Raw genomic sequence first — 55,681 nt, forward strand, 5'->3', positions numbered from 1 at the left:
ACCAGCGAAGCCGACCGCGCAGCGGCCTACCAGCTCTGGCTGCACTACTACAATCACCACCGACCCCACACCGGGATCGGTGGCCTCGTCCCCTCAGCCCGCGTTCACAACCTCACGGGGAAGTACAGCTAGGTCAGGATCTGATCCAGCCGCGCGAAGACCCGTGTCTCCGTGAGACGGCGCGCCAGCGGCTGACAGTGGTAGTCGGCGCCCTCCGCCGCGGTGAAGTGCACCACCTCGGCGCGACCACCGGTCCGTTCCGCGAGCATCTCCGACTGTCCCGGCCAGAATTGCTCGTGTTCTGGAGCGGTGAGAATCAGCGGCGTCGTGATCCGCGCGGCCTCAGTGTCGGACAGGACGTATCGATCCACTTCGGCGAGGGTGTCGTAGTAGCTGTCTTGCCCGTACGGCCGGGCGCGGAACTTCCAGGTCCGCGCCGCGGTCGGCGAGAGTCTCATTCCGAGGGCCATGTCGCGGTCGAACGCCTCGCGTTTTCCCGCGTGGAAGAGCTTCATCAAGCTCGCGGGAATCGACGACTCCCACGATGCCGCCACGCGTACGACGCCCGGATCGGCCACCGCGGCCGCGAGCCGGTGCTCCGTCGCGAGCGCGCTAGGCAGCCAGTAGCCGCCCTGACTGATCCCGTACCCCACCAGGCGGTCGGGGTCGACGCCGTCCTGCGCCACCGCGAAGTCGACCACGGCCGTCAGTACCGCGCCCCAGTCGGCGCGGAATCGGGTCCCCCGCTCGAAGAGCATCGACTGCTGTCCGGGGCCGTCGAACATCAGCACGTGATAGCCGCGGGCCAGGGCCGCGCCAGCTCCGGAGGACCACTGGTCGCTGATCGCTCCGTCACTGCCGTTGACCATGATCAGCGTGGGGCGCTGCTCGTGGCCGACCGTCCGGAAGAAGTAGCCGGGCAGCGTCGTGCCGTCGTACGGAATCTGGACGCGGGTGACACGTTGTCCGCACGCGTCGACGAACGCGTCCCAGCTGGAGCGTTGCAGGCGGAACGTCGGAAGGAGCGGGTCGTCGTGCTTGAGTGCGCTCGCCGCGTTCACGGCGACGGCGAAGTAGGTCGCCGCTCGCAGGTACGACGACGATGCGCTCACCGTCCGGCCCGCGTCGCGTTCGGCGTCCGCGTCGGCCCGCACGCGTCGTCCCAGGGCGAGCCACGCGTCGAACCAGCGCTGATGATCACCGTCGGGGACGCCGTCGATGGCGGCGAGTACCTCCCCCACATCCGAGCCCCCGTGCGCCGACGCGCCGAGCACGCACCGCACCGAGAAGTCGAAGTCCTTGTCCCGATAGAACCCTTTGCTGAACACCCGGTTCAGGTGCGAGTCGAACGGACCGGCCATGGCGATTCCTTCATCGGTCGGTGCCGTCACGGCACCGAGGTCGGGCTGAGGCCGCCACCGGGTCTCAGCGTGGCGCAGTTCGAGGCCGTCGGCCTCCTTGCGAAGCGGTCGGTGAGGAAGCGCGCGGTCTGCTCCTGGAAGGGAATGAACGCCTCTCCATGCGCCTTGCCGGTGAACTGCGCGTACGACACCCGCACACCGCGGCGGCAGTACGAGTACGCGAGACTCTCGACGTCGCGGGTGATCATCACCCCGTCACCGGTGCCGTCGACGTCACCGACGCCGAGGAGCATCGGTATGCGCGGGGTACCGGATGTGCCCATGATGTTGTCGTTGATCGCCCGCACGACACCCGGCACGTCGAGCAGCGAACGGTAGGGCGGTCGTACCATGTCCGCGTCGGTCAGCCCCGGATATTTCGCGGCGAAGGCGTTGATGCACTGCGACGACACCGTCTTGACGATCTTCTTGCCCCGTGCGGACAGGAACGCATCGGTGTCCAGCGAGTACGCGCGCCGATAGGCGACGATCAGCGCCGGGATCACTCCCGCCCAGTCCTTGCTTCCGCTGACGTAGGGCAGGTTGTGCGCGAGGTTGACCGGAAGTCCGCCCGCCGCAGCGGCGATGAGCCGGATCTCCGGGGCGTATGACGGCGCCACCTCCGCGCCCCACTGCGTCGGCACCGAACCGCCGGAGTATCCGGCCATGGCGACCGGCGTGGTCGTCGGCAGCCGCAGGATCTTCTGCGTCGCGCGGACCCCGTCGAGCGCGGCGTATCCGGCCTCCCGCCCGATGGTCCACTGCAGATCGGGGCCCTCGTAGTCGGGCACCACCACCGTGTACCCCTGGGAGAGATATCCGCTGATCACACCCTGTTCCAGGGTTCCGGCCGCGCCGGGGGAACCCGCGCCGGTGAGCGTGTACGACGGGTCGCATTGCGGCCCGAGCGCATCGTAGGCCATGTGATACGACAGCAGCTTCGGCGGTCCGGTGACCGGGGGCTGAAGGATCGTCGCGACTGTCGACGTCGGCCGCCCCTGTTGATCGGTGGTCCTGTACAGCACCTGGGAGCTGCGGATCGGCGCCGTCGCCCCGCGGTAGCCGAAGGGCACCGACCGGGTCCGGAGCACCGCGCCGGGTGCATAGGCGCCGAGCAGACCGTCGTATCGGTAGAACGGGTCCGCCGAGGGCGGCGGGATCGGTGGTGCCGCCGAGACCGGAGCCGATCGCCACCCCGGCTCGACGACGGCGAGGAGGACGATCGCCAGCACTGCACCGACACGATGACGAACCGTGCCATGCATGCCGGCACGCGGTGACCTCATCAAGGAATGTTCCCACGATGGACCCGGTCGCCGGTGATCATCGACAGAAGTACCTGTGTACCTGTCCGATAGCGTCCCACCGTTCGCGCGCTACCATGCAGGCGACGTCGCGGTGTTCGGGAAGTCCGGTGAAGTGCCGGCGCGGTTCTCGCCACTGTGAGCAGGTCCGGGTACCACGACGGGGTATGTCCCCAGCCACTGGGCGCTCAGCGCCCGGGAAGGTGTGGTTCCCGGTAGACCCTGCGTAGCCAGGAGACCGGCCGCGACGTGAACCGATTCCACGAGATATGGAAGGCGGGTCGCTTTGCGCACCCTCACCACCGTCGCGGCCGCATGCACCGCCGCCGCGCTCACCCTCACGCTCGCCGCCTGCGGCAGCAGCACCGACGACAAGGCCACCGACGGCGCGATCACCCTGAAGAACTGCGGTCACACCGTCACGCTGAAGGCCCCGGCCACCCGCGCGATCACCGTCAACCAGGGTGCGACCGAGTCGGCGCTCGCGATCGGCGCCGAGAACGACATGATCGGCACGGCCTACCTGGACGACGAGATCGCCCCGCAGTTCAAGGCCGCCTACGACAAGATCCCGGTCATCGCCCCCAAGTACCCCGACCTGGAGACCGTGATCAGCAAGAAGCCCGATCTCGTGGCCGCGTCGTACGGTTCGGCGTTCGCCGACAAGGGCATCGGCACGCGCGAGGAGCTGGCGAAGCTGGACATCGCGACCTATGTCTCGCCCTTCGGCTGCGAGAACAAGGCCGACCGCGCGGCGTCGTCGTGGGATGCGATCGCCGGTGAGGTGTCCGACTACGGCAAGCTCTTCGGCCGCACCGACGCCGCCGACGGCGTGAACGAGAAGATGCGCGACACCCTCGCCGAGCTCAAGAAGAAGGACGCGGGCAAGGGCACCACGATCATGTGGTGGGACGACGCCACCGATACCCCCTCGGTCGGCGCGAAGAGCGGTGGACCGCAACTCATCATGGACGCGGTGGGCGCCACGAATGTCTTCGCGGACCTGGACGGCAACTGGGCCGACACCAGCTGGGAGCAGGTCATCAAGGCCGACCCGGACGTCATCGTGCTGATCGACGCTGACTTCTCCCGCGCCGACGCCAAGCGGCAGTTCTTGGAGAGCGACCCGGCGCTGGCGGGCCTGAAGGCCGTGAAGAACAAGTCGTACATCGTCATCCCGTTCTCCGAGTCGACGCCGGGGGCGCGCACCATCGACGGTGCTGTGACGCTGTCCGACGCGCTGGCGAAGCGCTGACCCGGACCACCGGCGCACCGGCCGCGCCGCGCCGGTCGCGCGTCACCTTTCCGATGCTGGTGGCGGTGCTCGTCGTACTGGTCGCGCTGAGCATCGGCGCCGGCGTGGTGATCGGTTCGGTCGGACTCAGCCTCGGCGACGTCGCGGCCGCGGTCGGCGCACGCCTCGGGTTCCACACCGGTGTCGGCGCGGGGAACGAGTACATCGTCGTCGATCTGCGGATGCCACGCGTGGTGACCGCCGCCGCGGCCGGCGCCGGCCTGGCCGTCGCCGGCGCCGTCCTGCAGTCGCTGACCGGGAACGTCCTGGCCGACCCGTACCTGCTGGGCATGTCGTCCGGGGCATCGGTCGGCGCGGTCCTGGTCCTGGTGACCGGGCTCGGCGTCGGAGTGGGGGCCGGCCTCGGCCCGGTCGGTGTCGCCGCGTTCCTCGGCGCGCTCGGCGCCCTGGCTCTGGTCTTCGCGATCGCGACCACCCGGACGGGGGCGTTGCTGCCCAACCGGCTGATCCTGGCCGGCGTCGCCGTCGCGCAGGGCGGCGCCGCGATCTCGTCGGCGCTCGTCTATTTCAGCGATCCGCACGCGGCCGCCGCGGTCCTGCGGTGGACGCTCGGCTCGGTGGCCGGTGCCCGCTGGCCGTCGACCACGCTGGTCACCGTCATGGTGGTCCTCACGCTCGGCGTCGTCTGGTCGTACGCGCGCACGCTCGACGCCTTCGCGTTCGGCGACCGCGCCGCGTCGAGCCTCGGCATCTCCGTCACCGCGACCCGCTGGACGCTGTACATCGCCGTCTCGCTGTGCACCGCGGTGATCGTCGCGAACTCCGGCATCATCGGCTTCGTCGGGCTGGTGGTGCCGCACGTCGCCCGCCTGATCATCGGGCCGCTGCACCGGCGGATGCTGCCGGTCACGGCGCTGCTCGGCGCTCTGCTTCTGGTGTGGACCGACATCCTGGCCCGCAGCATCCTGAATCAGCAGGAGTTGCCGCTCGGCCTGGTCACCGCGATCATCGGCGTCCCGGCGTTCGTCTGGATTCTGCGACGGCACGGGGCGGCCGCATGACCGGGACGACGTCGCCGGCGCTGCCGATCCGCCTCGAGGACGTCGGATACGCCGTCGGCGAGGCCCGGCTGCTGACCGGGATCACCGCCACCGCGCCGGCCGGCGGGTTCACCGGGCTCATCGGGCCGAACGGGTCGGGCAAGACCACCCTGCTCTCGACCATCGCCCGCTGGACGCGTCCGGACACCGGCCGGGTGCTCCTCGGCGACCGGCCGGTGCGCAGCTATCCGCACCGCGAGCTCGCACGCGTCGTGGCCGCCGTGGAACAGCATTCGGCTACCGAGACCGAGCTGACCGTCGAGCAGGTGGTCGATCTGGGCACCATTCCGCACGCCGGGAGCCGATTCCGGCGGGTCGACACGCGGGAACTGGTCGACGACGCCCTCGCCAGGCTGGGCATCGAGGAACTGCGCACCCGCACGTGGCAGTCGTTGTCGGGCGGCGAACGCCAGAAGACGCAGATCGCCCGCGCCCTGGTGCAGCAGCCGAGAGTCCTGCTGCTCGACGAGCCCACCAATCACCTCGACACGTCCGCCTCACTGGACGTGCTGACCCTGTTGCGCTCGCTGCCGATCACCACCGTCGCCGCCCTGCACGACCTGCAGCTGGCGGCCATGTACTGCGACCATCTGATCGTGCTCGACGACGGCCTGCTGGTCACCGAGGGGCCGCCCGCGCATGTCCTGACCCGCGAGCTGCTGGCCGATGTGTACCGGCTCGACGTCGAGATCACGCCGCATCCGCGCACCGGCGCGCCGATGGTCGTGCTGTGCGGGACCATCGGCGGCCCCGGCCGGGGAACGCGATGACGGCCGACTGGGTGACCGTCACCGCCCCCACCGACCGCGGCGACGCCCCGGCCCGCGCGCTGACCACCGCACTCGGCCGGCTCCGCGCCGCCCGGCCGGACATCGAGTTCCGCGTCGCGGTGCTCGGCGGATCGGACACGACGATCACCGAAGCGCTCGACGACGCCACCGGCGCCGGGGCACGGGCGGTGCTGCTGATCAGCGGGCAGACCCTCGGCGACGCCAAGCAGGACTCGTGGATCGCGCGGATCGTCGGACATTGGCTGCGCACCCGGCCTGCCGGAACACCGACGCCGCAGGTGCGCGTCGCTCCCCTGCTCACCGACCACGACGGCTTCGCCGGACTGCTCGAGCGGGCGATCGACGACGGCGGCACGCCGGCCCGGACCACCACCGCACCGATCCTCTCGCCGGCCTGGGAGCAGGTCCCCGCCTTCACCCGTCACGTGCTGGTCTGCCGCGGACCCCGATGCAGCGTCGAGGGCGCCCGCGAATCCGCCGCGACGCTCAGCAGGGCGCTGGCCGATCGCGGGCTCGGCGACGACGACGTCCTGACGACCGTCACCGGCTGTCTGTTCCCCTGCGCCCTCGCCCCGGTGATGGCGGTCTACCCGGACGGCACCTGGTATTCGGGCATGCGGCCCGATCGGGTCGAACGGCTGGTCGTGGACCATCTGGCAGGCGGAGAGCCCGTGGCGGAGTGGATCGCCCGGGATCTGCGGGGCTGAACCAGACGACGGCGCGCGCCGAGATGTGCCGGGTCACGAGACGACTTTCCCTGGTTCGTCCGCCCGGTCACGGTGCGGTGATGCCCAGTCGATACGCCAACCAGGGAAGACTCCTCCGGAGCCCGACGCTCCACACCTGCCAGGTGTGCGCGCCCGGAAGCACAAGCAGACGAACGTCGATACCCGCATGCCGACAGGCCGCGTACACCAGCCGCTGCTGGGGACCGAAGGTGGTGTCGGCTCGGCCCAGCCCGATGATTCCCGCCACCGACGGATGCGGCGCGGCGGCCAGCATGTGGAGCGGAGTGGCCCTGGTGTAGGCGGCCGCGTTTCCGTTGAACGCGACCCGGATCGTCTGCGCCCGGGTAGCGAGTGACGGCTCGACCTCCCCCGACAGGTCGATGAACGTCGGATACGTGGCCGGCCTGCGGAGTGCGAGCTGCCACGCGCAGGTGCCGCCATAGGAGAGTCCGGCGATGGCCCACCGGCGACTATCGTCGTCCACTTGCAGATGGCGGCGGATCCACATCGGGACGTCCACGGCCAGGTAGCTCGCACTGTTGCCCAGCCGGGAATCCATGCACATCGGATCACCGAGCAACGACCCGGTGGCGTCGGGCATCACGACGACCGGCGCCAGTCCCCGATGGGCCGCGGCGAACCGGTCCATCGTGGCCGCCAGGCCGCCGGCCGTCAGCCAATCCGACGGACTGCCGGGGATTCCGTGCAGGAGCACCAGCACGGGCAGCAACGGTCTTCTCGGATCCGAGTACGCCGGCGGCAGGTAGATGTAGGCCCGTCGGGTGACGGTGAAGCGAGATACCTTTCCCGGGATGTAGACCTGCGTCACCACGCCTTTCGCCGGCGGGCGGACGGTGGGAGTCCAATCCTGATCCAGCGCGCGGCCACTCACCGGGAGCTGCGGCTGCTCGACCACCGCGGACACCGACTTGAAGGCGACTTCACCGGCGGCAGGCAACCCGAGAGCGGCGCGGAATGTCGGGAACTCGCCGTAGTAGCGGTTGACGCTGTTCGCGGCCATGGCGACGACGACCAATACCGTGACGACCACGACCCCGCGCTGCCACCACGTCGCTCGCCATGCCCTGGCGACGCCCAGGGCGATCGCGCCCGCGCCGAGCCCGATCCATGCCAGGACCTCCACGGGCACGGACGCGGAATACAGGACGTGGTCGATCACCTTGTCGGCGATGACGCTGACGATCACGCCGATCATCACGACGATCGGCACGGTCCGCGACCACCATCCACGCCGTCCCCGGGCGGCGAGAAGGTAGATGCAGGAGACGGCGCCGAGGATCACCACGACGCTCGGAACCGGTCCCCGCAGGAGCGGCCAGTCAAACACGGGCGCGGTCCGGTCCTACGGACCGCCCGTCACGTGAGGCGCCCCGTTCTTCCTCCGGTGGGGTTCCAGAAAGGCCTCTGCCTCGACTCGCGTGTGCCACAACCACATACTGGCGAAAACTCGAGGCCGCGCGCCACCGTGTTCTCCCGCGCAGGCCGTCGGACCCGCGTGATTTCAACTGTCGCGACGCCGCCTCCCGGGGGATATCGTCACCATGAGCGGCCGGCACACCCGTGTCCGTGCTGTCTGACCAGGAGGGGAAGCCATGACAACGAACAATCCGGTGGGCGCAGCGGTTCTCGGCGGCGTGTCCGACATCGTCGATCGCACGTGGAAGAGTCTGCTCGGGATCGGTATCGCGTCGATCGTGCTGGGCATCATCGTGCTGGTCTGGCCGGGTAAGACGCTGGTCGTCGTCGCCGTCCTGTTTGGTATCTACCTACTCATCTCCGGCATCTTCCAGGTCATCGCGACGTTCGGTGTGCCCGATGCCGACGGCTGGTGGCGTCTCCTGACGTTCGTGTCCGGAACCCTCTCGGTGATCCTGGGCGTCATCGCCCTGCGGCACCTCGGGTCGTCGCTGGCCCTGCTGGCGATCTGGATCGGTATCACCTGGATCTTCCGCGGCTTCTCGAACCTCTCGCTGTTCGCCGGTTCCCCCGGCGTCCCCGGCCGCGTCGCCGGCATCATCCTGTCGATCATCACGGTGATCGCCGGCATCATCCTGATCGTCAGCCCGCTCACGTCGATCGCGACGCTCGCCCTGGTCTCCGGCATCCTGCTGGTCGTGGTGGGTGTCTTCGAGGTGATCGACGCGTTCAGCCTGCGGAGCTCGGCGAACAACGTCCGGGACACCGTGTCCACGCTCCGGGACGCGGAGTCGAACGCCTGACAGCCGGCGTACGACGCCACGGCGGCGTCTGACCCGTCGTCTACAGTCACCGCTGTGATCACCGGTGGGGCATGCACCGCAGGTTCTGATATCGCGGAAGCCCAGTTCATTCCGGGCGCGTCAACACGTCCATGAACTCGTCGTTGACGAAGAGGACCTCCCGGCCGGCCTTCACAGCGCTGAGAAGCCCAGCCTCCACCAGCGCATGCAGCCAGGTCGAGGCAGTCTGGCGAGAGACATCGCACCGATCTGCGACCGTGCTGATGCGGCAGTACGGCTGCTCGAAGAGGACTGCAAGGAACTGAGCGTCACGTCCACCGGGGGTGGCACCTCTGGCTCGCTCGGCGATTTCTTCCTGACACGAACGAATCGAACCGATCTTGCGCGTCGTCGAGGTCGCCGATTCGCGCACCACCTCGAGCATGTACAGGATCCAGTCGATCCATGCGCCCTCGGCCGTCACCGCGCGCAGCAGGCGGTAGTAGTCGTTCTTCCGTGCGATGATCGCGCGCGACAAGTAGAGGATGGGGTCACGCAGCAGTCCGGCTTCGATCAGCATCAGGATATTGATGACACGGCCCGTGCGTCCGTTCCCGTCGTGGAACGGATGGATCGCCTCAAACTGAAAGTGCGCGAGCGCCATGCGTACCAGTGGGTCGAGTCCATCGTCGGCGTGCACGAAGCGCTCCCAGTCCGCGAGCTTCTCCCGGATGATCTCCGCGCCCTCGGGTGGCGCATAGATGACCTCGCGTGTTGCCGGGTTGGCGATCCGTGTTCCGTGCATCGTCCTGACCGTCATCTCACGACCCTGCAACTCTGAGCAGACACGGGCAGCGGTCGTCGCGGTCAGCGGTCGATCCCGGATCGACTCGACCCCTGCGAACAGTGCGCCGCGGTACCGCAACGCTTCCTTGGTGGCGTGATCACCTCCGCCAGAATCGGCGTGCTTGAACAGCTCGTCGGCAGTCGTCACGATATTCTCGATTTCAGAGCTCGCCTGCGCCTCCAGGAGCGGGACGGCGTGAATCAGGATGTTGGGGTTCGGCAGCAACTGACCGGCCTGAGCAAGCGTGGCCAGCGCGGTCCGGGCCTCGATCGTCGCCTTGAGGACCCGCTTGGGCTCAAGATCGAGACCGACCGGCGGCAGTGACGGCAGATCGTTGAAGGGAATTTCCGGGTTCCATGCCACGTGGTAGCTCCTTCAACACATTCGCCATTCATGTTAAAAATTATCCACAAAGCTAACACGTTTTGGAGACATGTTAGCTCGCTCGACACAACGACACACACGTCGTCGCACTGAACCCAGCGCGACGCCTATGCAGCCTCACGCCTGTCGAATCGCCCACCAGCCGAACGCGATAGGCTCGGCGTCGACCGCAACCCATTCCGGGAAGCGGTGTCCCCTCTGGGATGATCCCGGTGCGGCAACGGACGCCGTGCGTGAGCAGGTGTGCTCCCCGCGCGAGCGGGGATGTTCCGCGCCGGGGCCGGCGCGCTCTACCGCCCCCGTCACGGGGCCGGGAAGTTCGGGTATTCTCGGAAGTGGCGAGGGTGTCCCCTGTTTCACAGGGGAGCGCACCCTCGCCTTTCACATCACGGTCAGTCGGCGTCGAGGTCGATCTTCGTCAAGGTCCCCCGAGACATCACCCAGAGATCCGATAGCCGGTACTTCTGCCGGCCGACGTTGAATCCGCGAAGCTCGGCGTCGACGCGTCCCGCCACGACACCCCGACGTCCGGAACGAATCGCGGTCGTAGCCGCTGGCGACCATCAGCGCGAGCTGGGCGACCTCGCGCCAGCCGAGACCGAAACTCGCCTGGCGGCGCTCGGCGCGCTTGACGAGCGTGCTCCCCGCACGAGCGGGGATGTTCCGTGGCCGCACCCTGGAACCAGACACACCCACAGGCCATCCGTCCAACGACACGCCGACTCTCCCCAGCAGGACCTCCGCCATCGACGACACCACAGTCCCCGCGGCGCGCTATTCGACGTGCCGACCCCGCAGCTCGATGGCGATCTGGGACGCGTCCACGTTCATCAGCGCCTCCTCCAGGATGTCGGCGTCGAACGTGCCGTCGTCGCGCGCGTCGAGGAGCGCGACCCGCTGGGCGTCGAGCACCGCGATCCGGTGCCGCAGGGCGAGTTCGAACTCCGCCTGACGGTCGTCGCCGGCCGGGGGTTCCGGCTCCGGTACCGCTTCGGCGGCATCGCGGATGAGTTGCAGAAGCCGCTCGCGTTCGGCCGCGTCCTGGGCCGCGCGCGAGCCGTCGTCCTTGGGGGCGATCATCGCGAGTAACGGCCCGATGGTGCCTCCCTGCACGGTCAGCGAGGCCACCGCGACCGCGTAGGCGACGAGAATCAGCATCGACCGCTGCGGGGTGTCGGCGGGCAGGGTCTGCGCGGCGGCAACGGTCACGGCACCGCGCATGCCGGCCCACACCACTGTCGTGCCCTCCCGCCAGCCGAGCGGCTCCCGCAGAAAGTAGTCGATGTCGGCGAGCCCGCGGGTCACGCGCGTGGCGAACTTGTCGAGCCGCTTCTCCGACAGCGACCGGCCGCGGGTGGCCTCGAACTTCTCCGCGGTGCGCGCCCGGCCCTCCGGCGTGCTCAGCTTCTCCTGCAAGCTCTCGAAGCGGGGCTGGGCGCGCGCGTATCGCCGGGCCCGGCGAGCGATGACGCCGAGTGCGGGCGCGAAGTACGCGGCCCGGATCACCAGAGTGAGCGCCAGCGCCGCGACCGCGATCACCAGCGCCGTGCCGACCCCGGCGTGATCGCGCTCCACGCTCTCCACGATGTGCTTGATCTGCAGCCCCATCGTCAGGAACACCACGCCCTCGAGCACCAGTTCCATGGTGTGCCAGTTCTGCGTGTCCGACAGCCGGTTGCGCGGCGACAGCACCCGCGGTGCGCCCACTCCCGTCACCAGTCCGGCGACCACCGCGGCCACCAGCCCCGAACCTCCGGCCAGTTCCGCGGGCACGGCCGCGATGAACGGCACCGTGAACGACACGACGGTGTTCACCGGCGCCGCGGCGATGAACTTGCGGACCCACAGGTTCCCCACCCCGACCAGCGCGCCCACCACGGCCGCGACCAGCACCGACCAGGCGAACGTGCCCAGCGCGCCCCAGAAGCTGAACGACGCCGCGGTGGCCACGATCGCGGTGCGCAGCACCACCAGGGCGCTCGCGTCGTTCAGCAACGACTCACCGTCCAGGATCGCCACCACCCGTTTGGACACCGAGGTCTGCTTGACGATCGACGTCGCCACCGCGTCCGTCGGGCTGATGATCGCACCGAGCGCCACGCCCCACGCGAAGCCCAGATCGGGGATCACCAGCATGAAGAAGACGCCGAGCAGCAGCGCGCTGGCCACCACCAGCACCACCGACAGTCCGCTGATCGCACGGAACTCACGACGGAAGTTCATCGCCGGCATCGACACCGCCGAGGAGTACAGCAGGGGCGGCAGCAGGCCTTCGAGGATCCACTCGGGATCGATCTCGACGTCGCGCAGCGCCGGAACGAAGCTCGCCCCGACCCCGATCGCGACCAGCAGCAGCGGCGCGGCGAGACCGACCTTCGGTCCGATCACGGTGGTCGCGGCGATCGAGAGCAGTGCCACCACCATGATGACGAGTGATTCAGCCATCTTATTAGGCTGTACTACGTGCCAGGCTTCCTCAAATTCTCCATCGGCGACATCACCCAGGCCGCCGTCTTCGCAGCACTCATCGTGGTGCTGGGTCTGCCCGGCTCGTTCAACCTCGCCAGCGGCGTCCCGATCACCTTGCAGACGATGGGGGTGATGCTGGCCGGCGCCGTCCTCGGACCGCGCAAGGGCACACTCGCCGTCGTGCTGTTCATGGTGCTGGCCCTCGCCGGGCTGCCGATCCTGGCCGGCGGCCGCACCGGCACCATGGCGATCGCCTCCCCCACGGCCGGCTACTTCCTCGGCTTCCTGCCCGGGGTGATCGTGATCGGTCTGCTGACTGCCCTGATGATGCCGCGCTACCGGATCTGGCTCGGCATCGTCGTCAATCTCGTCGGCGGCGTGCTCGTCATCTACCTCTGCGGCATCGCGGGCCTGATGCTCCGCGGCGGCGTCCCCTTCGTCACCGCGATCACCACCAACGGCCCGTTCGTCCTGGGCGACGTGATCAAGGCGGTCCTCACGGCGCTGATCGCCGCCGCCGTGCATCGCGGACGGCCCGGCCTGATCACGCCGATCCGCCGGTGACGGGCATCTCGTTCGACGGGGTCGCCCACGCGTTCTCCGGGCGGCCGGTCCTGCGCGGGATCGACCTCGACCTCGCCGAACACCGCATCGGGATCATCGGCGCCAACGGCAGCGGCAAATCGACGCTGGCGCGGATGATGAACGGCCTGGTGATTCCGGACTCGGGCACCGTCACCGTGAACGGCCTGAACGTCGCCAAACACACCCGGAAGGTCCGGCGGCAGGTCGGCTTCATCTTCTCCGATCCGGACCGGCAGATCATCATGCCGACGGTCCTCGAGGACATCGAACTCTCCCTCACCCGCACCGATCTCGACAAGCAGCGACGACGCGAACGCGCCCTCGCCACGCTGGACGACTTCGGCCTCGCCGGGCACGCCGACCAGCCGTCACACACCCTCTCCGGCGGTCAGAAACAGCTTCTCGCGCTCGCGTCGATCATGGTGATCGGCCCCCGCATCCTGATCGCCGACGAACCCACCACCATGCTCGACCTGCGCAACACCCGGATGCTGCACGACGTCCTCGCCGCGCTCGACGAGCAGCTCATCGTGCTCACCCACGACCTCGACCTGCTCACCGGCTACGACCGGGTGCTGGTCCTCGACGACGGCCGCGTGGTCGCCGACGACGAGCCCGAACCCGCGATCGGTTTCTACCGCCGCCTCATGTCGTAGCCCCGGCGCATACTGACTCCATGACGTTCACCCCGTACCTCTTCTTCAGCGGCGACTGCGCCGACGCCTTCACCCGCTACCACGAGATCTTCGGCGGCGAGCTGTCGATCATGCGGAACTCCGACGCTCCCGCCGACGCGCAGATGCCCGGCGGCGGCGACTTCGTGATGCACGCTTCCATCGCACTGCCCGACGGCGACGGCTTCCTGGGCTCGGACGACCCCACCGGCGACGACGGCCCCAAGACCCGTTTCTCCGTCTCGTACACGGCCCCCGACCTGGACAGCGCCCGCACCGTCCACGCGGCGCTCGCGGACGGCGGAACCGTGACCATGCCGGTCGAACCCACCTTCTGGGCACCCGGGTTCGGCATGTGCGTCGACCGGTTCGGCGTGCCGTGGAGGATCAGCGTCGCGCACAGCAAGTAGATGCTCGGCGCCTACGTCCCCGGTTCCTCGCCGATCCACCGGCTACCGGCCGGGTTCAAGCTGGTCGCCCTGCTGGGCGCGATCATCGCGATGACCCTCACCGTCCGCACCCCGGTCGGTGCGGCGGTCGCCGTCGGCGCCACCGTCCTGGTGTTCGCGCTGGCCGGGATCGGTCCGGTCCGCGCATGGCCGATGATGCGCGGACCGCTGGTGATGATCGCGCTGATCGTCGTCCTGCAGCTGTTCCTCGCCGACTGGCGCAAGGCGACCGTGGTCGGCGCGGTACTCCTCGCCTCGATCGGCCTGGCCGCCGTCGTCACGCTGACCACCCGCACCACCGATCTGCTCGACGCGATCGTCCGGGCGCTGTCGCCGCTGCGGAAACTCGGCGTCCGGACAGATTTAATCGCCATGGCTTTAGCCTTGACAATCCGCTCGATCCCGTTGCTCGCCGAGCTGTTCACCCAGGTCGACCAGGCACGACGCGCCCGCGGGCTGCGCGCCGGCCCGCGCGTGTTGTTCGTCCCCGCGGTGCTGGCCGCATTGGATACCGCCGATGGTTTCGCAGACACCCTCGCCGCCCGCGGGCTCGACTAGGCTCGGAAACGACGCCCCTCTGCCCACTCATGAGTCTAAGGATTCCCCGTGTCGAAGATCTTCGATGATGTGACCGCCGCCGTCGGCCGCACCCCGCTCGTCCGGCTCAACCGGATCACCGACGGCGCTGCCGCCACCGTGCTGGCGAAGCTCGAGTACTACAACCCCGCGAACTCGGTGAAGGACCGCATCGCGGTGTCGATCATCGACGCCGCCGAGGCCGACGGCACCCTGCCCCCGGGCGGCACCATCGTCGAAGCCACCAGCGGCAACACCGGTATCGCCCTGGCGATGGTCGGCGCCGCCCGCGGCTACAACGTGGTGCTCGCGATGCCCGAGACCATGTCGAAGGAACGTCGTGCGCTGCTCCGCGCGTTCGGCGCCGAGCTGATCCTGACGCCGGGCGCCGAGGGCATGGCGGGCGCCGTCCGCAAGTCCGAGGAGATCGCCGCGGAGCGTCCCGGAGCCGTCCTGGCCCGGCAGTTCGCCAACCCGGCCAACTCCGCGGTCCACCATGCCACCACCGGCCCGGAGATCTGGGACGACACCGACGGCCAGGTGGCCGCGCTCGTCTCCGGTATCGGCACCGGCGGCACCGTCACCGGCGCCGGCAGCTACCTCAAGGAGCAGAACCCGGAGATCAAGGTCTTCGCCGTCGAGCCCGAAGAGTCGCCCATCCTCAACGGCGGCGCCCCCGGCCCGCACAAGATCCAGGGTCTGGGCGCCAACTTCGTCCCGGAGGTCCTCGACCGCGACGTGTACGACCAGGTGATCGACGTCAACGTCGGCACCGCCATCGAGTGGGCGCGCCGCGCCGCCACCGAGGAGGGCCTGCTCGTCGGTATCTCGTCGGGTGCCGCGCTGGCCGCCGCCGTCGACGTCGCGAAGCGTCCCGAGTTCGCGGGCAAGACCGTCGTCGCCGTGCTTCCCGACTTCGGCGAGCGCTACCTGTCCACGCCGCTGTTCGAAGGGCTCGTCGACTAGTGTCCGCCGCGCAGCCCGGCCTGGCGGCCATCCTCGCCGAAGACCTCCAGGCCGCCTGCGACCGCGACCCGGCGGCCCGATCCAAGTTCGTCGTCGCCATCGCCTACCCCGGCGTGCACGCGCTGTGGTTCTATCGCGTCGCCCATACCCTGTGGATCAGCGGCCTGCCGCTGAAGCTCCCGGCCCGGCTGCTGTCGCAGTTCGCCCGGTTCCTCACCGGGGTGGAGATCCACCCCGGTGCGGTGATCGGCCGCCGCTTCTTCATCGACCACGGCATGGGCGTGGTGATCGGTGAGACCGCCGAGGTCGGCGAGGACGTCCTGATGTTCCACGGCTCCACCCTCGGCGGCACCAGCATGAACAAGGGCAAGCGGCATCCGACCGTCGGCGACCGTGTCCTGATCGGTGCGGGCGCCAAGATCCTCGGCCCCATCACCCTCGGCGACGACGTCAAGGTGGGCGCCAACGCGGTAGTGGTGCACGACGTTCCGGCCGGCTACGTGGCCGTCGGCGTCGCCGCGAAGTCCCGCCCCGGACCCGACACCGTCGACCCGTACGCCGAACCGGCGCTCTACATCTGATTCGCGGCGACCGCCGCCCGGATCAGTGCGACGAACGCGTCCTCGTCGAGCACGTCGCTCTCCCCGAGGTCGACCGCGCGGCGCGTGCCCGCGGTCAGGCTCGCATTGAACACCGACGCCGGATCGGGCAGCGACGCCCCCTTCGCGAAGGTCACCTTCACCTTGTCCTTGTAGGTCTCGACCGTGCAGACCAGGCCGTCCAGCGAGAACGTCGGAACCCCGTCCGGGTTCGACGGCTTCCGCCACTTGGCCTCCTCGACGATCGCCGGATCGGCCGCCCGGATCAGTCCCTTGATCTCCTCGACCCGTGTCTCACGCCAGTCACTCATGACTCTCACGGTAGCGCCCGTGTGGTTGACTGCTGACCGTGAGCACCCTCCTCGACCGCGTACTGCAGCACACCGGGAACCTCGTCAACCGGATCGGCCCGCTGAACGGCGCGCCCTACGATCCCGCGCTGCCGTCGCATCCGCCGACCGACGGCTGGGGCGTCGCCCACTACGGGATCATGGTGCCCGATCTCCCGGCCCCGGTGAACTTCTTCGACGTCATCAGTCTTTTCGGTACCGCGAAGCGCATCCGCGCCTACTCGGTACCCTCGCTGGTGCGGACCACGCCGGAAGACTCGGCCTGGCTGCTGCTCGGCTCGGCGGTCTCCCGGGACAACTTCCGGCCCTACAGCATCGCCGACGATTGCACCCTCACCGAGGACGCCTCCGACATCCGGATCGGCGACGTGCTGCGGATCCGGCGCGACCACGACATCACCGTCCACGCCCGCCCGGACGGCCTCACCGCCGATCTCGTCCTGCGCCCCACCGAGCACATCTCCCACTTCGCGCACCTGCCCGGCGTCTACGACCACTGGAGCCGGCTCTGCGAATACGAGGGCACCTTCACGCCCGACGGCGGCGAGCCGATCACCAGCAGCGGACTGTGCACCTGGGAATACGCTCGCGGCCGGACCGACGTACCGCTGCCGATCCGGTTCTTCACCTATCAGATCCTCAACATCAGCGACCGCGTGCAGGTGCTGATGACGGAACTGCTGGGGCCGGCCGGCATCCCGTTCCAGCGCATGGTCTTCGTCCGCGACCTGGACCGCGGCACCGCGACCTATACGCGCGGCTTCGTGAACACCGTGCACCGGCGCCTGCCCACGCACACCACCCCGGACGGGGCCGCGATGGAGCTGCCCGCCGAATTCACCTGGTCGGTGAACGACGACGACGGCCGCGAGCTGATCACCGTACACGGCGTCGCCCGGGACGACTTCGCCTACGGGATGGCCGCCGGCTTCGCGGGCAGCTACGACTACACCGGCCGCTACCTCGGTACGGAGATCGCCGGCGGCGGCTACATCGAGTGGATCGACCGCTGACCGGGAATCACTAGACCGGCGTGATCGGCAGGCGCAGCGCGCCGGGCGCCCCCTCGGGCACCACCGGTGACACCGGGCGCACCGGCGCGAGCCGCCGGTAGGGCTCGCCCTGCGCCGGCCGCTGGTCGTCCTCGCCCTTGTTCGGCCACAGCGAGGCCGCACGTTCGGCCTGCGCGCTGATCGACAGCGACGGATTGACACCCAGGTTCGCGGTGATCGCGGCGCCGTCGGTGACGTGCAGCGTCGGGTAGCCCCAGACGCGGTGATACGGGTCGATCACGCCGGTGGCCGGATCGTCGGAGATCACGCAGCCGCCCAGGTAGTGGGCGGTCATCGGCATGTTGACGATGTCACCCCAGGTACCGCCGGCCAGGCCGCCGGGCAGCTTGTCGGCGATCCGCCGGGTCGCCTCGTTGCCCTTCGGAATCCACGTCGGATTCGGCTCGCCGACCCCCTGCTTGCTGGTGACGTACTTGAACGGTCCGCGCTTGCGCACGAAGGTGGTCAGCGAGTTGTTGTTGTTCTGCATCACCAGCGCGATCACCGTCCGCTGGCTCCATTTGCGGACCATCAGCAACCGCACCAGCATCAGGGGATTCTTGACGACCTGCTTGAGGAACTGGCCGAACCGGTTCGCGACACTGCCGCCGTCGGTCAGCAGCGTTTGCAGGTAGGCCATGGCGTTGCTGCCCTTGCCGTACCGGACGGGCTCGATGTGCGTGTTCGACGCCGGATGGAACGACGACGTGATCGCGACACCCTCGGAGAAGTCCTGGCTCGGGTCGTAGGTCGCCGACTGCGCACCCAGGATCGACTCGGAGTTGGTGCGGGTCAGCACGCCCATCGCGTCGGAGATCTTCGGGAGCGTCGAGCCCTTGGCCCGGTGCATGATCTTCTGCGTGTTGAAGGTGCCGGCCGCCACGATCACCTGGCCGGCGGTGAACTGGCGCTGTCGTGCGCCGAACGGGCCCCACGACGACGAGCCGTGCGCCGAGACGATCCACGATCCGTCGCCGCGCTGTTCGAGCCGATCGACGGTGGTGCGGTCGATCACCTGCGCGCCGTTCGCCTCGGCGAGGCCGAGGTAGTTCTTGAGCAGGGTGTTCTTGGCACCGACCCGGCAGCCGGTCATGCAGGCGCCGCACTCGGTGCAGGCGGTGCGGCGCGGTCCGGCGCCGCCGAAGAACGGATCGTCGACCGTCTCCCCCGGCGCTCCCGCACCGCCGGTCTTGGCGCCGAAGAAGACGCCCACCGGCGTCGGCCCGAAGGTGTCGCCGACGCCCATCTCCTCGGCGACCTCCTTCATGATGCGGTCGGAGTTGGTGAACGTCGGATTGGTGACCACGCCGAGCATCCTCCGCGCCTGGTCGTAGTGGGGGCTGAGTTCGGCTTCCCAGTCGGTGATGTGATTCCACTGCGGGTCGGTGAAGAACGGCGTCGGCGGCTTGTACAGCGTGTTCGCGTAGTTCAGGGATCCGCCGCCCACGCCGGCACCGGCCAGGATCATCACGTCTTTGAGCATGTGGATGCGCTGAATGCCCATCAGCCCGAGCTTCGGCGCCCACACGAACTTGTTCAGCCGCCAGCTCGTCTTCGCGAACTGGTCGTCCTCGAAGCGCCGGCCGGCCTCGATCACCCCGACCCGGTATCCCTTCTCCACCAGCCGCAACGCGCTCACGCTGCCGCCGAAACCGGAACCGATGATCAGGACGTCGAAGTCGGTGCTCGCCATGACAGACGATACTAATGAGCGTTGTCACAGTAGAGATAGGAAGTGTGCCCTTACCTGGACGCCGCCCGATCCTTCGCCACCTGATGGGCGACGACGGTCGCACCGCTGGTGAGCAGGGCCCGCCGCCACGGCAGCACGCCCTCGATCTCGATCTGGATGGAGATCGACAGGATCGTCCGGATCAGCACGATGATGCCGAGGATCAGCGCATCCTGCAGCGACGGCTTGGACGTGATGGTCCGGACCAGATCGGCGGCCACCAGCACCTCGAGACCCAGCAGGATCGCCCCGCCGAGCGTCTGGCGGACGACGGCGAAGACCTCCTCCCCCGGCCGGCCACGCAGACCGGCCCGGACGCCCAGGACGATCGCGACGACGGTGCCCACGACCATCACCACAGCGCCGAGCGCCTCGAAGGCGACCGCCACCCACGTGAACACGTCCTCCATCACGTCCACGCGGTCAGTTTAGGCCCCTAGCCCCGAACGGACAGGCCCACCTTCTGAAATTCCTTCAGATCCGCGTATCCGGCCTTCGCCATCGACCGGCGCAGCGCGCCGATCAGGTTGAGCAGGCCGTCGGGGTCGTCGGACGGTCCGGTCAGGATGCGCTCGAAACTCGCCCGCGTCTCCTCCTCGGCCACCTGCAGCAGCGCGCCGCGCGGGGTGTCCGGGTGAGCGGCGGCGGACGGCCAGTACCAGCCCCGGCCCGGGGCCTCCGCGCCGGCCGCCAGCGGCGTGCCGAGGGAGACCGCGTCGGCGCCGCAGGCGATGGCCTTGGCGACGTCGCCGGAGGTGTGCAGATCACCGTCGGCGATCACGTGCACGTAGCGTCCGCCGGTCTCGTCCAGGTAGTCGCGGCGCGCGGCGGCGGCGTCGGCGATCGCGGTCGCCATGGCGACGCCGATGCCGAGCACCTCGTTGGTGGTGGTGGCGCCCTCCGCCGAGCCGTAGCCGACGATCACGCCGGCCGCACCGGTCCGCATCAGGTGCAGCGCGGTGCGGTGATCCTGCACGCCACCGGCGATCACCGGGATGTCGAGGTCGGCGATGAAGGTCTTCAGATTGAGCGGTTCGCCCTCGGCCTTCGCGACATGCTCCGCGGAGATGATGGTGCCGTGCACCACCAGGATCTCCAGCCCGGCCTCCAGCAGCGCGGGCGTCAGCTCGGGCGCGTGCTGCGGGCTCACCCGGACCGCGGTGGTCACACCGGCCGCGCGGACCTCCGCCACGGCGGCGGCCAGCAGCGCGGGCTTCACCGGCGCGGCGTGCAGCTCCTGCAGGAACCGCACCGCGGCCGACGGATCCGGATCGCCGTCGGCGATCTCGATCAGCTGGGCGAGCTTGCCCTCGACGTCCTCGTGCCGGGCCCACAGGCCTTCACCGTTCAGGACGCCGAGCGCGCCGAGCCGGCCGAGTTCGATCACCGATGCCGGGGAGCCGATCGCGTCGGTCGGGTGGTTCAGGATCGGCGTCTCGAAGCGGTACGCGTCGATCTGCCAGGCCGTGGAGACATCCTTGGACGACCGGGTGCGCCGGGACGGCACGATCGAGATGTCTTCGAGTTCATAGGTCCGGCGGGCCGTCCGGCCCATACCGAATTCGACGAGGTCACGCACCAGGGCGCCTTTCTGCGAAGGAGAAGGTTCAGCGGGTGTAGTAGTTCGGGGCTTCGGCGGTCAGCGTGATGTCGTGCGGGTGCGACTCCTTGAGTCCGGCCGCGGTGATCTGCACGAACTGCGCCTGCTGAAGCTCACCGATGGTCGACGCCCCGGTGTATCCCATCGCGGCGCGCAGCCCGCCCACCAGCTGGTGGATCACCTGCGACAGCGGGCCCCGGAACGGCACCCGGCCCTCGATGCCCTCGGGCACCAGCTTGTCCTCGGCGAGCACGTCGTCCTGGAAGTAGCGGTCCTTCGAGTACGACTTGCCCTGGCCGCGGCCCTGCATGGCGCCCAGCGAACCCATGCCGCGGTAGCTCTTGAACTGCTTGCCGTTGACCAGGATCAGCTCACCCGGCGACTCGGCGGTACCGGCCAGCAGCGAGCCCAGCATCGCGGTCGACGCCCCGGCCGCGAGCGCCTTGGCGACGTCGCCCGAATACTGCAGCCCACCGTCGGCCACCACCGGGATCCCGGCGGCCGACGCGGCCGCGCACGCCTCCAGGATCGCGGTGATCTGCGGGGCGCCCACGCCGGCGACCACGCGCGTGGTGCAGATGGAGCCCGGCCCGACGCCGACCTTCACCGCATCCACGCCGGCGTCGATCAGTGCCTGCGCACCGTCGCGGGTGGCGACGTTGCCGCCGATCAGCTGGACGCGTCCGCCGAATTCGGCCTTGAGCTTGGCGATCATGTCGAGCACGCCGCGCGAATGACCGTGCGCGCTGTCGACGACCAGCACGTCGACGCCGGCATCGGCGAGCGCCATGGCCCGGTTCCAGGCCTCGTCGCCGGCACCGACCGCGGCGCCGACCAGCAGGCGGCCGTCGGCGTCCTTGGTGGCGTTCGGGTGCTGCTCGGTCTTGACGAAGTCCTTGACGGTGATCAGGCCGGTCAGCTTGCCCGCGCCGTCGACGATCGGCAGCTTCTCGATCTTGTGCCGCCGCAGCAGCCCGAGCGCAGCCTCGGCGGAGACGCCTTCCTGCGCGGTGATCAGCGGCGCCGGGGTCATCACCTCGGACACCGGCCGGGACTGGTCGTGCTCGAAGCGCATGTCCCGGTTGGTGATGATGCCGACCAGGTCGCCGCGATCATCGACGACCGGCAGCCCGGAGATCCGGTACTTGCCGCACATGGCGTCAACCTCGGCGAGGGTGTTGTCCGGGCGGCAGGTCACCGGATCGGTCACCATGCCGGCCTCCGACCGCTTGACCGTCTCGACCGACGACGCCTGCGCCTCGATCGACAGATTGCGGTGCAGCACGCCCATGCCACCGGCGCGCGCCATGGCGATGGCCATCCGCGACTCGGTCACCGTGTCCATCGCCGAGCTGACCAGAGGCACACGGAGGGTGATCTCCCGGGTCAGCCTCGACGAGGTGTCGACGGCGTTGGGAACGACGTCGGATGCGGCCGGAAGCAGCAGCACGTCGTCGAAGGTCAGGCCGAGCATCGCGACCTTGTTCGGATCATCTCCACCAGTGCGTACGGGCGTCATCGTTCCATCGTATCGGCCGAGGCGGCCACCGACCCGATCGGCTACGGTGGAGGACGTGCACGACCACTTCCCTCCCGGAATGCCGCCGGACCCGTTCGCGGACGACCCGAGCGATCCCGCCGCAGCTCTGGACGCGATGGAACCCGGTGTGCCCCTGGATGATCAGGAGCGCGAGGCGGTCCGCGAGGATCTGGCCGACCTCGACGTGTACGAACGGCTGCTCGCCCCGCGCGGGATCCGTGGTCTCGTGGTGATCTGCGAGGATTGTCGGGAAGATCACTTCCACGACTGGGACATGCTGCGCGCCAGCCTGCATCAGCTGCTCGCCGACGGCTCGGTCCGTCCGCATGAGCCGGCCCTCGATCCGCGCCCCGAGGACTACGTGACCTGGGACTACTGTCGCGGATTCGCCGACGCCCACGGCATCTTCGGCGAACGCCGGCGCTGAGGCCGGGCGGCTATTCGGCCGGAACCGCGCCCTCCGGAATCGAACTCGACGGCGGCGACGCGGACGCGCTGGTGCTCGACGACGGCGACGCGGACGACGAGGACGACGGCGGCTTGGTCGGCGTGGTCGGGGTCACCGGCACGGTCACCGAGGTGGTCGGCGAACCGCTCACCTCCGACGGCAACGTGGTCGGATCCACCGGCGTGGTCGCGCTCGTCGACGACGACGCCGAGGTCACCGGCTTGTCGTCGGACAGCAGGCGCTGAATCCACTGCTGCATCCGCTCGCGGGTGGCCTTGTCGTGGACCGGCTTGAGGTCCTCTTGCGCCTTCCGAACCAGCACGGTGGCCCCGGTGGTGTCGCCCGCGGCCATCGCGACCTCGGCGCGCTCCAGCGTGTTCTGGACGTCGACGGTGGCCTGGGTCTGCTTGGCGGACTCGGCGAAGACGACCTTCTTGACGTTCCACAGCGGGTCACCCGGCTGCGAGTTCTCCGACAGCACCAGCAGGCCGGCGGCCGCCACCGCGGTGATCGCGGCGGCGCCGGAGATCAGGCGCAGGTGGCGGGCGGTGGCGCGGCGCTTGCGTTCGGCCTCGGCGACGGCGATCGCCTGCTCGACGTCGGGCAGCCGGGGTTCCACCGGGATCGGCTCGGCGAGGGTCTCGGTGCGCCACGCGAACAGCAGCGCTCCCAGCCGCTGCTCGGCGGGATCGGGATCGGGCAGCGCCCGGCCCTCGATGAGGGCGTTCAGGAAGTCGTCGTCGTGGTGGACGGCGTTCAGGTCGACGGGCGACTCGTCCTCGTGCTTCACCACTCACCTCCCGGTCGTATCTGCTTCTTGAGCTTCGCGAGCGCACGATGCTGCGCGACGCGCACCGCGCCGGCGCTGCTGCCGACCATCTCGGCGGTCTCCTCCGCGGACAGCCCGACCACCAGGCGCAGCACGAGGATCTCGCGCTGCTTCTCCGGCAGGGTCTCCAGGAGCGCGGCCATCCGGCGGCTCGCATCGTTGTCGAGAGCTCGTTGTTCGGGGCCACGGGAGACGTCGACCGATTCGGGGACGGCGTCGGTGGGGTCGGCTTTGACGCGTGCCGCCGAGCGCATCGCGTCGGCGACCTTGTGCGAGGCGATGCCGTAGACGAAGGCCATGAACGGGCGACCCTGGTCTTGGTACCGGGGCACCGCCGTCATCACCGCCATGAGCACCTCCTGCGCGACGTCGTCAGCCGAGAACAGGTGCCGTTCGCCGGCACCCATGCGTGCCCGGCAGTAGCGGAGAACGGGTTCTCGCACACTTTCGAGCACTGAGCTCAGCGCCACGCGGTCCCCGCTCACCGCTTCCCGGACCTTCTCGTCCAGCGCCTCACCTGTCAGTTTCATCGTCACACTGTGCTCGAAGTGTTACATCGCTGTGCCGAGTCCGGTCCCCGGTGGAGGCGGGACGGGTTCGGCGGATCACCGGTCCACCTTATCGACCGTGGCGCTCGCCGGGCCGAAGGGGCGCGAGCGGCATGCCGCGGCGGGCCAGTACGCTGCGCAGTTCGGCGGCGGACGCCGCGTACTCCCCGGTACCGGGGTCGACGCCCGCGAGGAGCGTCACGGCCGCCCAGCGCAGCGGGAGCAGACCCAGTTCCCCCGCCCGGTCGTAGGCGGCCCGCCCGCCCCGCACCGCCGCCTCGGTGTCGCCGGTCGCGGCGGCGACGGCCGCGGCGATCAGTCCGGTCTTGAGGCCGTGGCGCGGCGAGTCGAGCGCCTCGGCGAGGTCCGCCGACCGGGCCGCCGCCGCGCGGGCGACGGTCAGGTCACCGGAGTAGAGGCCCCATTCGCTGCGCACCCACGACAGCCGCAGCGCGGTGCGCGCGTCGGCGCGGCAGCCGGCGGCCCGGTCGAGGAGGCGGCGGGACGCGGCGAAGTCGCCGATCCCCAGGTTGTCCGCGGCCAGCCCGACCAGCCCGTCCATCCACGCCGCGGAGAGCCATTCGTCGTCGCTGTCGGCGCCGGCGACGGCGAGCGCGCAGGCCCGGCCGTCCCCGGCCCGGGCCGCGGCGTGTCCCCCGGACTGCCGGATCAGCGAGGCACGGGTGCTGTGGGCGAGGGAGACCACCGCCGTGGACGTCCGCGGATCGGCGACCAGCGTCGCCAGGGCGGTGCGGGCGGCCGCCGCCCACCCCTGCGCGCCGAGTTCGACGGCCCGCTGCCACTGCGTGAGTCCGGCGTGCTCCCCGGTCATCGTCCTCTTCTCGTCGGATTTCGTGCGGCGTAACAATCGGTGACCAGTCGTCGCTTCTCGTGACATCGGGTCCACGTCATGTTTACCCGGTGTTACCGCGAGACGGCGAAACGCCAGGAGCCGCACCACCCGTTAACCTGACCGCAAAATTGCTGCTCACAGACCCTGTCGCGGCTGTTTGACTCGCCGGATTCGGCCACCCTAGCGTGAGCGATGCGAGCGCGGATGCGCACGCGGAATGAGGAGAGGAAAGAGCCGTGACCATCACCGCAGACCGCCTGCCCGGCCCCAACGCCGATTTCTGGGACTGGCAGCGCGAGGGTGGCTGCCGGGGCCTGGACTCGTCGGTGTTCTTCCACCCCGAGGGTGAGCGCGGGCACGCACGACTGCAGCGCGAACGTCGTGCCAAGCAGATCTGCGCCGCGTGCCCGGTGATCGCGCAGTGCCGCTCCCACGCCCTGTCCGTCGACGAGATCTACGGCATCTGGGGCGGCCTGTCCGAGCATGAGCGGCACCTGATCCGCCGCCGCCGGCCCAGCCACGGAATGAAGAACACCCCGGCGGCCTGACGGCCGTCCGGGGTGTTCTCGGGTTCTTGCGTCTGCGATCAGCCGACGACCGCGAGGATGTCGCGCGCCGACAGGATCAGGTAGGCCTCGCCACCGTAGGTGATCTCGGTGCCGCCGTACTTGCTGTAGATGACGGTGTCACCCTCGCTGACGTCCAGCGGGATCCGCTTGTCGCCGTCCTCGTCCCAGCGGCCGGGGCCCACAGCGATGACCTTGCCCTCCTGGGGCTTCTCCTTGGCCGAGTCCGGAATGACCAGACCCGAAGCGGTGGTGGTCTCAGCCTCGACGGCCTGAATAAGGATCTTGTCCTCAAGCGGCTTGATGTTCACGCCTGCCACGATGTCAGTCCTTTGCGTTCGTGATGGGGGTTGTCGGCTCGGATCGGTGCCGCGTCGTCGCGGGTGCCGCGGCGGTGAACCTCTGCCATCTGGCACTCTACCCATGCGAGTGCCAGCACTCAACCCTTGGGTCCGCTAAGACGCGATGAGTTCGCTCAGAGCTTGCTGATCTGCACCGACATCCCGGGATCGGTCGCCACGTTCAGCGACGACGCCGGGGCGCCGCCGCCGATCACGTGCGCACCCAGCGTCGCCACCATGACGCCGTTGTCGGTGCACAGCCGCGGCTTCGGGACGCGCAGCCGCACCCCCGCGGCATCGGCGCGCTCCTGCGCGAGGGACCGGATCCGGGAATTGGCGGTGGCCCCGCCGCCGAGCACCAGGGTGTCGACGCCGCGTTCGGCGACCGCACGCATCGCCTTAGCGGTCAGCACGTCGGCCACCGCCTCCTGGAACGACGCCGCCACGTCGGGCACGCTGACCTCGCGACCGGCCCGCACCTCGCCCTCCACGTAGCGCGCGACGGCCGTCTTGAGGCCGCTGAACGAGAAGTCGTACGGGGCGTCGCGGGGACCGGTCAGACCGCGCGGGAACTTGATGGCCGCCGGATCGCCGTCGCGGGCCAGCTCATCGATCACCGGCCCGCCGGGATAGCCGAGGTCGAGCAGCCGCGCGACCTTGTCGAAGGCCTCCCCGGCCGCGTCGTCGATGGTGGTGCCGAGTTCGTCGATCGGCCGGTCCAGGGCCTCGATGCCGAGCAGATGGGTGTGGCCGCCGGAGACCAGCAAGGCCACCGAGGGCGGCATCGGGCCGTGTTCCAGGGTGTCGACGGCGACGTGGCCGCCGAGGTGGTTCACCGCGTACAGCGGCACATCCCAGGCCAGCGCGTACGCCTTGGCGGCGGCGACGCCGACCAGCAGGGCGCCCGCCAGCCCGGGGCCGATGGTCACCGCGATGGCATCCGGCCGGTCGATCCCGGCGGCCTCGCGGGCGCGGGTCATGGTCGGCACCATGGCCTCCAGGTGCGCGCGGGAGGCCACCTCGGGGACCACGCCGCCGTAGCGGGCGTGCTCGTCCTGGCTGGAGGCCACCTCGTCGGCCAGCAGCGTCGCCGATTCGCCGTCCCAGGAGACGATCCCGACGCCCGTCTCGTCGCACGAGCTCTCGATACCCATCACGATCACGGTGACGCTGTCCCCTCGTCGGCCGGGCGCACCATGGTGTAGGCATCGGCGCCGGACGGCTGATAGTAGTTGCGCCGGACCCCGGCGACGGTGAAACCGACGCTCTCGTACAGCCCGATGGCCGGCGTGTTGTCGGTACGCACCTCCAGGAATACCGGCGCGCCCGCGGCATCGGCAACCGTCAGCATCGCCGACATCAGCGCCCGGCCGCCGCCGGTGCCCTGGAACTCCGGTGCGACGGCGATGGTGTGCACCTCGCATTCCTGCCCGCCGGGCGGCCCGAGGAGGCTGATCCCGGCGTAGCCGGCGACCGGCCCGCCGGGCTCGGCGCGGAGCGCGAAGTAGCGGTTGTGCGCCGCGGCGAGTTCACTCACGAAGCCCGGGAGCGGCCAGGGCGAGTCGCCGGCGAACAGCACGGTCTCCAATTCGGCGCAGCGCGGCAGGTCGCGCGGGGTGAGGGCGTCGACGATCACGGCAGCAACGACTTGCGGCGCTGGTCCTTCAGTTCCACCGCATCCGGCCGCCGCAGGTACAGCGGCGTGAGCGGCCCGGGAGCGGTGAGATCCGCGGCGGCCACCAGCGAGGCCGGCGTCGGGACGGTCACGGCCGAGACCGGCAGCCCGTACCGGTCGGTGAAGCCGGGGGTCCCGGCGACGACGGCCGCCTCCCCCACGACGACGGCATCGGGTGCGCTCACCTGCGGACCGTCGATCCGCTGCCCATCCCGGTACCGGGCCCAGTAGGCCTCGCGACGCCGGGCGTCGGTCACCACCAGCACGTCGGCGGACTCACCGGCCGCCCCGGCGATCGCGTCCAGGGTGCACACCCCGTACACGCCGATGCCCAGGGCGTCCGCGTATGCGGCGGCGGTCGCCATGCCCACGCGCAGGCCGGTGAACGGGCCCGGCCCGCAGCCGACGACCACCCCGTCCAGATCCGCGCCGGTGACGCCGGCCTCGGCCAGCACGTCGCGCATCAGGGTGGTGAGGACCTCGGCGTGGCGGCGGTGGTCGTCCACGACCCGTTCGGCGAGGGTGCGCGGACCGGCGTCGCCGAGTTCCACCAGCCCCACCACCACCGTCGGAGTGGCGGTGTCCAGGGCCAGGATCAGCCGCGGGTCACTCATGGCTCACCCATTCCCATTCCGCGGTGCGCACGTCGGAGTCGTCCGCGCGCCGCAGCCGCACCGTCAGATACTCGTCGACCAGCCGTTCGGCCACGCCCTCGCCCCATTCGACGACGACCACCGAATCGGTGAGATCGGTGTCCAGATCGAGGGCGTCGAGATCGTCGAGCCCGCCGAGGCGGTAGGCGTCGACGTGGATCAGGCCGGGGCCGCCGCCCTCGCCGGACGCGTGCTGGCGCGCGATGATGAACGTCGGCGAACTGACCCGCCCGCGCACGCCGAGCCCGGCGGCCAGGCCGCGGGTCAGCGCGGTCTTGCCCGCGCCGAGCGGCCCGTCGAGGATCACCAGATCCCCGGCCCGCAGGATCCGCGCGAGGTCGGCGCCGAGCGCCTCGGTGTCGGCGACCTCGGGCAGCTCGCGCCGCCCGGCGGCGCCGCGGACCGGATCAGACGCTCCCATCACGCCCCCAGTACCATCGCATCTTGGGCCGGTTCAGGGCGATCCGGGATCGCTGGACCAGCCCGTCGATACCGTCGTTGACCAGGTCGGGGTGCTCCATCGGCAGCATGTGGCCGCAGCCCTCCCCGATCAGCAGCCGCGAGTCGTCGCCCAGTTCGGAGTACATGCGCAGCGAATTCGGCAGCGGGGTCAGCCGATCGATGTCGCCGCACATCACCACCGACGGCACCTGCGCGAGCACCGGCAGCGCGGTCGACTCGTCGTGGCTCTCCAGGGCGTGCAGAAAGTTCACCATCGTCGAGATGGGGGTGTTCTGGATCATCGACTCCACGGCGTGACCGGCCGACGGACTGTAGAAGTCGGGACCGAAGCTGGCGGCGATCAGCACCGGTTCCACGGCCTGGCGGGTGACGCCGCGCCCGGCCTGCACCAGGCGCGGGAAGTACCGGACGGAGACGCGCAGGGCGTCGACGACCGGATTGTTGAGGCCCTCACCGAGACCGGCCTCGGTGATGCCGCGTGCGGCGGTCGAGATCAGGGCGACGCCGGAGACGCGTCCCTTGTAGCCGAAGAGTTCGGGATGGCTCCGGGCCAGCGCCATGATCGTCATGCCACCCATCGAATGCCCCACCAGCACCACCGGGCCGGTCGGTGCGACGGCCCGGATCACCGCCGCGAGGTCGTCCCCGAGCTGCGGGACCGACGAGCTCGCGGCCGAGGCCGGGTCGCTGCGGCCGTGTCCGCGCTGGTCGTAGAAGACCATCCGGATCCGCCGGTCGGCCCACCGCTCGGCGAGGCCGTACCGCTGGAAATGCCACGACGCCATCCGCAGCGTGAAGCCGTGGACGAAGATCACCGTCAGTTCCGGTGAGCGCTCGGTGTCGTCGCCGGTCAGATGCGTGCGCACCGCGAGACCGACCCCGTCATCGGCGATGACGGTCGACGACTCGTCGGTGTAGATGCGCTTGAAATCGACACCGGTGTTCGGGTCGACCGCGGTGCCGCTCTTCTTGCGGCGCCGGGAGCGCCGGACGTTGCCGCCCAGGGTCGCGCCCAGCGAACCGACGTCCCGCAGGCCCGACGCCCAGCCCGGGCGCGGGCGCCGCTGCTCGGGCACGTGGACCGCCGGCCGGGCGGGTCCCGGCTCCTGCTGTTGCTCGCTCACTGCGCCTCCCCCGCCGCGCCGCGGTAGCTGCGCACGGCACGTCCGCGGATACCGGTGACGATCTCGTAGTCGATGGTGCCGATGGCATCGGCCCAGTCGGTGGCCGTCGGGAGCGACGGCTCACCGGGGCCGGTCGCGCCGAACAGGACGGCCCGGTCGCCTTCGGTCACGCCGCCGCCGTCGGGTCCCAGGTCCACCACCAGCTGATCCATGCAGACCCGGCCGACACCGGGGAATCGTCGCCCGTTGATCGAGACCTCGAAGCGCCCGGACAGCAGCCGTGGCACGCCGTCGGCGTAGCCCGCGGGCAGGACCGCGATCGTCGTGTCGCGCGGCGCCACCCACCGGTGGCCGTACGACACCCCCTGCCCGGCCGGGATGTTCTTGACCAGGGCGACCTGGGCGGAGAGCGTCATCGCCGGGATCAGGCCGAAGTCGCCGAGCTCCGGGATCGGCGAGTAGCCGTAGACGGCGATGCCGGGGCGGACCAGGTCGCGGGCCAGGTCGGGCCGGGTGAGCGCGGCCGGCGAGTTGGCGATGTGCACCACGTCGGGTGCCGCACCGAGCCGGCGCAGATCGGCGACGGCCGCGTCGAGACGGTCGGCCTGCCGCGTGTTCATCGGGTGGTCGGGCTCGTCGCCGAAGGCGAGATGGCACATCGCGGCGCGCAGCCGGACGGCGCCCTCGGCCTGCGCGGCGGCGACCTCGCGCGCGGTCTGCTCCCATTCGCCGGGCGCGATACCGCTGCGGCCGAGCCCGGTGTCGACCTTGACGGTCACCGTCGCGGTGGTGCCGAGTTCGCGGGCCGCGGCGACCACGGCGGCCAGCTGCCGCGGCGACGACACCGCGAGGTCGACGCCGGCGGCGATCCCGGCCGCGAAATCGGTGTCGGGGGTGTGCAGCCACGACGTGAGGTGCGCGTCGATCCCGTCCGCGCGCAGGGCCAGGGCTTCGGTCAGATGCGCGACGCCCAGTTCGGCGGCACCCGCGGCGAGCGCGGCCCGGGCGACCGGTGTCGCGCCGTGGCCGTAGCCGTCGGCCTTGACCACGGCGATCAGCGGCACGCCTGCGCGTTCGGTGATCACCCCGACGTTGTGGGCGATCGCCGACAGGTCGACGGACGCCTCCAGTGCCGGTCTCACGACGCGCCTCCCGAGGCGCGGAGCACGCGGATGGCCTCCGGCACCGCGTCCGCCAGTGCGGAAGCGCCGATCGGCGCGCCGCGGGCGGCGAGTCGTGCCGCCGTCGCGTGCGCGCGGGCCGCGGCCGCTCCGGCGAGTCGCGGCGGCAGGCCCGCGGCGAGCAGTGCCCCGGCGATCCCGGAGAGCACGTCGCCCGCTCCGGCGGTCGCCGCCCACGACGAGCCCGCGTCGTTGCCGAGCACCCGGCCGTCCGGATCCGCGATCAGCGTGATCCGGCCCTTGAGCAGCACGGTGACGCCCAGGCGCCCGGCGAGGTCACGGACCGCCGCCAGCCGGTCGTCGCCGGGCGGATGCCCGGCGAGACGGGCGAACTCACCGGCGTGCGGGGTCAGCAGGGTCGGCGCGGTACGGCCGTCGAGCAGATCGAGCCGGCGGGCCAGCACGGTCAGTCCGTCGGCATCGACCAGCACCGGAACGTCGGTGCCGAGCACCTGCTCGACGAGTCGTTCGGCGTGCGCGCCGGTGCCCAGGCCCGGTCCGATCACCCAGGCCTGCACGGTGCCCGCGTCGGCGAGTTCACGCACGGCGACCACCTCGGGCCGGTGCGCGACCACCTCGGGTGCGGCCGTGCCGACGAAGCGGGTCATGCCGGAGGTCGCGGCCACCGCGCCGCTGGTGGAGAGCACCGCGGCCCCGGGATAGGCGTCCGAACCGGCCAGGATCCCCACCACACCCTGCGTGTACTTGTCGTCGTGCGGCCCGGGCACCGGCCACAGCGCGCCGGTCTCGGCGTCGGTGAGGGCCGCCACCTCCGGGTCGGGCGTCGTCAGGCCGATGTCGACCACCTCGACGCGGCCGCACTCGGGTGCGGCGAGCAGGTGGGCGAGGCGCCGTTCGCCGAAGGTGACGCAGACGTCGGCGCGCACCGACGGGTGATGCACCACGCCGGTGTCGGGATCGATCCCGGACGGCAGGTCGACGGCCAGCACCGGGACCCCGGCGACGGCCGCGAACGCCGCCGCGGCGGCCGGGCGCAGCGGGCCACGGCCGCCCAGTCCGACGACGGCGTCGATCACCAGATCGGTGTCGGGACCGAGCCGGTCGACGATGTGCCCGCCCGCGCGCTGGAGCGCCGCGAGCCCACCGGGGTGGGTGGAATCCGGGGCCAGCAGCACCGCGTCGACGGCGACGCCGCGGCCCGCCAGGCGCGCGCCCGCGTAGAGCGCGTCACCGCCGTTGTTACCCGCGCCGATCACCAGGCCGACGCGCCGTCCATAGGTCTGTCCGTACCGCCCGCGCAGCTCACGCAACGCGACCGCGGCGACCCCCGTGGCAGCCCGGCTCATCAGGACACCGCTGGTCAGGAGATCCCCGGTGGCCTCTTCGGCGGCGCGGATCCGATCGGCGGAGTAGTAGCCGAGCACGGCTATTCGACCGTCACCGATTTCGCGAGGTTACGCGGCTTGTCGACGTCGTAGCCTCGCTCCTGCGCCACGGTCGCGGCGAAGACCTGCAGCGGCACGGTGGAGACCAGCGGCTGCAGCAGCGTCGGCGTGTGCGGGATCGGGATCAAATGGTCGGCGACCGACGCGGCGATCTCGTCACCGGGCTCGGCGAGGATGATGGTCCGCGCGCCGCGGGCCTGGATCTCCCGGACGTTGCTGATCATCTTCGAGTGCAGCACCGGGCGGCCCTCCGGCGAGGGCATCACGACCATCACCGGCAGACCGTCGTCGATCAAGGCGATCGGCCCGTGCTTGAGTTCGCCGGCGGCGAAGCCCTCGGCGTGGATGTAGGCCAGTTCCTTGAGCTTGAGCGCGCCTTCGAGGGCCACCGGGTAGCCGACGTGGCGGCCGAGGAACAGGACGGTGTCGGCGGCGGCGTACTCGCGGGCGAGGGCGCGGACCGGCTCCATCTGCTCCAGCACGGTCTCCACCGCGGCGGGCGCGGCCTCCAGAGCGCGGAACTCGGCGACCACCTCGTCCGGGTACTTGGTGCCGACGGCCTGCGCGAGGGCCAGGCCCACCATGTAGGCGGCGGCGATCTGGGCGAGGAAGCACTTGGTGGACGCGACACCGATCTCCGGGCCGGCGTGCGTGTAGAGCACCGCGTCGGATTCGCGCGGGATCTGCGCGCCGTTGGTGTTGCAGATCGCCAGGACCCGGGCCTTCTGCTCCTTGGCGTGCCGGACGGCTTCCAGGGTGTCGGCGGTCTCGCCGGACTGGCTGATGGCCACCACCAGCGTCGACCGGTCGAGGACCGGATCGCGGTAGCGGAATTCGCTGGCCAGCTCCACCTCGACAGGCAGGCGGGTCCAGTGCTCGATCGCGTACTTGGCGATCATCCCGGCGTGGTAGGCGGTGCCGCAGGCGACGACGAAGACCTTGTCGACGTCGCGCAGGTCCTGGTCGCTCAGGCGCTGCTCGTCGAGCACGATGCGCCCGTTCTCCAGGTGCCCGAGGAGGGTGTTCGCCAGCGCCTCGGGCTGCTCGGCGATCTCCTTGAGCATGAAGTACTCGTAGCCGCCCTTCTCGGCCGCCGCGAGATCCCAGTCGATGTGGAAGGGCTTACCGCCGGTGGGGTTGCCGTCGAAGTCGGTGATGTCGAAGCTGTCGGCGGTGATCACCACCACCTCGTCCTGGCCGAGTTCGATGGCGTCACGGGTGTGCTCGATGAACGCCGTGACATCGGACGCGACGAACATCTCGCCCTTCCCGACGCCGACCACGAGGGGGGTGGAGCGGCGGGCCGCGACGATCACGCCGGGATTGTCGGCGGACATGAAGACGACGGTGAAGGCGCCCTCCAAGCGGCGCAGCACCGCGTAAGCGCTGGCCACGAAGTCGCCGGCGTTCGCACCGGAGGTGTACTCGCGGCGCAGCAGGTGCACCGCCGTCTCGGTGTCGGTGTCGGAGGCGAATTCGACCCCGGCGTCTTCGAGTTCGGCGCGCAGCGGGGCGTAGTTCTCGATGATGCCGTTGTGCACGACGGCGAACTTCTCGTCGTCGCTGACGTGCGGGTGCGCGTTGCGGTCGGTCGGCTGTCCGTGGGTGGCCCAGCGGGTGTGACCCATGCCGGTGGTGCCGCGCAGGGTGTCCGGGCCGACCTGAGTGATCAGCTCTTCCAGGTTTCCGAGGCGCCCGGCCTTCTTCTCCACCGTCAGGTGGCCGGCACCGTCGGCGACGGCCACGCCGGCCGAGTCGTAGCCGCGGTATTCCATCCGTCGCAATGCTTCGACGACGATGTCCAGAGCCTGGCGCTCCCCCACGTATCCGACGATTCCGCACATGGTCGTCGAGTTTACCTGGCGAGAGCGGCCGGGCCCTTCTTGCGCTTGCCGTCCTCGTCGTCGTCCGCCTTGTAGGCGGGAATGCCCAGCAGCTGGGAGACGTGGTCGACGTCCGCGCGGCGCGCGGTCGCCACGTCGACGGCCGTGACCGCGCCCATGTCGGCTTCCGGATCGGCGAAGGCGGCGTAGCGTTCGTCGCCGGTCAGGGTGTGCAGCAGATAGCCGGTGACCTGCGCACGAACCGCCGCGTGCACCTTCCGCTCGGCCCCGTTGATCCCGATCAGCGACTTGATCGACGGATTCTCCAGCAGCGCGCGGCCGTCCACCCCGGCGAGTGTGCGCAAGACCACGTCGCCGCCCAGCGCCTTCGCGAGTGGCACCGCGTTGCCGATCATCGAATCCATCTCATCGGCCGCCGCGACGATCAGCGACGGTGCGGTCACCGAGGCGGCCGCGTCCAGCAGGCTCGATGTGGTCGGCGCCGGGAACAGGCCGATCACCGCCCGGACCGGGATCTGCGGCCGGCCGAGCAGCGCCTGCGATCCGGCGGCCCGGACCGCGGCGGCCGCACCGAAGCCGTGACCGGCGACCGCGACGCGCTCGGGGTCCACGCCGATCTGGCCGGGTGCGCCGAGCCGCACGCTCTGCAGCACGGTGAGCGCCGCGCGCAGATCGGTCGCGAGTTCCACGTCGGAGGCGAGCGGTCCCCGCTCCGAATCCGGCGCCGCGACCACGATGCCCCAGCTCGCGAGGTGGAACATCAGGTCGCGATAGTGGCGGCTGCCGCGCAGCCAGCTGTGCGCGAAGGCCACCCCCGGCAGATCCTTGCCGGTCCGCGGTGCGAACACCTGACCGGCCAGCCCGACGATGCCCAGGTCACCGCGATCGACCTTGTGCGGTCCACGGCGCGCCAGCTCCTTCATCAGCCGATCCGGCGGGGGCGCTATGACCTTCTTCTTTCCGGGCACGGTCCTACCCTATCCAGTGGCACGGCGACCATCAGGCGCGGCAGCGATTCCGTTTCGCGAAAACCGCCCCGACGCTCGTCGGTGACCCGCCGATACGTCCGGCGCGCCCGCGCCAGTCGATGCCGCGCCCGCGCCCCGATGGCCTCCAGTTCGGCGATGACGCTCACCGCTCACCCGCCAGGACCAGTTCGCCGTCCGATCCCCATTCGCCGCCGAGTGCGGCGATCGACTCGTCCACCGCGCGGGAGGTGGCCCGCCCCGCGGCTTCGGCCAGGTCGAGCCGTGCGGTGAGTTCGTCGCGCACCGCCGCCGGACCGGTCCCGGCCGCGACGGGTCCGGTCACCTGTTCCATGGTGCTGCGGTAGTCGGCGAACACCTCGCCGAGGATCTCGTGCGCGGTGCTCACCGTCCGCGCGTACCGGCCGACCGCCTCCGCGGTGGGCAGCAGATCGGCGGCCAGCCGCGCCGCCGCGTGCTGCGCCGCCAGCGCGCCCGTGCCGGTCCAGCCGAGCGGTGTCTCGGCCACGACGGCGTCGAGCCTGGTCAACGAGTCGTCGAGCACCGCGGACTGGGTGCGCAGGGCCTGCGCCGTCGCCCCGAAAGCATCGAGGTCGAAGTCGCGGAGCGCGCGATGCGGGGCGGCCACCTCGTCGTCGTCGAACGCGACCGCACCGCGGTCACGCCACAGCCGCAGGAGCGCCAGGAACGCCTCAATCGGATTCACCGGAGGCCCCCGCGGCCGGTAGCGGTGTATCCGTCTCGGTGACGGTGGCGGCCTGCACGGCGGTGGTCGACGCGATCACCGCGAGCGACCGGCCCGCGGCACCGATCCGCGCGGAGAGCTCGTCGAGGCGCCGCCCGAGAGTCCCCGCCACCTCCCGGTGCGCCGGCGTCCGCGCCCAGTCGAGCGGCGGTCTCAATCGCTGCGCACAGCCGTCGAGCGCATCGGCGATCGCGAATTGCCGGGCGACGAGCAGATCCAGCGCGGCGGCGTCGAGCCGCAGTTCGGTCCCCATACAGAATTAGACGCACCAGGCCCCCGTCCGGTTCCACTTCTTCCGAAAACGGTTCAGGCGACCTGCACCCGCTCACGGGCGACGGTGAACTTCTCCCATACCCCGGTTGGACCGCCGGCCGCATGCACCGCAGCTCGAACCGCGGCCAGGCCTCTGCGCGCGGCGCGCTCATCATCGTCGTCGTCGTCGAGTGTGATCGCCAGTGAGATGAGGCGCTCGGCCACCGTCATGCCGACGTCGCCGTCGAGAGGTCCGTGGTCATCGGAACCGATATCGGCGACAGCATCGGCAAGCGCGTCGAACACAGACTGCAGTTGTTTCACGTCTGTGTCCAGGTGTACGACGAGCCCCACCTCCACCAGGTGGTGATTCACAACTACTCCTCCCGGCACTACACGCCGGACCGGCGCAAGAGCATCTCAGGCGATCTGCACCCGGTCGTCGCCCCTCGCGTACTCGATCACGAGGTCGCCGTCGACGGCCGCGACATATTTCCGGAGAGTACTCACCTTCGAGTTGTCGAGGTCCCCGCTCTCGATCTTCGACACCTGCCGCTGCGACACGCCGATCCGCTCGGCGACCTCGGCTTGCGTGAGTCCCGCCGCCTCGCGCAGTTCATTTCTCATGCGACTCAGACGCACCAGCCCCCGCCCCGGTTCCCCGACACGCCCCAGAAAGCAGCGGATCGGTACAGAAGCGGCGCGTCGGTGCACAGGCAGCGCTCGCGACCGCTGCTTGCGCACCGATCCGGCGCCACGTTCGTCGGTACCCGGATTCTTCCGCGGCACCTGTCGCCCGTGCCGTCAGACCGCGGCGACGACCTCGGCGACGCGTTCGGCGATGGCCTGCGCGCCGTCGGCGGTGGTGGCCTCCACCATCACCCGGACCAGCTGCTCGGTCCCCGACGGGCGCAGCAGGATACGACCGGCACCGTGAAGTTCCGTCTCGGCGGCGGCGACCGCGGCCTCGACCGACTCCGCGGCGGCGACGGCGTGCTTGTCGCTGACCGGGACGTTGATCAGCACCTGCGGGAGCACGGTCATCACCGCGGCCAGGTCGGCCAGCCGACGACCGGTCTCGGCGACCCGGCGGGCCAGCAGGAGGCCGGTGAGGACACCGTCGCCGGTGGTCCCCGCCGACGGGATCACGATGTGCCCGGACTGCTCGCCGCCGAGGGCGTAGCCACCGGCGCGCAGTTCCTCGAGCACATAGCGGTCGCCCACGCCGGTCACCTTGACGTCCACCCCGGCCGCCGTCATGGCCAGGTGCAGGCCGAGATTGCTCATCACGGTCGCCACCAGGACGTCGTCGGTCAGTTCCCCGCGCTCGTGCATCGCCAGGGCGAGGATCGCCATGATCTGGTCGCCGTCGACCACGGCGCCGGTCGAATCGACCGCGAGGCAGCGGTCGGCGTCACCGTCGTGCCCGAGGCCGAGGTCGGCGCCGTGTTCCAGGACAGCGCGTTGCAGATCGCCCAGGTGGGTGGAGCCGCAGTCCTTGTTGATGTTGAGTCCGTCCGGCGCGGCATGGATGGCGATCACCCGTGCCCCGGCGGCCTCGTACGCGCGCGGGCCGACGTGCGCGGCCGCGCCGTTGGCGCAGTCGACCACGATGGTCAGACCGTCAAGGTGCGTGCCGCCGTGCGCGGCGAGGTGGTCGAGGTAGCGCGTCACCGCGTCGGGGGCGTCGACCAGCCGGCCGACTCCCGCGCCGACCGGGCGGGGCTGCTCACCGGCCATGGCGGCTTCGATGGCGTCCTCGGTGGCGTCGTCGAGCTTGTGCCCGCCGGCGCCGAAGAACTTGATGCCGTTGTCGGGCATCGGATTGTGGGAGGCGGAGATCATCACGCCGAAGTCCGCCGCGTAGTCGGCGGTGAGGAAGGCGACCGCGGGGGTCGGCACCACGCCGACGCGGATCGCGTCGGCGCCAGCGGCGGCCAGACCGGCGCACAGCGCGGCTTCCAGGAGTTCCCCCGAGGCGCGGGGGTCGCGGCCCACGACGACGCGGGGCCGCGTCTGAGCATCTGCACCGAGAACGCGAACGGCGGCCGAGGCCAGGGCCAGCGCCAGCTCTGCGGTGAGCTGGTCGTTGGCCCGGCCCCGGACGCCGTCGGTGCCGAACAGTCGCGCCAAAATCAGCGCTTGCTGTACTGCGAAGCCTTGCGGGCCTTCTTCAGGCCGTACTTCTTCCGCTCCACGGCGCGATCGTCGCGGGTCAGGAAGCCGGCCTTCTTCAGGGCCGGACGGTCCTCCGGGCTGACCTCGATCAGCGCGCGGGCGATCGCCAGGCGCAGCGCGCCGGCCTGGCCCGAGGGGCCGCCGCCGACCAGCTTGGCCTGGATGTCGAAGACGTCGGGACGCTCGACGGTGACCAGCGGAGCCTTGATCAGCTGCTGGTGCACCTTGTTCGGGAAGTAGTCCTCCAGGGTGCGGCCGTTGAGCTTGAACTCACCGGTGCCCGGCAGCAGCCGGACGCGCACGATGGCCTCCTTGCGGCGGCCGACGGTCTGGATCGGGCGATCGATGACGACCGGGCCGCGCGAGACGACCTCGGCGACCTCGACGTCAGCCGACTCGGTGGTGTAGCCGCCGTCTTCCAGGACGACCTCGTCGAGAGCGACCTCGACGTCGTTGTTCACGTTCTCGTTGGTCACTGGGAAACCTGCTTGATCTCGAAGGGAACGGGGCGCTGGGCCGCGTGCGGGTGGTTCGGGCCGGCGTAGACCTTCAGCTTCGAGGCGATCTCGGCGCCGAGCTTGTTCTTCGGGAGCATGCCCTTGACGGCCTTCTCCACGAGACGGTCGGGACGGGTCGCCAGAACCTCACCGACGGTGCGGGACTTCAGGCCGCCCGGGTGACCCGAGTGGTGGTAGATCTTCTTGTCGGTGGCCTTGTTGCCGCTGATCGCGACCTTCTCGGCGTTGATGATGATGACGTAGTCGCCGCCGTCGACGTTCGGGGCGAAGGTCGGCTTGTGCTTCCCGCGCAGCAGGTTCGCGGCCTGCACGGAGAGGCGGCCGAGCACCACGTCGGTGGCATCGATGACGTGCCACGTGCGCGTGACGTCACCGGCCTTCGGGGTGTAGGTAGGCACAGTAGTCCTCACTGTTCGTTCGATTCTGCCGGTCGGGCGCGGCGACACAGCTCATTCCCGGCGACCGGTAGGGACCCGGGGCTGACGTTCCGGCTCCGGCGGAGACGGGTCGAGCACCAGCGGACAACCTTACCCTCCGTGGGCTGACCTCCCCAAATCGCCGACCGGGGTCCTTGGGCCCGACATTCGCCCCGACCGCGCCCGATCACTGGCCGCCGGGTGGCACACCTGCCACAGTGGAGACCATGGGCTCCACCTGGAATCTCACCGCCGCCGACGGCGACCTGCTCCTGCACACCGGTACCGCCGGCCGCGCCGCCCGCACCGGGCATCGGCTGACCATCGAGATGACCTCCTGGACGGCGACGGCCGAGGTCGACGACGACGGCCATCCCCTCTCGGTGACGCTGACCGTCGACGTCGACTCGCTGACCGTGCTCAAGGGTGAGGGCGGCCTCGCACCGTGGACCGGCGCCGAGCCGGGCATCGCCCGCAGCAACGCGCTCAAGTCGCTCGACGCCAAGAAGTTCCCGACCATCACCTACCGTTCCACCGCGGTACAGCGCGACGGCGACACCTACCGGGTCGACGGCGAACTCACCGTCCACGGCGTCACCCGCCCGCACCCGCTGACCGTCACATCCGCCGACAGCGTCTTCTCCTGCGAGACCGTCGTGACGCAGACCGACTTCAAGATCAAGCCGTTCTCGCTGATGATGGGCACCGTCAAGGTGGCCGACGACGTCGCGCTGACGATCTCCGCGCGCACCTGAACCTCTGGCGGGGTTGTCCCGATTCCGGACACTTTCGGCTACTCTCCGGTTCGGCGGCGGCCACCCCCTAGCGTCGCGGCCATGACCTATCGCATCACCGTTCTGTACGGACACCCCGCCGATCCCGCCGCCTTCGACGCCTACTACCAGGGCACGCACGCCCCGATCGCGCTGAAGATTCCCGACTTGCAGGGCGTCGAGATCCAGCGTCTGGACCCGGATGCCGAGGGCAACACCCCGCCCTTCTATCAGATCGCCACGCTGACCTTCGCCTCCGCCGAGGCCATGGGTGCCGCCCTCGCGACGCCGGAGGGGCAGGCCGCCCTCGCCGACGTGCCGAACTTCGCCGACGGCGGCGCGACCGTCGTCACCGGCACCGTCGTCACGGCACTGTAGGGTACAGAGCACACGACGACCGAGCACGTCACGACCGCACCGAGGCCACGGCCGCCCGGCACGGCGGGTCGATCGGCGCGTCACCGGTTCCCGGCTGACATCCGACGCTGACCTGCAGCGGGGCGGCCGTCGTCGTGAGTTCCGGACCGACGACGACGTACCAGCGGATCGCCGCGCCCGACGCCGGCGCCTCCCGGTAGCTGATCACCCGGCGCCCGCCGTACGTGCTGGTCTCGGCGAACTCGACCACCACGTCGTCGCCGCGCTGGGCGATCCGGTTGCGCAGACTGGCCGCGACCGAATCCACGGTCGCGCCCTCGCGGAGTCCGGTCACCACCACGATCAGCCGGCGGCCGTCACCGCCGTCGGCGAACACCGCCCGCAGTCCGCGCCCGTCGTCCGGCCGCTGCCCGGTCAGCGCGGTCCGCCGCCAGCCGGCCGGAATCTGGATCGAGACCGGGCCGATCCGTTCGACGCCGGGACGGGCCGCGACGGGCCCCGGGCGCGGCCAGCGCGCGACGGCCCCGGCCGCCCCGAGCAGCACGACGACCGTCGCCGCGAGCGCGATCGCCACCGCCGCGCCGCGGCGCTTCTCGGTGATCGGCGGCGGGGCGAAGTCGAAGGTCAGCGCGCCCCGCGGCGCGAAACGGTGGCCGTGCGCCGCGATCAGCGCACGATCCACCGGTATCGCGGCGTCCGGTGCGAGCGCGGCCGCGAGGTCCGGGGTGCCCGGTTCGGCGAACACCGTGTCCGCCCCGCTCACGAAGGCCGCCAGCTCGTCGAGGTCGCCGGGCCACCCCGCCGTGCACCGCTCGATCCGCCAGCCGTCCGCCGACCGGGCGACCCACTGCGCCGTCCAGAGACCGCCGGGGTCGTCGCCGGGCGGCCCCGGCACCGGCAACGGTTCGACGACGACGCAGCTGCGCGTCGCCGCGTCGGCGTGACTGCCCGCGATCAGCAGTGCCCTCGGCACCAGGCGCGCCGGACTTCCGACCAGCCGCAACGCGCGGTTCAGACGATCCCGGCGTGGGCTGCCCCAGGCACTCGGGCCGCCGATGATCCGCGTGTGGCGCCCCACCCCGGCGGTCGCCAGCCCGGCCGCGAACCGGGCCACCGCATCGGAGTCGTCGGCGGCGCGCAGGAAGCCGGCGCCGCCGAGGTCGACCGTGCCGCACCCGCTCACCGGGCTACCTGGATCATGTCGGCGGCCCGGCTCCGCGAGACCAGTTCACCGCGGCCGGCGCCGAGCTTCTGCATCCGGTGACGGCCCACGATGTAGCCCTCGTCCGGATCTCCGGACAGCAGCAGGACGTCGCACGAGAGGTCGCGGAGTCCGGCGATCACCTGGTCGAACATCGCCCGGCCGAGCCCGCCGGAGCGTCGTGCCAGAATCACCCGCAGCCCGATGTCCCGCGCGTGGCCGAGCAGTTCGGTCAACGGCTGCAACGGATTTCCCGTCGCCGTGGCGACGAGGTCGTAGTCGTCGATCACCAGGTACACCGTCGGCCCGGTCCACCAGTCCCCGGCCGCCAACTGTTCGGCGGTGACGTCCTCACCGGGCAGTCGTGCGCGGAGATACTGCGCCAGCTGGACCATCATCGGCCCGGCCGTCTGCGCCGAGCTCGCATACCCGGCGAGGTGATCCACGTCGACCTCACCGAGCAAGGAGCGCCGATAGTCGACCAGCACCAGTTTCACGTCCTCCGCGGAGCCGCCCGCGGTGAGACCGGCGATCAGGGTGCGCAAGGTCTGCGTCTTGCCCGATTCCACGTCTCCGAAGACGAGGAGATGGGGTTCGGCGGCGAAGTCGATCAGTACCGGCGCCAGGTCCGACTCGCGCAGCCCGAGCGCCACCCGTCCCGCTCGCGGCGAAAGACCCTGTGCGGCCACGAGTTCGGCGACCTCCCCGATGGACACGTCGTCGCCGAGCAACCGGACGGGAGGCGCGGAGCGGCCCGGGTAGTGCCGGACCGCGCTGTCGACGAACGCGGCGGTGCCCGCGGCCAGGGTGTCGGTCTCGGCCGTCCCGTCGAACCGCGGCAGCGCGACCAGCAGATGCTTCTCATCGGCGGTGATACCGCGCCCCGGCCGGCCGGACGGCACCGTCGCCGCTCCCCTGCGGCCCATCTCCGAATCCAGCGGATCGCCCAGGCGCAGTTCCAGCCGCGCACCCAGCAGGTCTTTCACCGCCGGCCGGATGTCGGCCCACCGGGCGGCGGTCACCACCACGTGCACGCCATACGAAAGACCTTGCGTGACAAGCATGTTGACGTCGTCTTCCAGTGACTCGAAGTCCTTGCGGAGGACGGTGAGACCGTCGATCACCAGGAAGACGTCGCCGTGCCGCTGATCGGGATACCGGCCCTGTTCCCGCGCCGCCCGGTACTCGCGCATCGACTCCAGACCTTCGGCGGCGAAGAACTCCTCCCGGTCGGCGAGGATCGTCTTCACCTCGGCGAACGTCCGCCGGACCGCGTCGCGCCGCGCCTTGGTGGCCACCCCGCCCACGTGCGGCAGTCCGGCGAGAGCGGCGAGGGTGCCGCCACCGAAGTCGACGCAGTAGAAGGCGACCTGTTCCGGAGTGTGCGTGGCGGCGGCCGCGCAGATCATGGTCCGTACCGCGGTCGACTTGCCGGACTGCGGACCGCCGACGATCGCCGCATTGCCCGCCGCGCCGGTCAGGTCGAGCCACAGCGTCTCGCGCCGCTGGTCGTAGGGACGATCGACGACGCCTATCGGGAGGCGCAGCGACCCGGCCGGTCCCTCCGGGTCGACATAGGCATCGAGGGTGACGGCCTCCTCGAGGGGCGGCAGCCACACCTGGTGCGGCCGCGGCCCGATGCCGGCGATCCGCCCGACCAATGTCTCCACCAGCGTGGGTGCACTCGTGACGGCCTCGAGGGCGGCGTCGTCGGCCGTCGGCGGCGGCAGCGGCACCCGGCACGCGGTGAACCGCAGGAGCCCACCGCCGCCGCGCCGTCCATCGGTCAGCGCGGCGACCGGAGATCGGGGCGGTTCGTACGGCCCGGACACGAACGACGTCGAGAAGCGCAGCGGCGCACCCGAATCGGATTTGAGATACGCGGCGCCCGGTGAAGCCGGCAGATGATAGGCGTCGGGCACACCGAGCACCGTGCGGGATTCGTTGGCGGAGAAGGTCTTCAGGCCGATCCGGTAGGAGAGGTGGCTGTCGAGGCCCCGCAGCCGCCCCTCCTCCAGACGTTGCGAGGCCAGGAGCAGGTGGATGTGCAGTGAACGCCCGAGCCGGCCGATCGCCACGAACAACTCGGCGAACTCCGGTTTCTGCGCCAACAGCTCGGAGAACTCGTCGACGACGATGAACAGCGCGGGCAGCGGGTCCAGCGCCGCCCCGGCCTCCCGCGCCCGTTCGTATTCGCCGACGTTGGCGAAATTGCCCGCGGCCCTGAGCAGTTCCTGCCGCCGGTGGAGTTCTCCGGAGAGCGCATCGGCCATCCGGTCGACCATCGAGAGTTCCTGCTCGAGGTTGGTGATCAGTGCGGCGACGTGCCTGGTCGATTCCAGGTTCGCGAACGTGGCGCCGCCCTTGAAATCGACCAGGACCAGGTTGAGTTCTTCCGGGGAGTGCGTGGCGATCAGCGCCAGCACGAGAGTCCGCAGAAATTCGCTCTTACCGCTGCCCGTCGCGCCGATGCAGAGTCCGTGCGGCCCCATCCCGCCGTGCGCGCTCTCCTTCAGGTCGAGGTCCACCGGTGTGCCGTCCGCCGTGTAGCCGATCGGGACGCGGAGCCGTTCGTGTGCGGTGCGACCCCGCCAGGCCGTCACCGGGTCGAAGGTCGTGGCGTCCGGAATCCCCAGCAGCGCAGGCAGTCCGGGATCGGCGGCGACGTGCGAGGCGTCGAGTCCGGGCAAGGGAAGACTGCTCGCCGGCCGGTACCGCGCGAGTCCCCGGGCCAGCGCCTCGCTGCGCGGCAGCGACAACTCGTCGACGACGCCGAACCGCTCCAGCCCCGCCGCGCTGTACGCCGAGATGCTGCCCGGGCGCGCCACCAGTCGTAGCCCACGCCGCGCCGCCAGTGAGTCGGCATCCGGCTGCAGGTCGAGCACCGTCACGCCCTCGCGGCCCGCGCCGATGGTCAGTTCCTCGTCGCCGGTGCGCCGCCCGCCGTCCAGCACCACGACCACGTGCGGGCGCCCCGTGATCGGCGGCGCCGACCGGGAGAACCGGCCGCGCTCGGCGAGTTCGCCGGCGAGATCGGATTCGCAGTCGTCGAGCGCGTCGTAGATCATCCGGACCGGGCCGAGGCGGTCGCGGAGCGCCGGGTGCCCGGTGTGCGGCAGCCATTTGGCCCAGTCCCAGTCCGGACTCCGCGGGTCGTCGGCGACGATCGCGATCAGCACGTGATCGGGGCCGTGCAGCACGGCGAGCTGCGCGAGCATCGCCCGGGCGAGGGCGAGCACGCAGGCGCGATCACCGTCCAGGCAGACGGCCGGGAAGGCGCGCAGCGACACCGCGGTGGGCAGGTCCGCGACGGTGGCGTGCACCTGCACGAACCGCCGCAACGCCAGCGCACAGACCGGTTCCAGGTCCTCGGCCGGCGCCACCTCCGGCGGCACCAGTGCGGTGGCCAGCGGCTGGGTGCCGACGCCGACCCGGACCTGGGCGAAGTCGGCGTCGCCGGGCCTGCGCTCCCACATCCGGGTGCCGCCGAGCACGGCGGCCAGCGCCGCCGGCGCGGGGTGGCTCCACAGCGCGCAGGCCCGCTGCGCACTCGCCGTCTGCCTGACCTGTTCGCGTGTCTGGCCGAGATACCGCAGGTAGTCCTTGCGTTCCTCGTTGAGTTCGGCGGCCCGCGCCGGGCCGCCCCGCCCGCCGCCCGCGAGCATGCCGACCATGGACATCATCATCATCAGCGGAAACATCAGGAACAGCGGATTCGACAGCGCGCCGCGCCCTCCGGTCACCACCATCAGCCCGACCATTCCCACTACGGCGACGACCATGACCACCGGCAGCAGGCGCACGAGCATGCTCTGCGGTACCGCCCGCCCGACCTCCGGAGGGCCGGTCAGCACCAGTTCCCCGCCGGGCGGCACCGGCGGAGCCGGCCGGCCACGGCGCACGAAAGCGACTGTCGAACTCATCGCGAATTCCCCCGAATTCCCCCGTACCGCCGTTCGCCCGGCGATGATGTCGGTTGTATCAAGAACCTCGGGGGAGGGTTTGCGAAATGGCGATAGGCACCGCGGAACCGGATCTGGTCCGCATCTCGATTCTCGGCGGCGACACCCAACTCGATCTGGCGCTGCCCGGCGATCTTCCGATCACCGCGCTGATCGGCGACGTCCTCGGCCTGCTCCGGCTGCCCGAGCCCGCCCACGACCCCGAGCGCGCCGGCGAACTGCCCCGCTGGACGCTCGCCCGGATCGGCGCACCGCCACTGCCCGCCGAGCAATCGCTGTCCGGCGCCGGCGTGGTCGACGGCGAGTTGCTGATGGTCCATCCCGATCTGCCTGACGCACCCGGGGCGCTGATCGACGACGTCGTCGACGGCCTGGCGCACCTGGCGGGCCGGCAGCGCCCGGGATGGTCGTCGGAGGCGGCCCGCCTGCTCGGCTACGGGATCGCCGTCACGGCCACCCTCGCCGCGGTGATCGCCGGCCGCACGGTGGTCGCCGCGGGGCCGCTGGTGCCGATCGCGAGTGGCGTCGCGTGTGCGGCCTTGCTCGCCGGGGTGCTGCTCGGTCACCGGCTCGCGGTCGATCCGCGCAGCCTCGCCACCGCGTCGTGCTGCGCATTCCTCACCGGTGGCCTCGCCGGATCCTTTGTGCCGCACGGCGACTCACCGGGAGCGACGGCGGCGACCGCGGCGGGGTGCGCACTGGTCGTCGCGGTCATCGTGCACCGCTGCACCGGGGTCGCGCCGCGTCTGCACGCGGGCCTCGGCACCGGCGCGACCCTCGTCGTCCTCGGTGGACTGCTCGCCATGGTCCTGCCGGGCGGACCGCCCGCGGCGGCGGCCGTCACCGCGGCCCTCGGCGTCCTGACCGTCCTGCTGTCGGCACGGGCCGCCATCGCGGCGGGCCGCTTGCCGCTGCCACCGGTGCCGTCGGTCCCCCCGCCACCGCCGGACGCACTCGACACCGACGTGGTGCTCGACGGCGTCGGCGCCCTCGGCACGCCCGCCGAGCACGACCCGCTCACCGCCATCGCCGATCTCGCCCTCGTCGACATGCGAAGCCTCCAGCGTCGCGCGGCCGCCGCCTCGGCCTATCTCACCGGGATCGTGGCGGGGGCCGTGGTCGTCACCGTCGCGGCCGTCGCCGGCGTCGCGGCGACCGGCGGTGGAGCGATCGCCGCGCTGCTCTTCTGCGCCGCGGTCTCCGTCGCACTGCCGGCCCGCGGGCGCGTACACGCCGATCGAGCGCAGAGCGCGATGCTGCTCGGCGGTGGCAGCGCCGGGCTGCTCGCGACGCTCCTGGGTACCGGTTCACCGGCGATCGTGTTCGTCGGCGGCCTGGCCCTGGGTCTAGCCGCATTCGTCATCGGGGTCACCGCCGACGCGCACGACTACTCGCCGCTGCAACGCCGCACCCTGGAGCTCGCCGAGTACGCGGTGATCGCCGCGATTCTGCCGCTGCTGTGCTGGCTGCTCGACGCCTACCGCGCGATCCGCGAGTTCTAGATGCGGGCCGCCGCCGCGGTGAGCGCCGCGGGGATCCTCGCCGCCGCCGTCACGACCGGACCCGCCTCCGCGCTGCCACCCGCGCAGGTCGCCGCTCTCGTCGCGGTCGACGCGCAACCGGTCGGTCCACCGCAGCCGACCCGGCAACGTACCCGGTGTGCTCGCGGCGCACCGGCCACCACCGATCTCACCGCGCTTCCGCCCGGGCACGTGCTGCTCGATCTGCCCGGCGCCTGGCGGTTCAGCCGAGGCGCCGGCGTCACGGTGGCGGTCATCGACACCGGCGTCACCCCGCACGGGCGGCTCCCCCGGCTCACCGGCGGCGGTGACTACGTCTCGGCCGGTGACGGCCTGACCGACTGCGACCTGCACGGCACGGTGGTCGCCGGGATCATCGCGGGCCGGTCGTCGGCCGCCGACGGCTTCGCGGGCGTCGCCCCGGAGGCCGCCGTCGTCTCGATCCGGCAGTCCAGCGGCGCCTACGACGCGGTGTCCCGGGAATCGTCCGACGCGCCGGCGGTCGGCGCCGGCTACGGGCCGCTCTCGACGCTCGCGAAGGCCATCGCCGCGGCCGTCGAGGCCGGTGCCGGCGTCATCAACATCTCCGAGACCGCTTGTGCTCCCAGTGGTTCCGGTATCGACGACGACGCGATCGCCAGCGCGCTCGATCTCGCCCACCGGCGCGACGCCGTCGTCGTGGCCGCCGCGGGGAACGTCGCCGACACCGGGTCGTGCCGGGAGCAGAATCCACTCGCGGCGGCCTCGGAGAGCCTGGCCTACGCCGGGGTGACGACCGTCGCCACCCCGGCCCGGTTCGGTCCGGCGATCCTCACCGTCGGGGCGGTGGACACGGCCACCGGCCTGCCTGCCGACTTCAGCCTGCGCGGGCCGTGGGTCAGCGTCGCCGCACCGGGCACCCGGATCGTCGGGCTCGCCGCCGGCCGCCCGATCGACGCCCTCGACGGCGCGGACGGCCCGCGCCCGCTGGCCGGGACCAGCTACGCGGCCGCCTACGTCTCCGGTGTGGCGGCCCTGGTCCGGGCGGCGTTCCCCCGGCTGTCCGCCGACGAGGTGATCGACCGGATCGTGCGCACCGCGCGCGGCGGCTCGGCCGGTGATCAGGCGATCGGCGCCGGCCTCGTCGATCCGGTCGCCGCCCTCACCGCGCAGTTGCCCGCCGGCGACTCACTCCCCGACCCGCGCACCGGTAAGGACGTCGCCGCGCCGGAACCAGAGCGGCCCGACCACACCGCCTCGATCGCCGTCACCACCACTCTCGCCCTCGGCACGGCACTGCTCGCGGCGGTGTTCGCCCTGACACGCGCGGCCCGTCCACGCGACTGACCGCCTGCGAGACCGAACCGCCGGGCCATCCCGCCCCGGCAACGATCACCCGCGCTCGTCACCGTCCCCGGTCCGCGCACCCCGCTCGCGCGCCGCCTGAATCGCCGCGACCACCGCACCGGCGGAGAGCGCGATCACGATCCCCAGCACCTTCCCCGGCCCGGCGATCGTCGCCGCGCACACCAGCGCGACCAGGATCAAGAACCACGGAAACAACAGCCGCGACGTATTCCCTGCTCGTTCCTCCACGTCGTCTGCCGCACCTTGCTACTAGATGAGTTACTTGACCTTCAGTCTGTCCCAGTTCCGTGGCCTACCGGAACTCGCGGTCTTTCCCGCTGCCCACTCGCCGGGCAGCGCCGGTGACGCCCCCGATTGCCCTATCCGTGACACGTTCATGTCCAGAGCACACGATCGAGATCCGTTCGCCCAGGTCGCCAAACGTGACAGAGGTGCCTACGCCACAGTTGGGACAGCTCGGCCGATACCCCGGGAGGACGAGCCCGCGCGCGGTCCGGCGTCGTCCGTGAGGTCAGCGGCGGCGCCCGGCGCGAAGCTGCGCCGCACCGACCAGCACGGCCAGCACCGCGACCACGATCGCGAAGACCAGACCCGACTCGCGCAAGCCGATCGCCGTCCCGAGAAGCCCCACGCCGATCGCCGGACAGGCCAGCAGCACATACAGCGACGCGAAGAACGCCGACGAGACCTCGCCGCGGTGCTCCTGCGGCACCTGTTCCACCGTGGTGGCCAGCGCGCCGTTGAGGCAGAAGCCACCGGACACGCCGAGCACCACCGCCGCGATCACCAACGGCGTGAGAACCACCACGCCGAGGGCGACCGCCAGCAGGACACCCGCCAGCACCAGACCGGCGCACCCGCCCACGATGGCGCGGTGCGGCGCGACCCGTCCCGCCGCCAGCTGCCCCAGCGCCATCGTGGAGAAGATGAGGAACACGATCAGTCCGGCGAGCCAATGGTTGCGCACCCCGAGATCCTCCGCGAGGAACAGCGCGGTCACCGCCGTCAGCACCCCGGAGACGGAGAACGCGACCCCGGCGGCGAGGACCCCGCGAACGAACGCACCGCGGATCTCGGCGGGCACGCGCAGACGCTGGATCCGCCAGCGCACACCGGGCTGCCGGCCGGGCCGCGGGGTGAGCAGCCACAGGCCCGCGGCGGCCAGCACGACCAGCCCCAGATGGATCGCGAACGGCACTCGCAGCGGCGACGCGCTGAACGACGCGACCAGGCCGCCGAGCAGGTTGCCGACGCCCAGACCGCCGGAGTTCACCGCGATCGCCAGCATGCCGCCGGCCGACCGCCGGGCCGCCGGAAACAGGTCGATCACCGCGGCCGTGCCTGCGCCGCTCATGAAGCCCGCGCTGAAGCCGGAGATCACCCGCGCCACGATCAGCAATCCCAGGGACGGCGGCAGCATGAAGAGAACGGCGCTGACGGCCGCGCAGCCGAGGGCGATGAGCAGCACGGGCCGTCGTCCGATCTGGTCGGACAGCCGCCCGAAGACCAGCAGCGCGAACACCACGCCGAGCGCGTAGACCGCGAACAGCACGGTGACCGTCAGCGAGGAGAACGAGAGCCGCGCCGAATAGATGGAGTACAGCGCGGTGGGCAACGTGGTACCGACCATGGTCGCGAAGAACGCGAACGCGGTCGCCGCGATCGCCCAGCGCCGCGGCGAAGTTCCCGGTCGGCGGAAGTCGAGAGTCACCGCACGTAGTCTACGACTGCGGCCGCGTCACCATCGACCGTGGAGCACCGGCACCCCGTTCGCACGAAAGGATCGGCCATGCCCATCACGGACGACCCGATCTACCTCGATCACAATGCGACCACGCCGGTCGCGGCCGAGGTCGCCGAGGCGATGTGGCCGTACCTGACCGGCGTCTTCGGCAATCCGTCGAGCACGTCACCGCAGGGCGCCGCGGCCCGGCGCGGCGTCGACCGGGCCCGCGAGCAGGTCGCCGCCCTGCTGGGCGCGCACGCCGACGAGATCGTGTTCACCTCCGGCGGCACGGAGTCGAACAATCTCGCGATCCGGGGAGCCGCCGAGCACCGCGGCCGACGACTCGCGATCACCTCGGCGGTCGAACATCCGGCCACCGCGGCACCGCTGCGGCACCTGCGGGACCGGCACGGCTGGCGGGTCACCGAGCTCGGCGTCGACGGTGACTGCCGCGTGCGGCTCGACGACGAGCTACCGCACCCGGCCGGCCTCGGCACCCTGATCCTGGCGCACAACGAGACCGGGACCATCCAGCCGATGCGCGCGTTCGCCGAGCTGGTGCGCGAGCGCGGCGGCGTGACGCACGCCGACGCCGCGCAGGCTGCGGGCAAGATCCCGGTGAACGTCGACGATCTCGGCGTCGACCTGCTGAGCATCGCGGGCCACAAGATGTACGCGCCGAAGGGCGTCGGCGCCCTCTACGTCCGCCGCGGCACCCCGGTGGCACCGGTCCTGCTCGGCGCCGGGCAGGAGAACGGCCTCCGGCCGGGCACCGAGAACGCCGCCGGGATCGTGGCCCTCGGCGCCGCCGCCGAACTGGCCGCCGGGATGCTCGACCGCGAGTCGCGGAGGCAGGCAGAGCTGCGCGACACCCTGGCCGAACGTCTCGCCGCCACCATCCCCGGACTGGTCCGGGTCACGCCGCGCCGCGACTCGCTGCCGAACACGCTGATGGTCGCCGTCCCCGGCGTGGTGGGCGCGACGGTCCTGGACGACGCCACCGCGATCGCCGCGTCCACCGGCAGCGCCTGTCACGCGGGCACGCACACACCGTCGGCCGCGCTACTCGCGACGGGTCTCGACCCGGAGCTGGCACTCGGGGCGCTGCGCCTGTCCCTCGGGCGCTCGACCACCCCGGCGGACGTGGAGACCGTCGCGGAAACGCTGGCCGGCGCCGTCGACCGCGCCCGCCGCCACTCGTGACGGCCTCGATCACGACGCGGCCTGCTGTCCGGTGGTCGCTGAGCAACCACGGAACAGCGGGCCGGACGTTCTAGGACGAGTTCCGGGCCGGGCGCAGCTCGCGCGGAAGCGCGAAGGTCAGCGTCTCCTCCGCCGTCGTGACGGTGTCGACCTGGGTGAAGCCGTGTTCGGCCAGCAGGTCGAGCACGCCGCGCACCAGCACCTCGGGCACCGACGCGCCGGACGTCACCCCCACGGTCGACACCCCGTCCAGCCAGGCCAGGTCGATCTCGCGCGCGTAATCGACCAGGTAAGACGCCTGCGCACCGTTCTGCAGCGCCACCTCCACCAGGCGCACCGAGTTCGACGAGTTCTTGGATCCGACGACGATCACCAGATCGCAGTCCGGAGCCATCGCCTTCACCGCACCCTGCCGGTTCTGGGTGGCGTAGCAGATGTCGTCCGACGGCGGGTCGTTGAGCAGCGGGAAGCGCTCACGCAGCCGCTTGACGGTCTCCATCGTCTCGTCCACCGACAGCGTGGTCTGGGAGAGCCACACCAGCTTGGCCTCGTCACGCACCTGCACGTCGTCGACATGATCGGGGCCGTCGACCAGCTGGATGTGCTGCGGCGCCTCCCCGGCGGTGCCCTCCACCTCTTCATGGCCCTCGTGGCCGATCAGCAGGATGTCGTAGTCGTCGCGGGCGAAGCGCTTGGCCTCCTGGTGCACCTTGGTGACCAGCGGGCAGGTGGCGTCGATCGTCTTGAGGTTCCGGCGCTCGGCGGTGGCGTGCACCTCCGGCGACACCCCGTGCGCCGAGAAGACGACGATGGCGCCTTCCGGCACCTCGTCGGTCTCGCTGACGAAGACGGCACCGCGTTCGGCGAGCGTGTCGACCACATGCCGGTTGTGCACGATCTCCTTGCGGACATACACCGGGGCGCCGTGCTTGTCGAGTGCGCGCTCGACGGTTTCCACCGCCCGGTCGACTCCGGCGCAGTAGCCGCGCGGCGAGGCGAGCAGGACGCGCTTGGGCGAGTCCTGCGACGGGAAATGATCGGTATCGGCCATAACTCCCAGGGTACGGGTGTGGCACAGTGAAAGCATGAGACGTCCTCCGTATCCCGCTCGCGTGGCCGCCGGTGTGCTGGTGACCACCCTCGACGAGACCAAGCGGTTGCCGACCCGGATCATCACCTTCCCGATGTCCGCGGTGAGCCGCGGGCTGCAGATGGGCATGCGGATCCAGCAGAACATCGCGGAGATGGCGATCAAGGGCGACGAGTTCTTCGCCCCCTTCTGCGATCAGCCGGAGGAACAGCCGTCGTGGGCCCGGTTCGACGACGACGAGGCCGTCATCAGCCTGCCCGAGCCCGAGCCGGCCCCGCCGACGACACTCGCCAAGGCGGCCGCGACCGCGCCGACCGGCGCGAAGAAGACCGCCCGCAAACCGGCTCGCCAGGCCGCGCCGGCACCGGCGACGACGGCCCTCGATACCGAGCCGCCGTCGGCCACCGCGGGACGTTTCGCGCTCTACAGCTCGCCGCCGGCCGACGCCGCGCCCGCCCCGGGGCCGGACGCGGCCGCGAAGCCCGCACCGGCCGCCGACGCGCCGGCGATCGCGGAGACCCTCGAGTACGACGGCCTCACCCTCGCCCAGCTGCGCGCCAAGCTGCGCGGTCTGTCCACCGACGATCTCGAGGCCCTGGCCGCGTACGAGCGGGCCGGCCGCAACCGCACCCCGTTCGTCACGATGATCGACAACCGGATCGCCAGCCACCAGAAGAAGTCGAGCCCGTCGGCGTGAGCGCATGACCGGTGACTCCGCGCCCAACACGGCGGAGAACCCCTGGCCGGTCCGCACCCTCAGCTTCAAGCTCGCCGACTGGATCCACCGCCTCGGCCAGGTCTGGGTCGAGGGTCAGCTGACCCAGGTCAACGCCCGGCCGGGCACCCGCACCGCGTTCCTCACGCTGCGCGACCCGGCCGCGGACATCTCGATCTCGCTCACCTGCGACCCGGACCTGCTGCGGCGCAGCGAGGTGCCGCTGACCGAGGGCGCCCGCGTGGTGGTCTACGGTCGCCCCAGCTTCTACGCCGGGCGCGGCACCCTGTCGCTGCGGGTCACCGACATCCGCCCGGTCGGTATCGGCCAGCTGCTCGCCCGTATCGAGCGGATCAAGTCGCTGCTGGCCGCCGAGGGACTGTTCGACGCCCGGCGCAAGCGGCCGCTCCCCTTCCTGCCGCACACCGTCGGCCTGATCAGCGGCCGCGGCAGCGCCGCGCAGCGCGACGTGATCGCCGTGGCCACCGCCCGCTGGGGCCACGTGCGGGTGCGCCTGAGTGAGACGCCGGTTCAGGGCCCCCTCGCGGTCCCGGCCATCGTCGAACAGCTGGAACTGCTCGACGCCGACCCGCACGTCGAGGTGATCGTGATCGCCCGCGGCGGCGGCAGCGTCGAAGACCTGCTGCCGTTCTCCGACGAGACCCTGCTGCGCGCCGTCGCCGCGTGCCGCACGCCGGTGGTCAGCGCGATCGGCCACGAACCGGACAATCCGCTGCTCGATCTGGTCGCCGATGTCCGCGCCGCCACCCCGACCGATGCCGCTAAACGCGTGGTGCCCGAGGTCGAGGCCGAACTCGCCGGTATCGAGGCGCTCCGCAACCGCAGCGCGCACGCCCTGCGTAACTGGGTGACCCGGGAACAGCGGCTGATCGACGGCCTGCGCGCGCGGCCCGTCCTCGCCCGGCCGCTGCGCCTGGTCGACGAACAGCGTGCGGCCGTCGACCGGCTCACCGGTGACCTGCGCCGCTCCGTCCGGCACCACCTCACCGTCGAGCAGCACCGGCACGCACAGCTGTCGGCGCGCCTCGCGACCCTGGGGCCCGCGCAGACGCTGGCGCGCGGTTACGCCGTCGTGCAGCGGCTCGACGACGACGCGCCGCACGCGGTGAGCAGTGTCGATCAACTACCGTCCGGGGCGCGGGTGCGTATCCGGGTGGCCGACGGGGCCGCGCGCGCCGTCGTCGAACAGGAAGGACACCCGTGACCGACCAGGTACCCGTGGAATCGCTCGGTTATGAGGCCGCCCGCGACGAGCTCGCCCAGGTGGTGGCGACGCTGGAGCACGGCGGATTGGGCCTCGACGAGTCGCTGGCCCTGTGGGAGCGCGGCGAAGCCCTCGCCACCCACTGTCAGGCGCAGTTGCAGGGCGCCGCCGAGCGCATCGAGGCCGCGCTGAACAGCGACGACTAGGTCATCGCCTCATGATCGAACGCCAGGACATCCCGTGGGGCCGCCCGTCGGTCCCCGGGATTCCGGTGCCGCCGTTCGACGACGCCGAACAGAGCCGGGCGTTCCATTCGGCACTGGCCGAACACGTCTTCTGCCTGGCGCGGGCCGCGGGCCGGTTCGATCCGGCGACCTTCGCCCTGCTGTCGATCCTGCCGGGCGCGGCACCGGGCACCGGCCTCGAGCCCTGGGTGCTGCGGGTCGCACTGTCGACGTTCTTCCCGGCACCCTGGACGCCGTGGAATCTGGCCGCCGCGCTCAACGCGGCGGCGCTCGACGGATACCAGAGGTGGTTCATCGAACGCGACCGCATCGGTTACCACAGCGATCCCGAATTCTGGGCGGACCGTTCGCCCGACGGAAGATGGGCGTCGTACTTCCGGGAGCGAGGGCAGCTGCGACGCGACCGCGAGGCCGCCTCCGACGACGACATGGTGCTCCTGCTGACCGCGCACGTGCGCGCCCATCCCTATCCGTTCGGCTGGCGCGTCCGTGACGAGACGCGGATGGCAGCGCTCGCCGACCGCGCCGGACCGACCCTGGCGGCCTGGGAACAGCACGCCACCTGGCCGTACATCGCCGACCGTCTGACCGGCGACTGAAGCAGGCGATCAGCCGCTACTGATCCCGCGGCAGCGGCGACGCGGCGAGCAC

The 55,681-nt window shown here is 71.0% G+C and carries 60 protein-coding genes, 1 pseudogene and 1 riboswitch (1 of these 62 cut by a window edge); of the genes and pseudogenes, 24 read left to right on the plus strand and 37 right to left on the minus strand.

Annotated elements, in window-relative coordinates:
• Positions 1–132: pseudogene (locus ACSEEN_RS12270) on the plus strand (IS481 family transposase); the annotation flags it as partial.
• Here the strand turns inward: ACSEEN_RS12270 and ACSEEN_RS12275 are convergent.
• Both ACSEEN_RS12275 and ACSEEN_RS12280 read right to left on the minus strand, forming a co-directional pair.
• Positions 129–1,361 (minus strand): alpha/beta hydrolase family protein, encoded by a 1,233-nt coding sequence (locus tag ACSEEN_RS12275; RefSeq protein ID WP_247866943.1) that lies wholly within the window; start codon positions 1,359–1,361, stop codon positions 129–131. The pseudogene ACSEEN_RS12270 and the gene ACSEEN_RS12275 sit on opposite strands and share 4 nt — an antisense overlap.
• Before the next feature lie 26 nt (positions 1,362–1,387).
• Complete coding sequence (locus ACSEEN_RS12280; protein WP_298440630.1) at positions 1,388–2,665, minus strand: lipase family protein; 1,278 nt, start codon at positions 2,663–2,665, stop codon at positions 1,388–1,390.
• A 114-nt stretch (positions 2,666–2,779) separates the two neighbouring features.
• A riboswitch (cobalamin riboswitch) is annotated at positions 2,780–2,965 on the plus strand.
• A gap of 25 nt (positions 2,966–2,990) precedes the next feature.
• Here ACSEEN_RS12280 and ACSEEN_RS12285 point away from each other — a divergent pair.
• The 4 genes from ACSEEN_RS12285 (at position 2,991) to ACSEEN_RS12300 (ending at position 6,557) form a co-directional block, all read left to right on the plus strand.
• Complete coding sequence (locus ACSEEN_RS12285; RefSeq protein WP_298440628.1) at positions 2,991–3,959, plus strand: ABC transporter substrate-binding protein; 969 nt, start codon at positions 2,991–2,993, stop codon at positions 3,957–3,959.
• Between the two features lie 65 nt (positions 3,960–4,024).
• A complete protein-coding gene (locus tag ACSEEN_RS12290; RefSeq protein ID WP_366942175.1) occupies positions 4,025–5,020 on the plus strand; it encodes a FecCD family ABC transporter permease in 996 nt (331 codons plus the stop codon).
• Positions 5,017–5,829: an ABC transporter ATP-binding protein gene (locus ACSEEN_RS12295; RefSeq protein ID WP_371307292.1), complete on the plus strand. Its 813-nt coding sequence runs from the start codon at positions 5,017–5,019 to the stop codon at positions 5,827–5,829. The genes ACSEEN_RS12290 and ACSEEN_RS12295 overlap by 4 nt, the downstream gene beginning before the upstream one ends.
• A complete protein-coding gene (locus tag ACSEEN_RS12300; protein ID WP_298440623.1) occupies positions 5,826–6,557 on the plus strand; it encodes a (2Fe-2S) ferredoxin domain-containing protein in 732 nt (243 codons plus the stop codon). The genes ACSEEN_RS12295 and ACSEEN_RS12300 overlap by 4 nt, the downstream gene beginning before the upstream one ends.
• Positions 6,558–6,624: 67 nt before the next feature.
• Here the strand turns inward: ACSEEN_RS12300 and ACSEEN_RS12305 are convergent, their stop codons facing one another.
• Positions 6,625–7,926, minus strand: a complete 1,302-nt coding sequence (locus ACSEEN_RS12305; RefSeq protein WP_298440621.1) for an alpha/beta hydrolase — start codon at positions 7,924–7,926, stop codon at positions 6,625–6,627.
• Between the two features lie 265 nt (positions 7,927–8,191).
• Between ACSEEN_RS12305 and ACSEEN_RS12310 the strand changes: the two genes are divergently transcribed.
• On the plus strand, positions 8,192–8,818 hold the full coding sequence (locus ACSEEN_RS12310) for an HdeD family acid-resistance protein (RefSeq protein WP_247866929.1): 627 nt from the start codon (positions 8,192–8,194) through the stop codon (positions 8,816–8,818).
• A gap of 106 nt (positions 8,819–8,924) precedes the next feature.
• Here the strand turns inward: ACSEEN_RS12310 and ACSEEN_RS12315 are convergent, their stop codons facing one another.
• From ACSEEN_RS12315 to ACSEEN_RS12325, 3 genes are all read right to left on the minus strand, one after another.
• Entirely contained in the window at positions 8,925–10,007 is a 1,083-nt protein-coding gene (locus ACSEEN_RS12315) for a Fic family protein (RefSeq protein WP_298440618.1), read from the minus strand.
• A 413-nt stretch (positions 10,008–10,420) separates the two neighbouring features.
• On the minus strand, positions 10,421–10,543 hold the full coding sequence (locus tag ACSEEN_RS12320) for a hypothetical protein (RefSeq protein WP_440713335.1): 123 nt from the start codon (positions 10,541–10,543) through the stop codon (positions 10,421–10,423).
• A 259-nt stretch (positions 10,544–10,802) separates the two neighbouring features.
• Entirely contained in the window at positions 10,803–12,473 is a 1,671-nt protein-coding gene (locus tag ACSEEN_RS12325) for a cation:proton antiporter (protein ID WP_371307293.1), read from the minus strand.
• An 18-nt stretch (positions 12,474–12,491) separates the two neighbouring features.
• On the opposite strand from ACSEEN_RS12325, the gene ACSEEN_RS12330 reads away from it, so the two are divergent.
• The 6 genes from ACSEEN_RS12330 to cysE are packed head-to-tail and all read left to right on the plus strand — an operon-like array spanning position 12,492 to position 16,328.
• Positions 12,492–13,061 (plus strand): biotin transporter BioY, encoded by a 570-nt coding sequence (locus ACSEEN_RS12330; protein ID WP_298440612.1) that lies wholly within the window; start codon positions 12,492–12,494, stop codon positions 13,059–13,061.
• The gene (locus ACSEEN_RS12335; protein WP_440713336.1) at positions 13,058–13,738 is read left to right on the plus strand and encodes an energy-coupling factor ABC transporter ATP-binding protein; all 681 of its coding nucleotides are present in this window, start codon (positions 13,058–13,060) and stop codon (positions 13,736–13,738) included. The genes ACSEEN_RS12330 and ACSEEN_RS12335 overlap by 4 nt, the downstream gene beginning before the upstream one ends.
• A gap of 20 nt (positions 13,739–13,758) precedes the next feature.
• Positions 13,759–14,166 carry a VOC family protein gene (locus ACSEEN_RS12340; RefSeq protein ID WP_440713337.1) on the plus strand — a complete coding sequence of 136 codons (408 nt, stop codon included), beginning with the start codon at positions 13,759–13,761 and terminating at the stop codon, positions 14,164–14,166.
• Positions 14,167–14,763 carry an energy-coupling factor transporter transmembrane component T family protein gene (locus ACSEEN_RS12345; RefSeq protein ID WP_298440607.1) on the plus strand — a complete coding sequence of 199 codons (597 nt, stop codon included), beginning with the start codon at positions 14,167–14,169 and terminating at the stop codon, positions 14,761–14,763.
• Positions 14,764–14,811: 48 nt separating this feature from the next.
• Entirely contained in the window at positions 14,812–15,747 is a 936-nt protein-coding gene (gene cysK / locus ACSEEN_RS12350) for a cysteine synthase A (RefSeq protein WP_440713338.1), read from the plus strand.
• Positions 15,747–16,328: a serine O-acetyltransferase gene (gene cysE, locus ACSEEN_RS12355; protein WP_247866912.1), complete on the plus strand. Its 582-nt coding sequence runs from the start codon at positions 15,747–15,749 to the stop codon at positions 16,326–16,328. The genes cysK and cysE overlap by 1 nt, the downstream gene beginning before the upstream one ends.
• Here the strand turns inward: cysE and ACSEEN_RS12360 are convergent.
• Entirely contained in the window at positions 16,319–16,657 is a 339-nt protein-coding gene (locus ACSEEN_RS12360) for a DUF1801 domain-containing protein (protein ID WP_298440603.1), read from the minus strand. The genes cysE and ACSEEN_RS12360 overlap by 10 nt on opposite strands.
• A 38-nt stretch (positions 16,658–16,695) precedes the next feature.
• On the opposite strand from ACSEEN_RS12360, the gene ACSEEN_RS12365 reads away from it, so the two are divergent.
• The gene (locus tag ACSEEN_RS12365; RefSeq protein ID WP_371307296.1) at positions 16,696–17,709 is read left to right on the plus strand and encodes a DUF6670 family protein; all 1,014 of its coding nucleotides are present in this window, start codon (positions 16,696–16,698) and stop codon (positions 17,707–17,709) included.
• Between the two features lie 10 nt (positions 17,710–17,719).
• On the opposite strand, the gene ACSEEN_RS12370 is transcribed toward ACSEEN_RS12365, so the two are convergent.
• The 4 genes from ACSEEN_RS12370 to guaB are packed head-to-tail and all read right to left on the minus strand — an operon-like array spanning position 17,720 to position 22,599.
• Entirely contained in the window at positions 17,720–19,441 is a 1,722-nt protein-coding gene (locus ACSEEN_RS12370) for a GMC family oxidoreductase N-terminal domain-containing protein (RefSeq protein ID WP_440713339.1), read from the minus strand.
• 50 nt (positions 19,442–19,491) lie between these two features.
• Entirely contained in the window at positions 19,492–19,890 is a 399-nt protein-coding gene (locus ACSEEN_RS12375) for a DUF1622 domain-containing protein (protein WP_247867941.1), read from the minus strand.
• 26 nt (positions 19,891–19,916) lie between these two features.
• The gene (locus tag ACSEEN_RS12380) at positions 19,917–21,059 is read right to left on the minus strand and encodes a GuaB3 family IMP dehydrogenase-related protein (RefSeq protein ID WP_247866906.1); all 1,143 of its coding nucleotides are present in this window, start codon (positions 21,057–21,059) and stop codon (positions 19,917–19,919) included.
• Positions 21,060–21,087: 28 nt separating this feature from the next.
• On the minus strand, positions 21,088–22,599 hold the full coding sequence (guaB, locus tag ACSEEN_RS12385; protein ID WP_247866904.1) for an IMP dehydrogenase: 1,512 nt from the start codon (positions 22,597–22,599) through the stop codon (positions 21,088–21,090).
• A gap of 55 nt (positions 22,600–22,654) precedes the next feature.
• Here guaB and ACSEEN_RS12390 point away from each other — a divergent pair, with 55 nt between their 5' ends.
• On the plus strand, positions 22,655–23,047 hold the full coding sequence (locus ACSEEN_RS12390) for a DUF5319 domain-containing protein (protein ID WP_247866903.1): 393 nt from the start codon (positions 22,655–22,657) through the stop codon (positions 23,045–23,047).
• Between the two features lie 10 nt (positions 23,048–23,057).
• On the opposite strand, the gene ACSEEN_RS12395 is transcribed toward ACSEEN_RS12390, so the two are convergent.
• From ACSEEN_RS12395 to ACSEEN_RS12405, 3 genes are all read right to left on the minus strand, one after another.
• On the minus strand, positions 23,058–23,858 hold the full coding sequence (locus ACSEEN_RS12395) for an anti-sigma-D factor RsdA (protein WP_440713340.1): 801 nt from the start codon (positions 23,856–23,858) through the stop codon (positions 23,058–23,060).
• On the minus strand, positions 23,855–24,427 hold the full coding sequence (locus ACSEEN_RS12400; protein WP_298440595.1) for a sigma-70 family RNA polymerase sigma factor: 573 nt from the start codon (positions 24,425–24,427) through the stop codon (positions 23,855–23,857). The genes ACSEEN_RS12395 and ACSEEN_RS12400 overlap by 4 nt, the downstream gene beginning before the upstream one ends.
• An 88-nt stretch (positions 24,428–24,515) precedes the next feature.
• Positions 24,516–25,277 carry a hypothetical protein gene (locus tag ACSEEN_RS12405; RefSeq protein ID WP_371307299.1) on the minus strand — a complete coding sequence of 254 codons (762 nt, stop codon included), beginning with the start codon at positions 25,275–25,277 and terminating at the stop codon, positions 24,516–24,518.
• A gap of 257 nt (positions 25,278–25,534) precedes the next feature.
• Here ACSEEN_RS12405 and ACSEEN_RS12410 point away from each other — a divergent pair, with 257 nt between their 5' ends.
• On the plus strand, positions 25,535–25,846 hold the full coding sequence (locus tag ACSEEN_RS12410) for a WhiB family transcriptional regulator (protein ID WP_247866895.1): 312 nt from the start codon (positions 25,535–25,537) through the stop codon (positions 25,844–25,846).
• A 38-nt stretch (positions 25,847–25,884) separates the two neighbouring features.
• On the opposite strand, the gene groES is transcribed toward ACSEEN_RS12410, so the two are convergent.
• The 17 genes from groES to rplM all read right to left on the minus strand — a co-directional run bounded on the left by groES (position 25,885) and on the right by rplM (position 39,627).
• On the minus strand, positions 25,885–26,184 hold the full coding sequence (groES, locus tag ACSEEN_RS12415) for a co-chaperone GroES (RefSeq protein WP_247866893.1): 300 nt from the start codon (positions 26,182–26,184) through the stop codon (positions 25,885–25,887).
• A gap of 155 nt (positions 26,185–26,339) precedes the next feature.
• Entirely contained in the window at positions 26,340–27,368 is a 1,029-nt protein-coding gene (tsaD, locus tag ACSEEN_RS12420; RefSeq protein ID WP_247866889.1) for a tRNA (adenosine(37)-N6)-threonylcarbamoyltransferase complex transferase subunit TsaD, read from the minus strand.
• Positions 27,365–27,841: a ribosomal protein S18-alanine N-acetyltransferase gene (rimI, locus tag ACSEEN_RS12425; protein WP_298440591.1), complete on the minus strand. Its 477-nt coding sequence runs from the start codon at positions 27,839–27,841 to the stop codon at positions 27,365–27,367. Before rimI ends, tsaD begins: the two co-directional genes overlap by 4 nt.
• Positions 27,838–28,494, minus strand: a complete 657-nt coding sequence (gene tsaB / locus ACSEEN_RS12430) for a tRNA (adenosine(37)-N6)-threonylcarbamoyltransferase complex dimerization subunit type 1 TsaB (protein WP_298440558.1) — start codon at positions 28,492–28,494, stop codon at positions 27,838–27,840. Before tsaB ends, rimI begins: the two co-directional genes overlap by 4 nt.
• Positions 28,487–28,954 (minus strand): tRNA (adenosine(37)-N6)-threonylcarbamoyltransferase complex ATPase subunit type 1 TsaE, encoded by a 468-nt coding sequence (gene tsaE / locus ACSEEN_RS12435; RefSeq protein WP_440713341.1) that lies wholly within the window; start codon positions 28,952–28,954, stop codon positions 28,487–28,489. Before tsaE ends, tsaB begins: the two co-directional genes overlap by 8 nt.
• Complete coding sequence (locus tag ACSEEN_RS12440) at positions 28,941–30,071, minus strand: alpha/beta fold hydrolase (RefSeq protein ID WP_440713371.1); 1,131 nt, start codon at positions 30,069–30,071, stop codon at positions 28,941–28,943. The genes tsaE and ACSEEN_RS12440 overlap by 14 nt, the downstream gene beginning before the upstream one ends.
• Positions 30,072–30,115: 44 nt before the next feature.
• A complete protein-coding gene (gene alr / locus ACSEEN_RS12445; RefSeq protein WP_247866876.1) occupies positions 30,116–31,261 on the minus strand; it encodes an alanine racemase in 1,146 nt (381 codons plus the stop codon).
• Entirely contained in the window at positions 31,258–32,685 is a 1,428-nt protein-coding gene (locus ACSEEN_RS12450) for an NAD(P)H-hydrate dehydratase (protein WP_440713342.1), read from the minus strand. The genes alr and ACSEEN_RS12450 overlap by 4 nt, the downstream gene beginning before the upstream one ends.
• A 2-nt stretch (positions 32,686–32,687) precedes the next feature.
• Positions 32,688–34,550 carry a glutamine--fructose-6-phosphate transaminase (isomerizing) gene (gene glmS, locus ACSEEN_RS12455; protein ID WP_247866872.1) on the minus strand — a complete coding sequence of 621 codons (1,863 nt, stop codon included), beginning with the start codon at positions 34,548–34,550 and terminating at the stop codon, positions 32,688–32,690.
• A gap of 11 nt (positions 34,551–34,561) precedes the next feature.
• Positions 34,562–35,518, minus strand: coding sequence for a dienelactone hydrolase family protein (locus tag ACSEEN_RS12460; protein WP_440713343.1), 957 nt, complete (start codon positions 35,516–35,518; stop codon positions 34,562–34,564).
• A gap of 163 nt (positions 35,519–35,681) precedes the next feature.
• Positions 35,682–36,242 carry a hypothetical protein gene (locus ACSEEN_RS12465; RefSeq protein ID WP_298442071.1) on the minus strand — a complete coding sequence of 187 codons (561 nt, stop codon included), beginning with the start codon at positions 36,240–36,242 and terminating at the stop codon, positions 35,682–35,684.
• Complete coding sequence (locus ACSEEN_RS12470) at positions 36,229–36,534, minus strand: hypothetical protein (RefSeq protein ID WP_371307306.1); 306 nt, start codon at positions 36,532–36,534, stop codon at positions 36,229–36,231. Before ACSEEN_RS12470 ends, ACSEEN_RS12465 begins: the two co-directional genes overlap by 14 nt.
• A gap of 53 nt (positions 36,535–36,587) precedes the next feature.
• The gene (locus tag ACSEEN_RS12475; protein WP_298442069.1) at positions 36,588–36,908 is read right to left on the minus strand and encodes a hypothetical protein; all 321 of its coding nucleotides are present in this window, start codon (positions 36,906–36,908) and stop codon (positions 36,588–36,590) included.
• A gap of 45 nt (positions 36,909–36,953) precedes the next feature.
• A complete protein-coding gene (locus ACSEEN_RS12480; RefSeq protein ID WP_298442068.1) occupies positions 36,954–37,160 on the minus strand; it encodes a helix-turn-helix domain-containing protein in 207 nt (68 codons plus the stop codon).
• 177 nt (positions 37,161–37,337) lie between these two features.
• The gene (glmM, locus tag ACSEEN_RS12485) at positions 37,338–38,666 is read right to left on the minus strand and encodes a phosphoglucosamine mutase (protein WP_371307307.1); all 1,329 of its coding nucleotides are present in this window, start codon (positions 38,664–38,666) and stop codon (positions 37,338–37,340) included.
• Between the two features lie 2 nt (positions 38,667–38,668).
• Positions 38,669–39,187, minus strand: a complete 519-nt coding sequence (gene rpsI / locus ACSEEN_RS12490; RefSeq protein WP_247866858.1) for a 30S ribosomal protein S9 — start codon at positions 39,185–39,187, stop codon at positions 38,669–38,671.
• Complete coding sequence (rplM, locus tag ACSEEN_RS12495) at positions 39,184–39,627, minus strand: 50S ribosomal protein L13 (protein WP_247866856.1); 444 nt, start codon at positions 39,625–39,627, stop codon at positions 39,184–39,186. The genes rpsI and rplM overlap by 4 nt, the downstream gene beginning before the upstream one ends.
• A gap of 245 nt (positions 39,628–39,872) precedes the next feature.
• On the opposite strand from rplM, the gene ACSEEN_RS12500 reads away from it, so the two are divergent.
• Both ACSEEN_RS12500 and ACSEEN_RS12505 read left to right on the plus strand, forming a co-directional pair.
• The gene (locus ACSEEN_RS12500) at positions 39,873–40,400 is read left to right on the plus strand and encodes a YceI family protein (RefSeq protein ID WP_298442065.1); all 528 of its coding nucleotides are present in this window, start codon (positions 39,873–39,875) and stop codon (positions 40,398–40,400) included.
• 81 nt (positions 40,401–40,481) lie between these two features.
• Positions 40,482–40,796 (plus strand): EthD family reductase, encoded by a 315-nt coding sequence (locus tag ACSEEN_RS12505; RefSeq protein WP_247866852.1) that lies wholly within the window; start codon positions 40,482–40,484, stop codon positions 40,794–40,796.
• A 28-nt stretch (positions 40,797–40,824) separates the two neighbouring features.
• Here the strand turns inward: ACSEEN_RS12505 and ACSEEN_RS12510 are convergent, their stop codons facing one another.
• Together ACSEEN_RS12510 and eccCa are read right to left on the minus strand one after the other, a co-directional pair.
• Positions 40,825–41,979: a type VII secretion-associated protein gene (locus ACSEEN_RS12510; protein WP_298442062.1), complete on the minus strand. Its 1,155-nt coding sequence runs from the start codon at positions 41,977–41,979 to the stop codon at positions 40,825–40,827.
• On the minus strand, positions 41,976–45,920 hold the full coding sequence (gene eccCa / locus ACSEEN_RS12515; protein WP_440713344.1) for a type VII secretion protein EccCa: 3,945 nt from the start codon (positions 45,918–45,920) through the stop codon (positions 41,976–41,978). The genes ACSEEN_RS12510 and eccCa overlap by 4 nt, the downstream gene beginning before the upstream one ends.
• Before the next feature lie 86 nt (positions 45,921–46,006).
• Here eccCa and eccD point away from each other — a divergent pair, with 86 nt between their 5' ends.
• Both eccD and mycP read left to right on the plus strand, forming a co-directional pair.
• Complete coding sequence (gene eccD, locus ACSEEN_RS12520; protein WP_440713345.1) at positions 46,007–47,461, plus strand: type VII secretion integral membrane protein EccD; 1,455 nt, start codon at positions 46,007–46,009, stop codon at positions 47,459–47,461.
• Positions 47,462–48,805 (plus strand): type VII secretion-associated serine protease mycosin, encoded by a 1,344-nt coding sequence (gene mycP / locus ACSEEN_RS12525; protein WP_440713346.1) that lies wholly within the window; start codon positions 47,462–47,464, stop codon positions 48,803–48,805. It abuts the gene before it with no gap.
• Positions 48,806–48,850: 45 nt separating this feature from the next.
• Here mycP and ACSEEN_RS12530 read toward each other — a convergent pair whose 3' ends face one another.
• Positions 48,851–49,054 carry a hypothetical protein gene (locus ACSEEN_RS12530; protein ID WP_440713347.1) on the minus strand — a complete coding sequence of 68 codons (204 nt, stop codon included), beginning with the start codon at positions 49,052–49,054 and terminating at the stop codon, positions 48,851–48,853.
• A 283-nt stretch (positions 49,055–49,337) separates the two neighbouring features.
• On the minus strand, positions 49,338–50,537 hold the full coding sequence (locus tag ACSEEN_RS12535) for an MFS transporter (protein ID WP_440713348.1): 1,200 nt from the start codon (positions 50,535–50,537) through the stop codon (positions 49,338–49,340).
• Positions 50,538–50,615: 78 nt separating this feature from the next.
• On the opposite strand from ACSEEN_RS12535, the gene ACSEEN_RS12540 reads away from it, so the two are divergent.
• Positions 50,616–51,755, plus strand: a complete 1,140-nt coding sequence (locus tag ACSEEN_RS12540) for a cysteine desulfurase family protein (protein WP_440713349.1) — start codon at positions 50,616–50,618, stop codon at positions 51,753–51,755.
• 70 nt (positions 51,756–51,825) lie between these two features.
• Here the strand turns inward: ACSEEN_RS12540 and ACSEEN_RS12545 are convergent, their stop codons facing one another.
• Entirely contained in the window at positions 51,826–52,806 is a 981-nt protein-coding gene (locus tag ACSEEN_RS12545; protein WP_440713350.1) for a 4-hydroxy-3-methylbut-2-enyl diphosphate reductase, read from the minus strand.
• A 34-nt stretch (positions 52,807–52,840) separates the two neighbouring features.
• Between ACSEEN_RS12545 and ACSEEN_RS12550 the strand changes: the two genes are divergently transcribed.
• Genes ACSEEN_RS12550 through ACSEEN_RS12565 form a run of 4 tightly spaced genes read left to right on the plus strand, consistent with a single transcriptional unit; the run spans position 52,841 to position 55,629 of the window.
• A complete protein-coding gene (locus tag ACSEEN_RS12550; protein WP_440713351.1) occupies positions 52,841–53,542 on the plus strand; it encodes a lipid droplet-associated protein in 702 nt (233 codons plus the stop codon).
• Positions 53,543–53,546: 4 nt separating this feature from the next.
• Complete coding sequence (gene xseA, locus ACSEEN_RS12555; RefSeq protein WP_371307314.1) at positions 53,547–54,785, plus strand: exodeoxyribonuclease VII large subunit; 1,239 nt, start codon at positions 53,547–53,549, stop codon at positions 54,783–54,785.
• Positions 54,782–54,991, plus strand: coding sequence for an exodeoxyribonuclease VII small subunit (locus tag ACSEEN_RS12560; protein ID WP_440713352.1), 210 nt, complete (start codon positions 54,782–54,784; stop codon positions 54,989–54,991). Before xseA ends, ACSEEN_RS12560 begins: the two co-directional genes overlap by 4 nt.
• 11 nt (positions 54,992–55,002) lie before the next feature.
• Complete coding sequence (locus tag ACSEEN_RS12565) at positions 55,003–55,629, plus strand: hypothetical protein (RefSeq protein WP_440713353.1); 627 nt, start codon at positions 55,003–55,005, stop codon at positions 55,627–55,629.
• 16 nt (positions 55,630–55,645) lie between these two features.
• On the opposite strand, the gene ACSEEN_RS12570 is transcribed toward ACSEEN_RS12565, so the two are convergent.
• On the minus strand, positions 55,646–55,681 hold the final stretch of the coding sequence (locus tag ACSEEN_RS12570; protein ID WP_371307316.1) for a DUF4245 domain-containing protein. The gene runs 543 nt beyond the window's last position; only the last 36 of its 579 coding nucleotides appear in the window; its start codon lies beyond the right edge, outside the window — the gene reads right to left on this strand; it ends in the stop codon at positions 55,646–55,648.

The sequence above is a fragment of the Gordonia marina genome (assembly GCF_052036135.1).
Lineage (GTDB): Bacteria > Actinomycetota > Actinomycetes > Mycobacteriales > Mycobacteriaceae > Gordonia.

What these genes read in the sequence shown, in the direction of transcription:
- ACSEEN_RS12275 (WP_247866943.1), bottom strand. Translation starts at nt 1,361, where the DNA reads ATGGCCGGTCCGTTCGACTCGCACCTGAACCGGGTGTTCAGCAAAGGG.
- ACSEEN_RS12280 (WP_298440630.1), bottom strand. Translation starts at nt 2,665, where the DNA reads ATGCATGGCACGGTTCGTCATCGTGTCGGTGCAGTGCTGGCGATCGTC.
- ACSEEN_RS12295 (WP_371307292.1), top strand. Translation starts at nt 5,017, where the DNA reads ATGACCGGGACGACGTCGCCGGCGCTGCCGATCCGCCTCGAGGACGTC.
- ACSEEN_RS12300 (WP_298440623.1), top strand. Translation starts at nt 5,826, where the DNA reads ATGACGGCCGACTGGGTGACCGTCACCGCCCCCACCGACCGCGGCGAC.
- ACSEEN_RS12310 (WP_247866929.1), top strand. Translation starts at nt 8,192, where the DNA reads ATGACAACGAACAATCCGGTGGGCGCAGCGGTTCTCGGCGGCGTGTCC.
- ACSEEN_RS12325 (WP_371307293.1), bottom strand. Translation starts at nt 12,473, where the DNA reads ATGGCTGAATCACTCGTCATCATGGTGGTGGCACTGCTCTCGATCGCC.
- ACSEEN_RS12340 (WP_440713337.1), top strand. Translation starts at nt 13,759, where the DNA reads ATGACGTTCACCCCGTACCTCTTCTTCAGCGGCGACTGCGCCGACGCC.
- ACSEEN_RS12345 (WP_298440607.1), top strand. Translation starts at nt 14,167, where the DNA reads ATGCTCGGCGCCTACGTCCCCGGTTCCTCGCCGATCCACCGGCTACCG.
- ACSEEN_RS12360 (WP_298440603.1), bottom strand. Translation starts at nt 16,657, where the DNA reads ATGAGTGACTGGCGTGAGACACGGGTCGAGGAGATCAAGGGACTGATC.
- ACSEEN_RS12370 (WP_440713339.1), bottom strand. Translation starts at nt 19,441, where the DNA reads ATGGCGAGCACCGACTTCGACGTCCTGATCATCGGTTCCGGTTTCGGC.
- ACSEEN_RS12375 (WP_247867941.1), bottom strand. Translation starts at nt 19,890, where the DNA reads ATGGAGGACGTGTTCACGTGGGTGGCGGTCGCCTTCGAGGCGCTCGGC.
- guaB (WP_247866904.1), bottom strand. Translation starts at nt 22,599, where the DNA reads ATGACGCCCGTACGCACTGGTGGAGATGATCCGAACAAGGTCGCGATG.
- ACSEEN_RS12400 (WP_298440595.1), bottom strand. Translation starts at nt 24,427, where the DNA reads ATGAAACTGACAGGTGAGGCGCTGGACGAGAAGGTCCGGGAAGCGGTG.
- ACSEEN_RS12405 (WP_371307299.1), bottom strand. Translation starts at nt 25,277, where the DNA reads ATGACCGGGGAGCACGCCGGACTCACGCAGTGGCAGCGGGCCGTCGAA.
- tsaB (WP_298440558.1), bottom strand. Translation starts at nt 28,494, where the DNA reads ATGAGTGACCCGCGGCTGATCCTGGCCCTGGACACCGCCACTCCGACG.
- tsaE (WP_440713341.1), bottom strand. Translation starts at nt 28,954, where the DNA reads ATGGGAGCGTCTGATCCGGTCCGCGGCGCCGCCGGGCGGCGCGAGCTG.
- glmS (WP_247866872.1), bottom strand. Translation starts at nt 34,550, where the DNA reads ATGTGCGGAATCGTCGGATACGTGGGGGAGCGCCAGGCTCTGGACATC.
- ACSEEN_RS12470 (WP_371307306.1), bottom strand. Translation starts at nt 36,534, where the DNA reads ATGGGGACCGAACTGCGGCTCGACGCCGCCGCGCTGGATCTGCTCGTC.
- ACSEEN_RS12480 (WP_298442068.1), bottom strand. Translation starts at nt 37,160, where the DNA reads ATGAGAAATGAACTGCGCGAGGCGGCGGGACTCACGCAAGCCGAGGTC.
- ACSEEN_RS12500 (WP_298442065.1), top strand. Translation starts at nt 39,873, where the DNA reads ATGGGCTCCACCTGGAATCTCACCGCCGCCGACGGCGACCTGCTCCTG.
- ACSEEN_RS12505 (WP_247866852.1), top strand. Translation starts at nt 40,482, where the DNA reads ATGACCTATCGCATCACCGTTCTGTACGGACACCCCGCCGATCCCGCC.
- eccCa (WP_440713344.1), bottom strand. Translation starts at nt 45,920, where the DNA reads ATGAGTTCGACAGTCGCTTTCGTGCGCCGTGGCCGGCCGGCTCCGCCG.
- eccD (WP_440713345.1), top strand. Translation starts at nt 46,007, where the DNA reads ATGGCGATAGGCACCGCGGAACCGGATCTGGTCCGCATCTCGATTCTC.
- mycP (WP_440713346.1), top strand. Translation starts at nt 47,462, where the DNA reads ATGCGGGCCGCCGCCGCGGTGAGCGCCGCGGGGATCCTCGCCGCCGCC.
- ACSEEN_RS12540 (WP_440713349.1), top strand. Translation starts at nt 50,616, where the DNA reads ATGCCCATCACGGACGACCCGATCTACCTCGATCACAATGCGACCACG.
- ACSEEN_RS12545 (WP_440713350.1), bottom strand. Translation starts at nt 52,806, where the DNA reads ATGGCCGATACCGATCATTTCCCGTCGCAGGACTCGCCCAAGCGCGTC.
- ACSEEN_RS12550 (WP_440713351.1), top strand. Translation starts at nt 52,841, where the DNA reads ATGAGACGTCCTCCGTATCCCGCTCGCGTGGCCGCCGGTGTGCTGGTG.
- xseA (WP_371307314.1), top strand. Translation starts at nt 53,547, where the DNA reads ATGACCGGTGACTCCGCGCCCAACACGGCGGAGAACCCCTGGCCGGTC.
- ACSEEN_RS12565 (WP_440713353.1), top strand. Translation starts at nt 55,003, where the DNA reads ATGATCGAACGCCAGGACATCCCGTGGGGCCGCCCGTCGGTCCCCGGG.